General features: G+C 45.9%; 35 protein-coding genes, 1 rRNA gene and 1 pseudogene. 28 read left to right on the top strand and 9 right to left on the bottom strand.

Features of this window, described 5'->3' with window-relative positions; genetic code table 11:
- From rrf to BUC30_RS05480, 4 genes are all read left to right on the top strand, one after another.
- Positions 1-90: ribosomal RNA gene (rrf, locus tag BUC30_RS05495) — 5S ribosomal RNA — on the top strand; the annotation flags it as partial.
- A gap of 868 nt (positions 91-958) precedes the next feature.
- Positions 959-2,068 carry an acyltransferase gene (locus BUC30_RS05490; RefSeq protein ID WP_073423881.1) on the top strand — a complete coding sequence of 370 codons (1,110 nt, stop codon included), beginning with the start codon at positions 959-961 and terminating at the stop codon, positions 2,066-2,068.
- A 95-nt stretch (positions 2,069-2,163) separates the two neighbouring features.
- Positions 2,164-3,564 (top strand): Y-family DNA polymerase, encoded by a 1,401-nt coding sequence (locus tag BUC30_RS05485; protein ID WP_073423880.1) that lies wholly within the window; start codon positions 2,164-2,166, stop codon positions 3,562-3,564.
- Between the two features lie 59 nt (positions 3,565-3,623).
- On the top strand, positions 3,624-3,776 hold the full coding sequence (locus tag BUC30_RS05480) for a hypothetical protein (RefSeq protein ID WP_244536494.1): 153 nt from the start codon (positions 3,624-3,626) through the stop codon (positions 3,774-3,776).
- Positions 3,777-3,920: 144 nt separating this feature from the next.
- On the opposite strand, the gene BUC30_RS05475 is transcribed toward BUC30_RS05480, so the two are convergent.
- The 3 genes from BUC30_RS05475 to BUC30_RS05465 are packed head-to-tail and all read right to left on the bottom strand — an operon-like array spanning position 3,921 to position 5,486.
- Complete coding sequence (locus tag BUC30_RS05475; RefSeq protein ID WP_073423878.1) at positions 3,921-4,601, bottom strand: Spy/CpxP family protein refolding chaperone; 681 nt, start codon at positions 4,599-4,601, stop codon at positions 3,921-3,923.
- A complete protein-coding gene (locus BUC30_RS05470; protein ID WP_073423877.1) occupies positions 4,601-4,948 on the bottom strand; it encodes a hypothetical protein in 348 nt (115 codons plus the stop codon). Before BUC30_RS05470 ends, BUC30_RS05475 begins: the two co-directional genes overlap by 1 nt.
- On the bottom strand, positions 4,941-5,486 hold the full coding sequence (locus BUC30_RS05465; protein WP_073423876.1) for an RNA polymerase sigma factor: 546 nt from the start codon (positions 5,484-5,486) through the stop codon (positions 4,941-4,943). The genes BUC30_RS05470 and BUC30_RS05465 overlap by 8 nt, the downstream gene beginning before the upstream one ends.
- A 78-nt stretch (positions 5,487-5,564) precedes the next feature.
- Between BUC30_RS05465 and BUC30_RS05460 the strand changes: the two genes are divergently transcribed.
- Genes BUC30_RS05460 through BUC30_RS05450 form a run of 3 tightly spaced genes read left to right on the top strand, consistent with a single transcriptional unit; the run spans position 5,565 to position 7,857 of the window.
- On the top strand, positions 5,565-7,097 hold the full coding sequence (locus tag BUC30_RS05460) for a DUF1538 domain-containing protein (protein ID WP_015731938.1): 1,533 nt from the start codon (positions 5,565-5,567) through the stop codon (positions 7,095-7,097).
- Between the two features lie 8 nt (positions 7,098-7,105).
- Complete coding sequence (locus tag BUC30_RS05455; RefSeq protein WP_073423875.1) at positions 7,106-7,519, top strand: hypothetical protein; 414 nt, start codon at positions 7,106-7,108, stop codon at positions 7,517-7,519.
- A gap of 2 nt (positions 7,520-7,521) precedes the next feature.
- On the top strand, positions 7,522-7,857 hold the full coding sequence (locus tag BUC30_RS05450) for a P-II family nitrogen regulator (RefSeq protein WP_073423874.1): 336 nt from the start codon (positions 7,522-7,524) through the stop codon (positions 7,855-7,857).
- On the opposite strand, the pseudogene BUC30_RS16495 reads toward BUC30_RS05450, so the two are convergent.
- Together BUC30_RS16495 and metH are read right to left on the bottom strand one after the other, a co-directional pair.
- A pseudogene (locus BUC30_RS16495) lies at positions 7,847-7,942 on the bottom strand (GNAT family N-acetyltransferase); the annotation flags it as partial. The gene BUC30_RS05450 and the pseudogene BUC30_RS16495 sit on opposite strands and share 11 nt — an antisense overlap.
- Before the next feature lie 65 nt (positions 7,943-8,007).
- Complete coding sequence (metH, locus tag BUC30_RS05440) at positions 8,008-11,658, bottom strand: methionine synthase (protein ID WP_073423873.1); 3,651 nt, start codon at positions 11,656-11,658, stop codon at positions 8,008-8,010.
- Between the two features lie 288 nt (positions 11,659-11,946).
- Here metH and BUC30_RS05435 point away from each other — a divergent pair, with 288 nt between their 5' ends.
- On the top strand, positions 11,947-15,003 hold the full coding sequence (locus BUC30_RS05435; RefSeq protein WP_073423872.1) for a fused MFS/spermidine synthase: 3,057 nt from the start codon (positions 11,947-11,949) through the stop codon (positions 15,001-15,003).
- Between the two features lie 246 nt (positions 15,004-15,249).
- On the opposite strand, the gene BUC30_RS05430 is transcribed toward BUC30_RS05435, so the two are convergent.
- Positions 15,250-16,077: an outer membrane beta-barrel protein gene (locus tag BUC30_RS05430; protein WP_073423871.1), complete on the bottom strand. Its 828-nt coding sequence runs from the start codon at positions 16,075-16,077 to the stop codon at positions 15,250-15,252.
- A gap of 276 nt (positions 16,078-16,353) precedes the next feature.
- On the opposite strand from BUC30_RS05430, the gene BUC30_RS05425 reads away from it, so the two are divergent.
- The 6 genes from BUC30_RS05425 (at position 16,354) to BUC30_RS16180 (ending at position 28,113) form a co-directional block, all read left to right on the top strand.
- Positions 16,354-16,797 (top strand): hypothetical protein, encoded by a 444-nt coding sequence (locus BUC30_RS05425; RefSeq protein ID WP_073423870.1) that lies wholly within the window; start codon positions 16,354-16,356, stop codon positions 16,795-16,797.
- A gap of 153 nt (positions 16,798-16,950) precedes the next feature.
- Positions 16,951-17,814 (top strand): hypothetical protein, encoded by an 864-nt coding sequence (locus BUC30_RS16280; protein ID WP_244536493.1) that lies wholly within the window; start codon positions 16,951-16,953, stop codon positions 17,812-17,814.
- Positions 17,815-17,935: 121 nt separating this feature from the next.
- Positions 17,936-20,623, top strand: a complete 2,688-nt coding sequence (leuS, locus tag BUC30_RS05415) for a leucine--tRNA ligase (RefSeq protein ID WP_073423869.1) — start codon at positions 17,936-17,938, stop codon at positions 20,621-20,623.
- A 376-nt stretch (positions 20,624-20,999) separates the two neighbouring features.
- Positions 21,000-23,303 carry an ankyrin repeat domain-containing protein gene (locus tag BUC30_RS05410; protein ID WP_073423868.1) on the top strand — a complete coding sequence of 768 codons (2,304 nt, stop codon included), beginning with the start codon at positions 21,000-21,002 and terminating at the stop codon, positions 23,301-23,303.
- A 933-nt stretch (positions 23,304-24,236) separates the two neighbouring features.
- Complete coding sequence (locus BUC30_RS05405) at positions 24,237-24,833, top strand: hypothetical protein (RefSeq protein ID WP_139260791.1); 597 nt, start codon at positions 24,237-24,239, stop codon at positions 24,831-24,833.
- Between the two features lie 166 nt (positions 24,834-24,999).
- Positions 25,000-28,113 (top strand): Hsp70 family protein, encoded by a 3,114-nt coding sequence (locus tag BUC30_RS16180; protein ID WP_211518004.1) that lies wholly within the window; start codon positions 25,000-25,002, stop codon positions 28,111-28,113.
- A 216-nt stretch (positions 28,114-28,329) separates the two neighbouring features.
- On the opposite strand, the gene BUC30_RS05395 is transcribed toward BUC30_RS16180, so the two are convergent.
- A complete protein-coding gene (locus BUC30_RS05395) occupies positions 28,330-29,193 on the bottom strand; it encodes a TIGR02452 family protein (protein ID WP_073423865.1) in 864 nt (287 codons plus the stop codon).
- A gap of 142 nt (positions 29,194-29,335) precedes the next feature.
- On the opposite strand from BUC30_RS05395, the gene BUC30_RS05390 reads away from it, so the two are divergent.
- Positions 29,336-30,511 (top strand): deoxyguanosinetriphosphate triphosphohydrolase family protein, encoded by a 1,176-nt coding sequence (locus tag BUC30_RS05390; RefSeq protein ID WP_073423864.1) that lies wholly within the window; start codon positions 29,336-29,338, stop codon positions 30,509-30,511.
- Positions 30,512-30,570: 59 nt separating this feature from the next.
- Here BUC30_RS05390 and BUC30_RS05385 read toward each other — a convergent pair whose 3' ends face one another.
- On the bottom strand, positions 30,571-31,890 hold the full coding sequence (locus BUC30_RS05385; protein WP_073423863.1) for a nucleobase:cation symporter-2 family protein: 1,320 nt from the start codon (positions 31,888-31,890) through the stop codon (positions 30,571-30,573).
- Between the two features lie 37 nt (positions 31,891-31,927).
- On the bottom strand, positions 31,928-32,509 hold the full coding sequence (locus BUC30_RS05380) for a xanthine phosphoribosyltransferase (protein WP_014546335.1): 582 nt from the start codon (positions 32,507-32,509) through the stop codon (positions 31,928-31,930).
- Positions 32,510-32,764: 255 nt separating this feature from the next.
- Between BUC30_RS05380 and BUC30_RS05375 the strand changes: the two genes are divergently transcribed.
- The 13 genes from BUC30_RS05375 (at position 32,765) to BUC30_RS05315 (ending at position 47,130) form a co-directional block, all read left to right on the top strand.
- Positions 32,765-33,199: a metal-dependent transcriptional regulator gene (locus tag BUC30_RS05375; protein WP_073423862.1), complete on the top strand. Its 435-nt coding sequence runs from the start codon at positions 32,765-32,767 to the stop codon at positions 33,197-33,199.
- Between the two features lie 2 nt (positions 33,200-33,201).
- Positions 33,202-33,486, top strand: coding sequence for a FeoA family protein (locus tag BUC30_RS05370; RefSeq protein WP_015732083.1), 285 nt, complete (start codon positions 33,202-33,204; stop codon positions 33,484-33,486).
- Complete coding sequence (feoB, locus tag BUC30_RS05365) at positions 33,486-36,401, top strand: ferrous iron transport protein B (protein ID WP_073423861.1); 2,916 nt, start codon at positions 33,486-33,488, stop codon at positions 36,399-36,401. The genes BUC30_RS05370 and feoB overlap by 1 nt, the downstream gene beginning before the upstream one ends.
- A 283-nt stretch (positions 36,402-36,684) precedes the next feature.
- On the top strand, positions 36,685-37,809 hold the full coding sequence (locus BUC30_RS05360) for a hypothetical protein (RefSeq protein ID WP_073423860.1): 1,125 nt from the start codon (positions 36,685-36,687) through the stop codon (positions 37,807-37,809).
- Between the two features lie 284 nt (positions 37,810-38,093).
- Entirely contained in the window at positions 38,094-38,654 is a 561-nt protein-coding gene (locus BUC30_RS05355) for a DUF3793 family protein (protein WP_073423859.1), read from the top strand.
- Positions 38,655-38,683: 29 nt separating this feature from the next.
- Complete coding sequence (locus tag BUC30_RS05350) at positions 38,684-39,112, top strand: flavodoxin (RefSeq protein WP_073423858.1); 429 nt, start codon at positions 38,684-38,686, stop codon at positions 39,110-39,112.
- A gap of 235 nt (positions 39,113-39,347) precedes the next feature.
- Positions 39,348-39,572 carry a DUF1490 family protein gene (locus tag BUC30_RS05345; protein ID WP_073423857.1) on the top strand — a complete coding sequence of 75 codons (225 nt, stop codon included), beginning with the start codon at positions 39,348-39,350 and terminating at the stop codon, positions 39,570-39,572.
- Positions 39,573-39,687: 115 nt separating this feature from the next.
- Positions 39,688-41,787 carry a heavy metal translocating P-type ATPase gene (locus BUC30_RS05340; RefSeq protein WP_073423856.1) on the top strand — a complete coding sequence of 700 codons (2,100 nt, stop codon included), beginning with the start codon at positions 39,688-39,690 and terminating at the stop codon, positions 41,785-41,787.
- A gap of 528 nt (positions 41,788-42,315) precedes the next feature.
- Positions 42,316-43,404, top strand: a complete 1,089-nt coding sequence (locus BUC30_RS05335; RefSeq protein ID WP_073423855.1) for a S1 family peptidase — start codon at positions 42,316-42,318, stop codon at positions 43,402-43,404.
- Positions 43,382-43,993: a hypothetical protein gene (locus BUC30_RS05330; protein WP_073423854.1), complete on the top strand. Its 612-nt coding sequence runs from the start codon at positions 43,382-43,384 to the stop codon at positions 43,991-43,993. Before BUC30_RS05335 ends, BUC30_RS05330 begins: the two co-directional genes overlap by 23 nt.
- A 2-nt stretch (positions 43,994-43,995) precedes the next feature.
- Complete coding sequence (locus BUC30_RS05325; protein ID WP_073423853.1) at positions 43,996-44,568, top strand: hypothetical protein; 573 nt, start codon at positions 43,996-43,998, stop codon at positions 44,566-44,568.
- A 191-nt stretch (positions 44,569-44,759) separates the two neighbouring features.
- On the top strand, positions 44,760-45,797 hold the full coding sequence (locus tag BUC30_RS05320) for an FRG domain-containing protein (protein ID WP_073423852.1): 1,038 nt from the start codon (positions 44,760-44,762) through the stop codon (positions 45,795-45,797).
- Positions 45,798-45,801: 4 nt separating this feature from the next.
- Complete coding sequence (locus BUC30_RS05315) at positions 45,802-47,130, top strand: hypothetical protein (protein WP_073423851.1); 1,329 nt, start codon at positions 45,802-45,804, stop codon at positions 47,128-47,130.
- Positions 47,131-47,332 lie beyond the last annotated feature (202 nt).

Raw genomic sequence — 47,332 nt, 5'->3', positions numbered from 1 at the left:
CACCCGTTCCCATCCCGAACACGGAAGTTAAGCCTCAGATCGCCGATGGTACCTGGCCCCCGGGCCCGGGAGAGTAGGTCGCCGCTGGATTCACGGGCCCCTTGAGGTAGATCCTCGAGGGGCCCTTTCTTTTTTTGTTCCGCCCACGCAATTTCGCGCTGTCGTTCCCGCGGCGGCATACACGCTCCAGGCATGCAGCTCCCAAGCAAGTGCGTTTTCTGTAGCTCTCTAGCCCTGTTTTTTTACCTTGTCCTTAAGACACTATTTGTCACTTACTTTGGACTGAAACCGCGCCGTTATGCGGACCTGCAATATTTGCATCTTGAATATTCCAACCTGGCACATTGACAAAAAGTCCATAAAAATATCCAAAATGTATACTCCGCGCGCCCGCAGGAATTGTAGTTTAGAATTGTAGGCAGGCGATGTCGCAGGCCTCGGGGTATAGTGAGGATAACGCCATGGAAAACAAGGAAACTGAGATCAGGAAGTTGGGCCCCATTGTCGAGACCGTCTGGGGCGTGCTCCTGCTCGTGCTGAGCTGCGCCCTGATCGTTTTTGCCGCCTAGCCCCCTCGATCATCCAAAAGAAAGTCCGTCTGTGTTGGAGACGGACTTCTTTTTTTTTTATTGACTTTCTATAATTGCTATATTTCTTGGCGACATAGTTTTGTTTTATCTAATGAATCCAAAGTTTTAAATAGAGCAAAACGTTTGAGATTTGAGATTCGCCTCTTATTCAATGCTGGAAAATCACCACTTCTAAAAGCAATACAGAATAAGACGAACGCTCACGCCCAATCGGGCGTGGGTCGTTTTGTGCTTGTGTATTGCAGGGTTGTGGTGACCCGTCCAGCATATAGGCACTAACGACTCACGCCTTTTTTATTGGTATGCCACTTGGTGTAAGGGAGTGAATTTCTTTCTTGAAAAATTCACACTAGACACTGAGGGGTAAAATGCCATCCAACGAAGAAATTTCATATAGCGGTTTGTTGCCAAACAATCGAATTCTTTATCCAGATATCTTGAGAATTTTGGCTGTTCTTGCAGTTATGGTGCTTCATGTAAGTGCTTCTGGTTTTGTGGCTAATCCCATTCAAAGTTATGCGTGGCAGATTGCGAATTTTTATGAATGCTTGGTTCGGTGGTCAGTTCCGATTTTTGTCATGGTCAGTGGAATGTTTTTCTTGAATCCCCAAAAAGAAATAACGCTTTCAAAGCTATATCGCAAGAGTATTTTTAGAATCCTTGTCGCCTTGATTGCATGGGGGGTGTTTTATAGATCTTTGTCCATATCAAAGATGATTTTTATAGACAAAGTTTGTGATGCTGAACTTGCTACTAGTATACTAAAACAATGCTCTAAATTTGTATTCGGACATGCGTGGTACCATTTATGGTTCTTATATATGATTATTGGACTTTATATGCTTGTTCCGTTGATTAGAGTTTTTACGATTCATGCGACTAAAAAACATTACCACTATCTTTTCATATTGTATTTCCTGTTTGGCTCCTTGCTGCCGCTATTCCAAGATGTGCTAATACTATTTGATGATCGACTGAAAATTTCTTTTAGTATAAAAGAATTGATGGGGTATGCGGGTTATTTCATCTTGGGGTATTACTTGTTTAGGTATGATTTATCACATCGAATAAAAAAATGGATTTATGTATTAGCTGGATTGTCGGTTGTTTTTCAAATTCTTGGAACGTTTTTTGTTAGCATTAAATTGGGAACAGCTAGTCAATTGCTGTATGGAAATTTTAGACCCAATGTAGTCATTCAGGCTGTGGCGGTTTATGTATTCGTAAAGGATTACTTTATGAATAGGAATTTTTCAGAACGTACAAAAAGCTTTATTGTTTTATTTTCGAAATATTCTTTTGGAATGTATTTGGTTCATGATTTCTTTAATATTATTTTTTCGAGGATTGGATTTACGCCAACTGTTATCAATCCAATCATTGCGATTCCGCTTCGTTCAGTAGTTACTTTTGTTTTAAGCTTTGCTGTTATATGGGTGTTGGGGCATATACCGGTCATAAAAAAGTATTGTATGTAGTATATCATCCAAAAGAAAGTCCGTCTGTGTTGGAGACGGACTTCTTTTTTATTTAAAGTGTTCTTTTGTGCAGCTAAAAATCTATATTTAGCATAATGAGATTGCCGCGCGAAACACGTACTTATGCTGCTATCGACTTGAAGTCGTTTTTTGCGTCTGTGGAGTGTGTGCTTCGCGGACTTGATCCGCTGAAGACGAATCTTGTGGTGGCGGATGCAAGCCGTACCGAAAAGACGATTTGCCTTGCGGTGAGTCCGAGCCTTAAGGCTTATGGGATTCCTGGGCGTGCTCGCTTGTTCGAGGTTATCCAGAAGGTGCGCGAAGTCAAACGCCAAACGGGCAAGGATGTTGAGTATATTGTAGCTCCTCCGCAAATGGCAAAGTACGTGGAATATTCTACCCGTGTTTTTAACGTTTATCTGAAATACGTGAGCGCAGACGATATCCATGTCTATTCCATTGACGAATGCTTTATCGACTTGACGCATTACCTTTCGATGTACAAGAAGTCGGCGCGGGAACTTGCAAAGGACATGATTCGCGATGTGCTTGAAACGACGGGCATCACGGCGACAGCGGGCATCGGAACAAACCTTTACCTTTGCAAAATTGCGATGGACGTGATGGCGAAACACGTGGCTCCTGATGCTGATGGCGTTCGCATTGCAGAACTAGACGAGATGACGTACCGTAAGGAGCTTTGGGGACATCGGCCGATTACGAGCTTTTGGCAACTAGGGCGTGGTATTGCGGAGCGCTTGGCGCATTGTTATTTGAATAATGGTCGTGGCATTTTTACGATGGGTGATCTTGCGCGTGCAAGTGTCAAGCATCCCGATGCGCTTTACAAGATGTTTGGCGTGAATGCCGAAATCTTGATTGACCATGCGTGGGGCTATGAGCCGTGCGGCATTGCCGAAATCAAACAGTACAAGTCCAAGACGCATAGCATCGGCGGTGGGCAGGTTTTAAGTTGTGCGTACGACTGTGCCAAGGCAAAAATCGTTATCCGCGAAATGGTAGATACGCTTGCGCTTGACCTTGTCGAGAAAGGCTTGGTCACGAACGGCCTTACGCTCCATGTGGGCTATGACCGCGAAAATGTGGACAAGGGGATTTATCACGGCGAGACGGTTATCGATAATTATGGGCGTGAAATCCCGAAGCCTGCACATGGAACAGCTCCGCTTTTGAATTACACTTCGTCGGCATCGACAATTGCAGAAGCGGTAATGAAACTTGCGGACCGCATCATGAATCCGTCACTTACGGTGAAGCGCTTGAACCTCACGGCGAATAACGTTCTGGAAGCAACGCAAGAGAGTTACGATCTCTTCACGGACGTGAAAAAGATTGAACGCGAGAAGAAGATGATGCAGGCGCAAATCGCCATCAAGAAGCGCTTTGGCAAGAACGCCATTTTCAAGGGAATGGATATGCAAGAGGGCGCAACAACGCGTGAGCGCAACCAGCAAATCGGAGGGCACAAGGCGTGATTGATGATTATAAGGATATAATTGATTTGCCATATCCGCGGAATGACTGGAATTTCTTGATGAAACACCCAAGAATGTCTGTGGCGAATCGTGCAAAGATTTTCAGCCCGTTTGCGGCACTGCGTGGTCACAATGAAAAAATCGCCGAGACTGCAGAACAACATCTGGATGCTACCCGCGATGAAAATATGTGGGAAAATGTAGATTGTTGATTTCAAGATTTTACTGGATGCTTCGCTTCGCTCAGAATGACGTGAAAAGATAAATGCAATTGATTATGAATCGCTTGTAAAAACAGAAAGTCTCCGGTCGGGTGACCGGAGGCTTATTTTTCAAGGAATCATGAAAATAAAATTCTAGGGTTTGTTGTGGTGATCCTTGTGGAAGCTCTTGAACTTTTCGAGCTGTTCCTTGGTGAGGATCTTGTTGAAGTTCTTTACGCCGTTAATTCTGTGGTCGAGCAATGCTTCCTGAGCCTTGAGTATGCTTGCCTTGGCAGCAGCAATTTGCTTTTCGTCATTGCTGTCGAGTGCTTTGTGCAGAGCTTTTTCAGCATCCTTCTTTTGCTTGCGGAGTTCCTTAAACGTGGAATCCATTACGATGCGCTGCTTATCGAGTGCTGCTCTTTGTTCGTGCGTGACCTGGAGAATGGAATCCATGAATTCAGGACCAGGGCCTTTCTTGAAGTCGAACTTCTTGTCGAAATGCTTGCCTTCTTTGATGTGTTCGCGCGGACCTTCAGGGCGGTCATCGCGGAAGTCCTTGCCGTGGAAGCGTTCACCATGGAATTCGCCGTGATGCTTGCCATGATGCATACCGCCACGCTTGCAGCAGTTGCAAGAGCAGTCGTTCTTGGCACAGTCATGGTTTTCGCAGCCACAGGCGCATTGTTTATGCGATGGCGTGCAGGTGGACTGCTTGGAGCAGCATGTAGCGCCAAAGCCGCGGTCTGCAAAGCAGAAGGCGCCAATGGCAAATCCGAGAGAGCAAGCGAGTATAATCAGGCTTGCGAGGAAGGTCTTGGTGGAAGCGTTCATTATTTGGTCTCCTGTAATAAATAGCTGATGGATTTGTAAGTGTCCAAATTTTCGAGTTCATCATCGCTTTTTTCACCGAGATTGCCGTACCAAGAGACGAGTTCGTCCGAGGCGACATTCTTGATGAGGATGTCTTCGGAATTGTTCGTGTTCAGCATGACGGTCATGAAGGCAGTCCAAAATGCGATGACAGTAAAGCTTGCTGCAAGCGCGTATTTTGTACGCGTCTGGATGAAATTGATAAACTTGTTCTTTTCAGAAGAATCGAGTCTTGCACAGACTTTTTCCCAGGAGTCTTTCCTGGGTTCGATTCTTTCGAGTCTTGAAAAATCGATTTTATCATGCATAGTTCAGGTTCTCCTGTAAAAAGTTCTTGACGACTGTTCTTGCTCGGCTAAGCCTTGCCTTGATTGTGCCTTCGGGCATGTTGTAGATCTCAGACAAGTCTTTGATGCCAAGATCTTCGGCGTCCTTGAGCCAGAGCATGCTTCGCGTTTCGGCGGAGAGCTTTGACAGTCCAAATTCAAGCAGTTCCGGGTCGTAATCCTTTTGTTCCTCGTGCTTGCTCCCGAGAGCGCTGTCCGTCACGAGATCGATATGTTCTTCTTCGAGCTCGGCATGGCGCTTCTTGGACCTGAGCCTCATCAAACACTCGTTGACGGTGAGGCGGTACAGCCAGGTGTTGAGAGTACTTTCGCCGCGGAACTTTTGGATTTTACCTGGAACTGAGACGAAAATGTCCATCAAGACGTCTTCAGCCTCGTCGCGGTTCTTGAGCATTCTGAACGCTAGGTTCAGAACATTTGTGCTATGGGACTTCCACAGCATGCCAAGGGCTTCACGACTTCCTTGTTGAATCTTCTTTATGATGACTTTTTCGTCCATTTCGCTATTTTGGATGCGCGGGGTTTACGGGCGGTTGCATGGGTAGTTAATTTTTTTATTTAATTATATTATATAGCGATGCAAAAAATTCTTTTTGAAAAATTGAAAGAGGCTTTTGCCTCTGTTTTGCCCATTACGCTTATTGTGCTGGTGGTGTCGCATACTCCGCTTGTGACTTTTTCGCTGAAAGAGCAAATTGTTTTTACGGTTAGCGCGATTTTCTTGATTATTGGGATTGGACTTTTTAATCTGGGGGCAGACCTTGCGATGACGCCGATGGGGGCGTATGTGGGGTCGGGCTTGACTAAGTCGCGGCGGCTCCTGTTGCTCGTTTCGGTGTGCTTTGTGATGGGCGTGCTCATTACGGTTGCGGAACCGGACTTGTCCGTGCTTGCGGAACAGGTGAAAAATGCGGTGCGGCCGATTCTCCTGATTTCGACGATTGGCGTGGGTGTCGGGATTTTTTTGCTCCTTGCAATTTTGAAGATTGTATTTAAGAAAGACCTTTCGCTGATTATCATCTTCTTTTACATGGTGCTGTTTATGCTCGGGATGCTCATGGTGTCCGTCGGGCGGAACGCGTTTGTGCCGCTCGCGTTTGACTCGGGTGGTGTGACGACAGGACCGATTACGGTGCCGTTTATCATGGCTCTTGGTGTGGGCGTTGCTGGTGCGATTGGCGGTAAGCATGCATCGGAAAACAGCTTCGGCTTGATTGCGCTTTGCTCGGTTGGACCGATTTTGGCCCTGATGGGCTTGGTGGTATTTTCGAAGGGCGACCTGACGTATGAACTTTCGACGGCGGCGTACTCGGTGGATGCTAGCCTTGGCGAACACTTTTTGCCTACGGTAATGGTGATTGCCCGTGAGGTGCTTGTGGCGCTTGGGCTGATTGTCGTGTTCTTCTGCGCGTTGCAGTGGACCGTACTCAAGCTCCCGATGGTGAAGCTTGTGCAAGTGGGCGTCGGGATCCTTTACACGTTTTTCGGGCTTGTGATTTTCTTGACGGCGGTGACGGTCGGGTTCTTGCCGATTGGTTTTGAAATCGGGTGTGAACTGGCGAAACGCCCGCACGCGCTTGTGGCGGCTGGCTTTATCATCGGCATGGTGGTGGTGCTTGCAGAACCGGCGGTGCACGTGCTCAACAAGCAGGTCGAAGAAGTGACCGGTGGCCTTGTGACTAAGCGCTCGATGCTGATTGCACTCTCGGTGGGCGTGGGCATTTCGATTGGTCTTTCGATGCTTCGCATTATTATCGGATTCCCGATTATTTATTACCTCTTGCCTGGCTACTTTATTTCGCTGGGGCTCTCCTTCTTTGTGCCGAAACTTTATACGGCAATTGCGTTTGACTCTGGTGGCGTGGCGAGTGGTCCGTTGACTTCGAGCTTTATTCTGCCGTTGGCAATTGGCGCATGCTCCGTGATTCACGATGGCGGCGATTCAATTTTGAATTACGCCTTTGGCATTGTGGCGATGGTTGCAATGACTCCGCTCATAACGATCCAGGTGCTTGGTTTCAAGGCGATTGTGGCAAGGCTTTGGCGTAACAGAATTATGATGCGTCGCTTGCAGGATGCCGATGACGAACAGATTATTGACTTTGTGTAGAGGCTACGATGGTTGAAACAGTAAAGAATGTTTTGAAACGGGCGGTGCCTCAAAAGGTTCATTCGAAAGTTTCGATGAATCGTCTCAAGATTTTGGTGACGACGGTGAATCGCGCAAAGGCTGACTTCTACATGGATTACATCCAGTCGTTTGGTGCGAATATGCAGTTCGTGTTTTACGGCCACGGAACGGCTCCGCGTGAAATCATGGCGGCGCTTGGACTTGCGGATTCAGAACGCGCAGTGATTATCAGTATCATTGGCGAAGACCATGTGCCTGCCGTCTTGGAATGTCTGGAAGAAAAATTCAGGACGATTGTGAACGGCAAGGGCATTGCCTATACGATTCCGATGTCAAGCGTTATTGGCAAATCGGTATTTAACTTTTTGAGCGACAACCGATCTCAGGTAGGGAGAGGGTAATTATGAAACCGAATACGCATGAATTAATTATCTGCATTGTGAACAACGGATTCTCCGATACTGTGATGGAAGCCGCTAAAGAGGCGGGTGCCCGTGGTGGCACGGTCTTGAATGCCCGTGGTACGGCAAATAAGGAAGCGGAAGCGTTCTTCCATATCGCTATCCAACCAGAAAAAGAAGTTGTGATGATTCTTGTGCCGCTGAACGTGAAGGATGCTGTGCTGCACGCTTTGTACGAAAAAGCGGGCCTGAATACGATGGGGCAGGGAATTGCATTTGCACTCCCTGTCGATCAGGTCGTTGGGCTTACGCCGTGGAAGGCTGAAGCTAAAACGTAAGGCGCATTTGGTACCAGACGACTCCGCCGTGGACGGAATTGCTGACACCTTCATTTACAAATCCGAATTTAGCGTAATAGTCCATCGACGAACGAAATTAACTTGTCTCCATCGAACATCAGCCAAAAGTGATTGCGGTTTTGATATGTATTACAACTTTACCTGGAAGTAATCGATTTCGGGATGGCTGATGTAGAGTCCGCTCACGGATGCTTGCGGGTACATGGCGCCGTTTTCGGTGAGGCTGATGCCAACGCTATTGAAATCGATGAGCTTGGCGACGTTGAAGATTTCCTTGATATTCGGGAGCACGGGGTAGCCGACGGCCGGGCGGATGCCCTTCCAGCCGCTTGTGCGGTCGAGTTCCTGGCTCAAGTATTCAGCACCAGCTTCGGCGAGGCGGTCGGCGACGGTCTGCATGAGGAGAACGTCGTAATCGCTGCCACCCTGTTCGGCTTTGAGCTTTTCCAAGCGCTTGACGAATGTGTCGCTCATGGTCACTGCGAATGCACCGACGATGTCGCGGAAAACGTCCTTGCCAGCGGGGGAAGCGAAAACGCTTGCGGTATTGGCGTTTGCCGGAGCGACGTAATCGCAGAGCGCAAGGCAAGTGCCTTCGGGATTCTGCTGGCGTGCAGTCGAGACTTCGATGAGGTCTGCGTCCGTGCCTGTGCGGCCCGTGTTAAAGATAACGGACTTTTCAGTACCGGCAGCAGGGTAGAATGCCTGAACGGCGCGGAGGGCGTATTCGGGCTTTGTGAGCGATTTGATAAGCGCTTCGGCATCGGCCTTGAGCTTCTTGGCTTCTTCTTCGTCCGGCTTGATTTTCCAAGTGAAGAAGAAGTATTCCCAGCTGATGAGCGGGATAATCTTTTCGATAGGAATCGGCGGGAGCTTGCTTTCGCCCATGAACGGCGGCTGTACCGGCTGGTATTTGCTCCAGTCGTATTGGAAACGGCGTTCTTCTGGCGTGGAGGCGGCTGCGGCCATGGCGTTTGCGGCTTCGGTCTTGATGCCGTTTTGCTTGTCGCGGATGCGCTGTTGTTCTTCGCGATTTTCTTGAATCGTTTGTTCGCGGGTGGCGGGGTCGAGCAATTTCTGGGCAAGGCCCGGATTGCTAGCGGCGTCGCGCACGTGGAAAACAGGACCGTCATAGCACGGAGCAATTTTTACGGCGGTATGCGTGGGCGAGGTTGTTGCGCCACCGACGATAATCGGAATGCGCTGACCGGCTGCCTGCATCGCCTTTGCAACCGTGCACATTTCTTCGAGAGATGGCGTAATGAGACCGGAAAGGCTCAAGATATCTGCTTTGTTTTCAATCGCGGCCTTGACAATCACATCTTCGGGAACCATCACGCCAAGGTCCACCATGTCGTAGCCGTTACAAGCCATAATCACGGAAACGATGTTCTTGCCGATATCGTGCACGTCGCCTTTGACGGTGGCGATGACGATTTTACCGCGGCTTGATGCGTTTGCGTCTTTACCTGCTTCGATGTAAGGCTGCAAAATTTCCACAGCCTTTTTCATGGTACGTGCGGTCTTCACGACTTGCGGGAGGAACATCTTGCCTTCACCGAAGCGACGGCCGACTTCGTTCATGCCATCCATGAGCGGGCCAGAAATGATGCCGACGGGGCTATCGCCACGGTTGATGAGTTCCATCAAATCCGGCTGGAGCGTTGTCGAAGTTCCCTTGAGGAGTGCTTCTTGCAAACGTTCTTCGGGCGTGGTGGGCTTGGCGTCGGCGGCTGCATTGCCTTCATCAGAAGAGCTGCTTGCGCCTGTGCTTACTGCGAAAATGGCCTTCGGATCGTACTTGGTGCCTGCTTCTTTTGCCGCTGCTGCGGCTGCGTTCATGCGGCTTGCAATTTCGATGAGTTCTTCGCTTGCTTCCGGTTCCGTGTTGAAGATGACTTCGGTAATCGCCATGCGGAGTTCAAGCGGAATTGTCTTGTACTTGATAATCGCGCTCGGGTTCATAATCGCCATGCCCATGCCGTTCGGGATGGCGTAATGCAAGAACGTGGTGTGCATCGCTTCGCGCAAGTAGTTGTTGCCGCGGAATGCGAACGAAAGGTTCGAAAGACCACCCGAGATACGGACGCCGGGGAGGTTGTCCATAATCCAGCGGACGGCGCGGATAAAGTCAATGGCATAGGCGTTGTGTTCTGCCATGCCGGTAGCGACTGTCAAAACGTTCGGGTCGTAAATGATATCGGAAGGGTCGAAGTGAAGTTGCTTCACCATGATATCATAAGCGCGGGACGCAATTTGTACTCGGCGCTCGTAGTTCGTGGCCTGACCTTCTTCATCGAAGAGCATCACGATTACGGCGGCACCGAGGCGCTTCACGGTGAGTGCATGTTCGATAAACGCCTTTTCGCCCATCTTGAGGGAAATGGAATTCACGATGCTCTTGCCCTGGATGCACTTGAGGCCTTCTTCGATAACTTCAAAGCGGGAGCTATCGACCATGATAGGCACGCGGCTTACGGCTGGGTCGGAAGCAATCAAGTTCAGGAACGTGCGCATTTCGGCGGTGGCGTCAAGGAGGCCATCGTCCATGTTCACGTCAATCACGTCGGCGCCGTCATCGACCTGCTTACGGGCGATGTCGAGCGCTTCTTCGTAATTCTTCTCGTTGATGAGACGCAGGAACTTCTTGGAGCCCGCGACGTTGCAACGTTCGCCGACCTTCACGAAATCATCGGCATTGCAGCTGTCGGCGCCGTTGCTCGGGCGAACCTGTTCTCTGAACAACGGTTCGAGCCCCGCAAGGCGGAGACGCGGGCTAGTGACGTATTTGGGTGCGGGTTCACGGCGCTTGTAGTCGGCCGGGAGCGCATCAAGCATCTGGCGCATCGCGGCGATATGTTCTGGAGTCGTACCGCAGCAACCGCCAATCATGTTCACGAGCTTGTCGTCCAAATAAACTCGCATCAGGCGCACCATGTCTTCGGGCGTATCGTCATAACCGCCGAACTGGTTCGGAAGACCTGCGTTCGGGTGACAGCTGAGGTAGCACGGGGCGATGGCTCCCATGCGGCGGAGGTACGGCACCATGCCGTCTGCACCGAGACCGCAGTTTAAGCCGATGGAAAGCGGATGCATGTGCATCACGCTTACGGCAAATGCTTCGACCGTCTGGCCCGAAAGTGTACGGCCGGAGGCGTCGCTCACGGTCATCGAGAGCATAACTTCAATCGGCTTAATTTCTGCTTCGGGAGTGCCTGCTGCTTTTGCGGCTTCAATGCGCGCATCGTTTGCCTTGCTGTAAGCGCTGAGGGCGGCCTTTGCATTCAGCGTATCAAAAATCGTTTCAATCAGGATGGCGTCAACGCCTTCTTCCATGAGCACGGAAATTTGTTCCAAGTACGCATCTTCGAGTTCGTCAAAAGTGATGGCGCGGCTTGCCGGGTCGTTCACGTCTTCACTCATGGAAAGCATCTTACTTGTCGGGCCGACGTCGCCCAGAATGTAGACCTTGCGACCGTACTTCTTGAAGCCTTCTTCGGCGGCCTGCTTTGCAATTTTCACGGAGGCGCGGTTCATCTCGGCGATGCGATGTTCCTGGTGGTATTCGTGTTGGCTCACGCGCTGGCTCGAGAACGTGTTCGTGGTGAGGCAATCCACGCCTGCATCCACGTAACGACGCTGGATGTCGAGAATTATCTCGGGCTTTTCGATGGAGAGCATGTCGTTGTTGGCGCCCTTGATCCCGTAAGTCTGGATAACGGAGCCCATGCCGCCATCGAGCAGCATCATCTTTGATTCAAACGCTTCGCGAAGAGTCATTTTGATTTCCGTGTTTAAAATTCAAATTTATGCGTATATTTGCTTTTATGCATAAAAATAGAAAATGCTAGGCCCACTGTCACTAGCTTTATATAAATAATAACCCCAATTGCGGTTCCCTATTAGAAATGTAGGAAGAAGGCCCCCGAACAAGTTTGGAATGACAAGGTAAGGGTCGGGAATGATGAGCTGAAGTGGGAGTGGCTGGTTGTTCGTGTCACGAAAAAATTACAGGGAAAAGAAGCGCCAATCAATTTATAACTACTTAATTAGTATAGATTTGCACTCATGAATATCGTTATTTACGCGCTTTTTGCTCTCTCTGGTTTTGCGGGTCTCATTTACGAGGGGTCGTGGGCCAGGTACCTTAAACTTTTCCTCGGACATTCGAGCTATGGTCAGGTGCTCACGCTCTGCATTTATATGGGCGGGCTTGCAATCGGCAGTTTTGTCGCGGGCAAGCTTGTGGAGCGCGTGAAGAGGCCGCTGCTCGGGTATGCGGCGGTGGAACTTGCGATTGGCATTGGCGGGCTGATTTACCACCCGATGTACATTTGGCTCACGGATTACTTTTACGATTCGAATTTTGTGGCGGGGTTGAGTTCGCGCGGCGCGGAAATTCTGAAGGTGGTGTTGGCGACGGGTTCGACGCTCCCGATTGCGATTGCGGTGGGTATGACGTTCCCGTTCATTGCGGCAGGTCTTATGCGAAAGAGCGGTGCCGAAGTCTCGCTCCCGATGCTTTACTTTACGAACAGCCTTGGTAGTGCCATTGGTATTTTGTTCACAAGTTACATCTTGATTCCGGAACTCGGAAACCACATCACGCTTTGCGTCGCGGCTTCAATCAACTTCTTGCTTGCTGCGGTGTTCTGCTTTATCGGCTATACGACGCCTTCGACGTACGAGGAAGAACTTGAAGAAGATGGGGCTGATGGACAGGTCGCGGCGCAGTCTAAATCTGCGGAACCGCTTAACGAAGATTATGTGGCGGAACACAAGCTCGCCATGCCTCCGAAAAACATGTGGTTCTGGATTGCTGGGATTACGGGACTCACTTCGTTTGTCTATGAAATTGTCTGGATCCGTTTGCTCTCGCTGTTGATGGGTTCTTCGAGTCATAGCTTTGACCAGATGCTTTCGGCGTTCATTTTGGGACTTGCAATTGGCAGTGCCGTGAGTGGAAAGCTGTTGAAGAAGGACTCGCTTGTGGTGCTTTCGCTTGCGCAAATTTTCATGGGATTCTTTGCGCTTTGCACGCTGTATTTCTACAAGCCGTTTTGGGAAGGCATGAATGTCGCGAACCAGATTTTCAATACGACGAATGACGGTTATGTTTGCTGGAGCATTTTCAAGTACGCGCTTTCGATTTTGTGGATGGTGCCGACGAGCTTCTTTGCGGGCATGACGCTTCCGCTGATTACGCTGATTTTGACGCGTGCGTTCAAGAGCGAAGCCCCGATTGGCAAGGTGTACGGCTGGAATACGGTGGGTTCGATTCTCGGTTCGGCGGGCGGTGGACTTTTGCTGTTGCCGCTTTTGCAGCTCAAGGGTTCGCTTGTGCTCGCGGCTGTGCTTGACTTTATGATTGGCTTTATTTTGCTCGTTATTTATCGTAAAAAGTTCCGTTATAGTGTGCTTTTTTACGTGATGACGGCGGTGATGATTTTGCCTTCGTTCTTTGTGAATTTCGATCCGCACATGATTACGTCAGGCGCCTTCCGCGCTTACAAGAATTTGCATCCGGATGAAAAGATTGTGGTGCGTGACGGTAAGACGGCGACGATCAGCTTCCACGAATCCGACGTGCATTATTACGTGAAAACGAACGGTAAGGCCGATGCGAGCATGAGCAAGAATCGTGAACGCCCGATTGAAGGCGATGAGCTTACGCAGGCGGCGACTGCATTTATGCCGATGGCGATGAAGGACAAGCCTTACGATGCGGCGATGGTCGGGTTTGGCAGTGGCATGGGTGCGCATTACTTGCTTTCAGATCCGCTGGTGCGCGATTTTGACTGTGTGGAAATCGAAGAAGAAATGATGAATCTCGCTCGCGGATTTTATCCGTGGAACGCTCGCGGTTACGATGATCCGCGTATCCACATTTTCATTGATGACGCGCAGACGTTCTTCCTCACGAACCGTCGCAAGTACGACTTGATGATTAGTGTGCCGAGTAACCCGTGGGTGAGCGGTGTCGCAAGCTTGTTCAGCCATGAATTTTATGCGAAAATGCGCCGCTATATGAAACCGGGCGGACTTTGGGTGCAGTGGATCCAGACGTATGAATTCAATGACTTGCTGTTCCTCAACATCTTGAAGGCGCTCGACGTGGCGTTCCCGTACGTGAGTTTGTACAAGGCTCCTGAAGAACCGGACATTATTATTGTCGCCAGTGACGAACCGGTGATGCAGCGTGCCATTGGCCGCTTCAGCACGGATCCAACGCTTGTGAAGGAATTCAAACGCATCCACCGCGAACCAGATTTCTTTGGCGAACAGAATTTCCTCTTTACGTCGAAGATGATTACATCGCTTTTGGACGGCGTGGAACCGAACAGCACGTTTATCCCGATTGTCGACAACAAGGCTGAAGAAGCTCGCTTTGTACATTCGAATGCGCGCATTGTGCAGGTGTTCGACAGCTGCGAAATTTGCTGGCCGGAATATTTGGACTCAGCAGATTATGCATTGCGCCGCCCGATAAAGGTGCAGTCCATGCTCAAAGCGGGTACGGACAAGTATCGCGAACGTGCGCTCTTGGCGTATATCAAAGAAGTGAAAAAGCGCAAGAAAGTTTTTGAAGGCATCTCGTCGATGCTCGATTCCAATGCGGATGACTCTGAAAAGGGCGCGGATTCTGCGGCAGTCTCGGAAAATGTCTCTAATTCAGCAACGGCGGTGGATAGCCTTGTGCGTCCAAAATTCAAGGTGGATGAAACTTCCCCGGATTGGAAAAAGTTCCGCGAAGAATATGTGGAATGGATGCGTGGCATTCCAATGGAAGCTCGCGACACGAACAAGGTTTATGTTAAAGTTCGCAATCTTGTGAATGCGGGGGCGCTGCCGGAATCGTTTGTGGATGAGTTTAACATCATGGAAGCTGCCCGTGCCAAGAATTACAGGCTCGCTGCGGAATATGTCGCGAATTTCTACGAGAAGTACGAAATCGCTGCGATGGATGAATTCTTCTTGCGCAACGCGATTCTGATTGCTTTCCTCGCGCACAACCCGACGCTCGCCGACGTGCTCTACAAGGAAGCCATCAAATCGCACGAAGAATTTGCCCCGATCGAAAAGCTCTTGATTCAGAAGGAAATCCCGAGAATCCGCAGAAGGTAAGGCGCGCGTCTCGCCATTCGGCGGTGCATCTCGTCAGTCATAAAACTTAACTGGATGTTAGCCCAATGAGCTTAACTCTACTAAGGGACTAAAGTCCCAAGTATCGTATATCGCCCTGCGGGCTCAACATGACGAGTGTGTTGGTTCCCTACAGACAAATGCGTAAAAACAAAAGGAAGCGTTTGGCGCTTCCTTTTTTGCAATTAAAAACTATTGACTAATGACCAATGACTAATAACTAACCGACTAGAACAGGAATGCTATACCGACGTTGGTGTAGAACGTGAGGAGCGTGGCTTCGTCAAACGGCTGCTTCACGGTCAAGCCGTGGTTCAGGAGGTTCGTGAAACTCTGGACAATGCGGAGGTTCAAATGAACGTTACGTGTCAGCATGTAGCCGCCTTCGATAGCAAAGCCCACTTCCATATTCGTGGTTGCGATTTCGGTGGTGGATTTCAAACCGCTGTTTTCTTTATCGGCGATGACGCCTGCTTTCGGTTCGGAACCGTATTCGGCGCTACCCATCAGCTTGAGACCGAGGTGCAAACCGGCAGCTGCAAAGAAGTCGTACTGGTCGAACGTGTAGCGGAACATGATCGGAAGTTCAAACAACATGATGTTGATCCTTGCCTTGTTTGTGTAAAGATCATTCATGTCTTTTTCGTAATTGTACTGGCGATAGTTGAACGTGAGTTCCGGCACAATGCTGAAGTTCTTTGTGAACATCGAAATCTTGATGATGAGACCGCCACCGACGTTCCAGCCTGCGCCCCAGCCATCGGATTTTGAACCGAGGAACGTGTTGAAGCCGCCTTGCAAACGAGCTCCAAGGAACACGGACTGCGAGAACCCTTCGCTGCGCTGCTTGCTGATTTCGGAACGCGATGTTGTCTGCGTCTTGTATCTTGCGTATGCGCTTGCGTATTCTTCGTCATTTGCGAATTCGCTGTCGTTTGTTCCGTCGTAAGAACCTGATTTTTCACTTTCGGAAGCGGGTCTCGGTGAATCGACAGAAACCCATTCGTCATCATCGGAACTTTGAGCAAAAGCACTCGTGGCGAGCGCTAAAACCATGGACGCGAGTAAGCAAGATTTTTTTAAAAGCATGACGGAATAATAACAAATCGTGGAGGTTCAACGACTTAAAAATATTTTAATAAGGGTTAAATAAATAGAAAAAGAAAGTTTACAGAATGGGCGCGGGAGCCGGTTGCTTAGCATGGAAAATAAAAACGGGAAAAAATGTCTCTATTCTAACTTAAACCATGCATTTTCTGGTTTCTGTAAACTTTACTTTGTAATTTGAAAAGTGGGTGGATGTCCCACCCTAATACAATAAGGAGGTCAATCATGAAAACCGCAAAGTTGATGATGTTCCTTGCTTTGTCTGTTCTGGTCTCGTCTTCTTTTGCGGCGAGACAAGTAAAGTCTAAGCTAGGTGATATCAATGTTACATCAGATAAAGGTGGTGGCAAGGTCGTGTGCACGGCAGGCTTTAATGATGCTCTTACGATTGTCAGGGAAGCTGACACGGAAGTTCTCGTTAAAGGAAGCTGTGGGCAGGGCTGGGTCGAAAAGTCCAAGATTGAATATATAGCCAAAGCTCCGGGCGATAAGTCCATGACGTTTGACGCTGTCGGTGTGCTTGGCTGGGCAGACAATCGAGAACTTATTGATATTCTCTCTGGTCATTATAACGACGATCCAGAAGTGGAAATCGATCGTGACTTTAGAGAATACCTGACCTACACCATGGACCGTGAGCAGACTGAAATGCGAAACGGCGAAAACTAAAAACTAATAGCGTAGACTTGTAATTTTAGCTCTGGAAGGGTGGCCGCCTTCTGGGGCTTCTTTTTTTCTTACATTTTTTTGTAAAAATGGTTTTTGAATTTGTGAGTTTGTATTTTACGGATAAATTTTTGGAACATAATGGGAGTTGTTTTTATGTTCAAAAGGAATCATGTCTCCGTGCTAGCGATGCTGGCATCTTTTTTGTTTTTTACGGCGTGCAGCGATGATGCGGTGAGTAACCCGGCGCCTGTGGCGACAGAATCTTTGGCTGTTGAATCGTCGAGCAGTGAAGTCATTTCAAATCCTGTATCTTCTAGCAGCGAGGCTGTTTCAAGTCCAGAGTCTTCTAGCAATGTGGCTTCGAGTAGTTCTGAAATTTTAAGTTCGGCAAGTACGTTTATTCGTCGGGTGGAAAATTTTTCTGAATGTAGGGTCGATAACGAAGGTGCTGTGGATTCTGTGCTAGCTTTATATTGGACTTATTATGAGTGCAAACAGGGAACTTGGGAAAAATCTCGGTATCAAAGAGCGTTGAGAGTTTTTCCGACATGCGGTTCGGAACGTGAAGGCGCTATTGATTCTATGTTTGTTCAGCTTACGGATTCAGCCGTCTATTATCGAGATTATTACTATTTCAAGTGCGAACAAGGAACTTGGATCGATTTGGACCACGCTGCTCCTTTGGCGGCCGCCGTTCAAGCTCAGTGCAGAGAAAACCGTAATAGCGTCAGCCTTGCTTCTTATGATGACGAACAAACGGATTATTGGTGTGGCGGTTTGCGATTAAGTGCTGGCGGAGATCCGCGTTTCAACAGATTGAAAACGGCTAATATTGCGGTTTTTACTTATACCGATAATGGATGGATTGAAGAAAAATGTGATGCTGCAAATGAAGGAAAAATAGCGAAATACCATTATGAGCCTTACCATGCTTACAGGGACATGTATTTTAAATGTTCTAGCGGCAAATGGAATAATTTAGGTGAACAGAATCCAGAATCGATAGTATCGGATTGATGTTTTTGTAACGCTCTTTTGCTACTGGCCCCGCAATGCGGGGTTTTTTAAGTTTCTATCTTTTGCCTCGAAAATTTAATGAGGTCGTGGCGGTTCCGTCGCGGCGTTAGAGGAATAAATAATGGCAAAGTATAATCCGCAAGAAATCGAAACCAAGTGGCAAGCCTACTGGGAAGAACATCAGACGTTTAAGACTGGCGAAGACAAGTCCAAGCCGAAGTATTATTGCTTGGATATGTTCCCGTACCCGAGTGGTGCTGGCCTCCATGTGGGCCACCCGGAAGGCTACACTGCAACGGATATCATTTGCCGCTACAAGCGCAGCCGTGGTTTCAATGTGCTCCACCCGATGGGTTGGGACGCTTTCGGCCTCCCCGCTGAACAGTACGCTATTCAGACCGGTACGCACCCGGCCATTACGACCAAGAAGAACTGCGACAATTTCCGCCGCCAGATCAAGCGCCTCGGTCTCTCTTACGACTGGAACAAGGAAGTCAACACCACCGACCCGAAGTATTACAAGTGGACGCAGTGGATTTTCAAGCGCCTTTATGGCACCTGGTTCGATGAAGACCAGCAGAAGGGCCGCCCCATCGAAGAGCTTCCGATTCCTGCCGATGTGGAAGCCAAGGGTGCAGCCGAAGTCCGCAAGTACAAGGATTCTAAGCGCCTCGCTTACTACGCCGATGCACAGGTGTGGTGGTGCAAGCACTGCAAGATTGTCTGCGCTAACGAAGAAGTTTTGAACGACGGTTCTCACGAAAAGTGCGGCACCAAGGAAGTCGAACGCCGTAACCTCAAGCAGTGGCTCATGCGCATTCCGCTGTATGGCGACCGCCTGCTGAAGGGCCTCGACAAGCTCGACTGGCCGCAGGGCGTGAAGGACATGCAGAAGAACTGGATCGGCAAGAGCTACGGTGCCGAAGTTGATTTTGCCATTGCTGATGCTGAAGGCAAGCCGACCGAAAAGAAGCTCCGCGTTTACACGACCCGTTGCGATACGCTGTTCGGTGCAACCTACATGGTCGTTGCTCCGGAACACGCTATGGTGCCGGAACTCACGACTGCCGAACAGAAAGCCGCCGTGGAAGAATACGTGCACGCCGCCGCTCTCAAGAGCGACCTCGACCGTACCGAACTTGCGAAGGAAAAGACCGGTGTGTTCACTGGTTCTTATGCCGTGAACCCGCTTACCGGCACGAAGATTCCGGTGTGGGTTGCTGACTATGTTTTGACGGGCTATGGCACCGGCGCTATCATGGCTGTGCCGGCTCACGATACTCGCGACTTCGATTTCGCGAAGAAGTTCAACTTGCCGGTTATCTGCATTATGGAACCGGATGCAAGCTGCCCCGAAGATGTAAAGCCGCTCGTGCTCAAGGGTGAAGCCTGCTGGGCTGCCGACGGCACCTACATCAACAGCCAGAACGACACGCTTTGCCTGAACGGCCTCAACAAGAAGCAGGGCATCGCGAAGGTCATCGAATGGCTCGAAGCGAACAAGATCGGCAAGGCTACCGTGAACTACAAGCTCCGCGACTGGCTCTTCAGCCGCCAGCGCTACTGGGGTGAACCGTTCCCGATCATCCACTGGGAAGACGGCGAAATCTCTACGGTGGACGACGCCGAACTTCCGGTGCTCTTGCCGGAACTCAAGGACTACAAGCCGGGTGACGGCGGTCAGTCTCCGCTCGCGAACGCCACCGAATGGCTCCAGGTCGTCGATAAGAACGGCCGCAAGGGTATCCGCGAAACGAACACCATGCCGCAGTGGGCTGGTTCTTGCTGGTATTACCTCCGCTACATCGACGCTTGCAACGGTGATGCATTTGTGGCAAAGGAACTTGAAAAGTACTGGATGCCGGTCGACCTCTATGTGGGTGGTGCTGAACACGCCGTGCTTCACTTGCTCTACAGCCGTTTCTGGCACAAGGTCTTGTTCGATCTCGGCCTCGTCTCTACCGACGAACCGTTCCAGAAGCTCTTCAACCAGGGCATGATTCTTGCCTTCGCATACGAAGATGCTGCTGGCTCCAAGGTCCCGACTGACGAAGTCGAAGAAAAGAACGGCAAGTTCTTCAAGAAGGGCACTGACATCGAACTCAAGCAAATTGTGGCTAAGATGAGTAAGTCCCTCAAGAACGTTGTGAACCCGGATGACGTTGTCCGTGATTACGGTGCTGACAGCCTTCGTTTGTACGAAATGTTCATGGGTCCGCTCGACGCCGTGAAGCCGTGGCAGACCAAGGGCATCGAAGGCATGAACCGCTTCCTCGGACGCGCTTGGCGCTCCGTGGTGGGCGATGACGATGCTGCTCCGGTTTACGTTGACGAAACCGCTCCGGAAGCTATCGAAAAGGTGATGCACCAGAGCGTTATCAAGGTCACGAACGACATTGAAAACATGAGCTTCAACACGGCCATCAGCCAGCTGATGATCTTCAACAACGAAATGATGAAGATGGACAAGCGCTACCGCGAACCGTGCGAAACGTTCGTCAAGCTCTTGCACCCGTTTGCCCCGCATATCGCCGAAGAAATGTGGAACATCCTCGGTCATGAAGGCTCGCTCACGAATGTCGCCTGGCCGGAAGCTGACCACTCCAAGGCTGTGGAAAACACCGTGGAAGTCGTGTTCCAGGTGAACGGCAAGGTCCGCGCCAAGGCATCTGTCGCCAAGGACATGGACAAGGCCGCCCTCGAAAAGCTCGCTATGGAAAACGACCGTGTTAAAGAGTTCATGAATGGCAAGACTGTTGTGAAATCCATCGTTGTTCCGGGTAAGCTCGTGAACATCGTGGTAAAGTAGCCACAAGCCGAGTGCAACGGGACCACTCGCGTGCCCACTGCTGAGGCGCAGGCTATTGCGACGAAGTCGCAACTAGTTGTTGGGAGGGGGAATGCCTTCCCCTCGCTCCTGCCCCGACCCCGCCCTTATAATCACGCCCACTCAATGAGTGGGCGTATTTTGTATAACCCGCCCCGGTCGGGTCTTCCGCTACCCTTTCTAACGGGCGCTCAGTCGCCGCGCCCGTAACGCCTGGGCTTTATCTTCGCCTTACTGAGATTATTTGAATCTTAAATTCTTGGAAAAAGTGGAAGAAATTGCGAAAAAATAGTGGCGTAAAAAAAAGATGTGAAACGACGAATGCACTTTTATATATTCGATCAAAAAAGGAAATTTTATGGCTGATTATAAACATATGGAATTCAATCCGCCTCATCCTAATTTGGCAAAGCAATTGCAGATTATTTCGAGCGTTCTTGACACTCGGCCGGCACCCGATTTTGCTAAAAAACTCGACCAAATGGCAAGAGATCCAAAGATCGATTTTGATACATTGGAAATGCTTAAAGAAGAAATCTTCAAGCTTCCTTTTGAATACCCAAAGTCATCTTTTATAATTGCTCCTTTTCCTAAAGACAATCTTGAAACACAGATGCGATTTTGGAAATATGGTTTTTATGCAAAAAATGCACAAGTTATTTTGTGTACCCCTGCACATGTTGCTCCGAATCGGGAATTTATTATCCGCTATCGCATAGGATTAGCTGCATGCTGGATATATGACCTTAAGAATCATATTTCTTGTAAGGATACGGTTATTTTGGACAATCTTTATCAAACTTCAATGCCGTTAAAATACGGATTTGAGGTGGTCATGCAGAAGAATCCAGACTTGTTAAAAAGTTTCAAGAACAGTGAACGGGATAAGGTTGCACGGTGGATTAAAGGAAGCCAAATTCCGTCGATGAAGGAACTCTTTGGTACAATTGATGAAAAATGTCTTCCTAATAATTACATCTATTGCTGTGAAATTTTATTCCTCGCCTGCCTTTTGCAAAAAGCTGAAAAAATGGCACATCCATTTAGTATGCAAGAAATTTTTGCGCAATTAAAAAAAAATCCTGATTATAGGCTGCAAAATACATCTCTAGAGGCGTTTAACCAATATAAAATAATTGGCGAGCAATTCGTGGTAGCACAAAAAGCCATAAGAAAGCAGGCTGAACTTGGAGATTACAACTTCAAAAAGGTATTAGATGATTTTGATATTTTCTGTAATCTGCATGGCAAGGACAGTCTTATTAGTGAATGGACTCGTCCGACCCTTGCTGCGATAGCAAAAGTCTATGAGGGGGAGTTTGACTCGGCGCTTGAAATTTTTAAAGAGGTTTTACCAAATTTATTCTATATATTCAATCTAGAAGAAACGGCTTTCCTTATAGATGACAACAAAACCGCAACAATCTATCAGCCCGCATTGGCTTTGGGCGCTATTTGCCAAAACAGACCTTTTCTAAAATTAATCAAAAATTATTGCATTGTGTTTGGTATTTACGCAAAGAAAATAGAGGCCCCAATATCTTCTTATGAAAAAAATTATCCACCAGTCAACAAAGATTCGAGAACAACGACTACGGAAATAGAGGATTGGGAAGAGAAGGCGTGGTCAGATAGTTTTTTCCGTTATTTCCCGAAAGGAGTAATAAAAAACTCAGAACAAATTGAGAAATTTGAAACAGGAATAAATGGCCCCCTTCAACTTAATGAAAAAGAGTTGCCTCAAGTGCCAATAAAACCTTATTGTAGAAGGATTTTCGTAACGTATAAACAGTTTCCTCAATTAACCTACTTTACTATGATGGGAAACGTTGAGGCGGTAAAAGAATTAGCGAATGCTAAGGTTGACGTCAATGAAATGACGTCTTCTAGAGATTCTGCTCTTCTACTTGCGATTCATAAGATGAATCTTACGGATATGCCTTATGAACCGGAATTGGGTATGGAATTGTTCAATATTTTAAAAGTTCTTCCTCATAAGGTAACAACATTAAATACGCAAACAGATAAAATGAAACTGACCTGCTTAGGCCTCTCTGTTTTAAGTGGAAATCCAAGTGTGGTCAAGGATGTTCTGGATATGGGGGCAGATGTTGATGGGATTCATTCTCCAGAGAGAGAAACTCCTTTGTATACTATTACAAAACTGTTTGTACCAGAGGATTCGATTCTTGGTGTTTATCCTTCGGAATTATGGAGTCCTGAAATGGTCGATATTCTTCGTCGTCGAATTGACAATTTTAGAGGGTTGTCTAACGATCAAATAATAAAGACTTGGAACTCTGAAAACAATGTCAGAGCAAGATGGATGATTCAAGGTAAGCAACGTGATGTTTATGGACAGTTTCTAAAATACTCAAAAAAGGAAGATTTGTACAAAATTGCGGAGCTTTTGCTAGAAAGAGGCGCTAATCCAAACATGCCTCTAGAGATTAATGGTATTAGGGGATATACATCTCTGATGCTTGCTGCGGAATCTGATAATATCAAGCTTTTTAAAATGATGATAGAACATGGTGGAAATCCGAATCAAAGAGCTCTTCATAGAGACGTTACGGAATTTTCTTGTTGGGATTTTGCTGTATCAAAGAATTCAAGTCATGTCTTGAAATATCTCGAAGAAAATCGGGATAAATTCAAGTGATTTTTCCGTCGTATTTTTTTGACGTAACTCGACGGCTTCTCGATATTGCCTTTTAGAAACGGAATAGATAATTTTAGACTACACAAGGAACAATTCCGTTTCTTGTAAAAAAGGATCAAAAATGAAACCTGCGGATAATGTCAGTAACATGAATAATTCTAACAAGGGTACATCGGGATTCAACAAGCAATACATTGATGCGATGAATAATAAATCACGCCTTTGTAATTCTGAAGATGCGAAGTATCAAGGGAGGAGAAAATAATCATGTGTTTTTGCTGTGGCAAAGATGGTAAGAGAAAGAATCTTTATCTTACCGAATATGATGCAAATGCGGTTGCCAGTGAACGCCGGTTTGTAACGGGCATAACAATGCATGTTTACCGCTGCCCAGAAGGCGGTGGCTGGCACATAACGAGTAATCAAAGACAATGGTAAAAAAAGGAGGCTTATATGGCGCAACCCCAAAATAACCCAACAGGTGCAGGATGGCCCACAGGACACGGCGGAGGCAAGGGACCTTCCGGTGGTGGACGTGGGAACAATAATCCTCGCAAATAAAAAATGTCCGCTTAACAGACGGGAATCGGCGAAAATTTCACATCTGGCTAAACGGACTTTGCAAAGATAGCTTTTTGATATCTTATGCGATAATTAGGCGTTGCCAATGGCAACGCCTTCTTTTTATTTCTTGAACTTTGATGTAGTCTTCTGGTTGGAAATCCGCATTGATTTTAAGGATTGTTCCGAATCAACTATTAAAAACTGCGAAGATATCAGCTTGCATTTTAAACCTAAAACATAATAAAATGGTTGAAAATGCAAGTATTTCACTCGCTACAGAACATTAAAAACATGAAAATCCCCACGATAATTAAAAATGTCGACGAAATAATTAAATTAGTACTCATTCTAAGTGAATGGATGTATAAAATGGAAAAAGGACTGGATTTAATTAAAACTGTGATGAACCGTGTGAAAACGCGTTATGAGAAAATCTTGGAAGATTATTATCCGTCTTATGAGTCTCTAGGATTTACTGAACGAAATTTGACATTTAATTTCTGTTCTCAATATGAGCAATTGTGGAATGAAAAATCATCTCATGAACACAATCTTGTTATATGGCAAGAAGTCCCAATTTGTAATGAAGGAAAGTTGGGGGAACATATTGATTCACTCATTATTGACAATGACTGCGTGTATTTGATTGAAGCAAAGCGATTGAATGGAACTGACAAAATTGCAAGTATAAAAAGCGATATTAAACGGTTGAAAAATGTTGCTATAGGAAAACTTGAAATAAATAAAATTCCGCAGAATGTCAAAATGTTCCTTATTGTTCTAGTTGATTTTTGGCTTCCGAGGTTAAGCGCTAATCAGAAAAATAAGAATAAATTGCGAGAGTCATTTAATGAATTATGCTCGAAAAATGCATTCAGCATTGTATATGATGCCGAAGTATGTACATCTAAAGGAATTTCAGATGCGGAACATTATTATTTGTTGTGTTCCGCATGTGAAGTTTGATTTTTTAGAAAAATGGTGGTAGCATTTGTACTAATGGAAATTTTTACATTGGTGTTTTTTATCTGATTCTTTGTGTTGTTTTAGATTATATTTTTGCTAAAAAAGATTCGTTCGCAGAAATGGAATTGTGCGGATGAATCTGAAAATTTTTTATAGGGGTAAAAAAATGAGTAAAATTATTGGTATTGATTTAGGTACATCTAATTGCTGTGTATCTGTATTTGAAAATGGAAGCCCGGTTGTTATCGCTAGTGCTGAAGGCTTCCGCACCACTCCGTCCATTGTCGCATTCGGCAAGAATGGCGAATGCTTGGTCGGCCATGACGCAAAGCGCCAAGCTATCACCAACCCGGAAAAGACGATTTCCTCTATTAAATGTTTCGTTGGCCGTACCGTAGCTGAATGTTCTGCTGTTGAAAAGAATGTGCCTTACAAACTCGTTGGCGCTGGTTCCGAACTTGTTCAAGTGCAGGTTGATAGCAAACGATTTACATCTTCTGAGGTTTTGGCAAAGCTTTTTCAGAATGCAAAAAAAATGGCGGAAGATTATTTGGCTCAGCCGGTAACACTTGCTGTTGTTACAGTTCCTGCATGTTTTAATTTCTTTCAGCAGGAAGCTGTAAAGGAAGCTGGAAAAATTGCTGGCCTTGAAGTTCTTCGTGTAATAAATGAATCAACTGCTGCAGCTCTTGTTTATGGTTTGGAATGCAAAGAGAAAAAGAATGTTGTAATGTATAATCTTGGTGGTGGATTCTGTAATGTTTCTGTTCTTGTGATCGATGATGGAATGTATGATGTGAAGGCTTCGAATGGATGCGCTATGCTGGGGGGAGATCAATTTGATGAAGTTGTCATGGATTGGATTTATAGCGAATTCAAGAAGGATAATCCTGAAATTGACCTGAAGAAGGACAAAGTGGCTCTCCAGCGTTTGAAGGAAACTGCTGAAATGGCTAAGATTGACCTATCTGCTACGACTTCTACGAACATCAACCTTCCGTTCATCACTGCTGACGCTTCTGGCCCGAAACACATCAACCTCACCCTCAGCCGTACAAAGTTTGATCAGCTTACGGCTCATCTTGTGGAGCACTCTGTGGATGTCTGTCGCAAGGCTATCAAGGACTCTGGTCTTTCCTTGAGCGAAATTGACGATGTACTTCTCATTGGTGCTTCTACTCGTATTCCTGCCGTTCAAGAAGCTGTACGCAAGTTCTTTGGCAAAGAGCCGAATAAGACTGTTAATCCAGACGAATCTCCTGCAATGGGCGCTGCTATTGAAGGAGCGTGTTTAAGTGGAAACGAGCAAGTAAAGGATGTTCTTCTTCTAGATGTTCTATCGCATTCTGTTGGTGTGGAAATGCATGATGGCACGATGGCCAAACTTATTGATCATAATACCACGATTCCAACCAAGAAAAGTATGGTTTTCTCTACAACAGATGATAAATTATCATCTGTAATGGTTCATGTGCTTCAGGGAGAAAGTACATTGGCTTGCGAAAATCAAACACTTTGTACATTGGTTTTAAAGGATTTGCCAAGTGTTTCGTGGCATGGCAAGCGCCAAGTCGAAGTAACTCTTGATATCGGTGCATTTGGTGGGATGTTTATTTCTGCTAGGGATAAAATATCAAGTAGAGAACAGAGCGTTAAGATTGTCGCGGGTAAAAAAATTGTTGCCCCTAAAGTATTGAAGGAAACTGCAGCTCTCAAGTATGATGAGCCTGCTTTTAACGATGTGATGACTGTGGGTGGTGCTGCACGGTTTTTCGGAAAATGTGTAGGTGAAGCGTTTGGTATTTTTGGAGATGATAGCGATATGCCTAAAAATGGAGCGTCGGAGCAAATGGAAGAGCCTTCGAATAAAAATAAGTATACTGAGAATGCAGGACTTGGTGCAGGAATAAACTCTGCTGCACAAAACTATGCTGATAATGTCATTTTCACTGCGGAAAGAGGGCATGGAATTGCTGCAGAAAAAGCTAACCACATGTATGATAAATTTATGGGTAAAGATGCAAAACTTGTGGGTGGTGATAATGCCTTGAATGGGGCGGATAGGCTTGTGGATGGCATTGAAATTCAGTCGAAATATTGCCGAACAGGCTCTAAATGTATAGAAGAGTGTTTTGATTCTGCGGGAAAATTTCGTTATATGTCTAAGAATGGCTCTCCGATGCAAATTGAGGTGCCTTCAGACAAATATCAGGATGCCGTGCAGGCAATGGAAAATAGAATTAGGCGAGGACAAATCCCTGGGGTGTCGGATCCTAATGAAGCTCGTAATATTGTAAAAAAGGGTGCTTTTACCTATGAACAGGTCAAAAATATTGCAAAATTTGGAACAGTGGAGAGTTTGACATATGATGCCGTGAATGGAATTTCTGTTGCATTTACGTCTTTGGGAGTTTCGTCTGTGCTGACTTTTGCAACCTCTATTTGGAATGGTAGCAGCGTTGATGATGCTGCCGAAGAAGCTTGTTTGGTTGGCTTAAAGGTCGGCGGAGTAACTTGGATTAGTAGTGTTTTGAGTGCTCAATTAGGGCGTACAGGGCTAGAGCAGGGTTTACGTGGTGCGACTGATGCTGCTGTAAAGTTTATGGGGCCTAAGGCAGCGTCGTATCTTGCTGCTGGAAGTGGCAAAGCTCTGTATGGGGCTGCTGCAGCAAATCATGTGAGCAAGTTGCTTCGTGGAAATTTTGTTACGGCGATTGCCGTTACTGCGGTGCTGTCATCGGTAGATTTAGTACGTTTGTTCAATGGCAAAATTTCGGGAGCCCAATTATTTAAGAATGTTGCTAAAACGGCTAGTGGAGTGGCTGGCGGAACAGGTGGCTGGTTTGGAGGGGCTGCGGCTGGTGCTACGTTGGGTTCGATAATTCCTGGAGTCGGAAATGTTGTAGGAGGTATTGTAGGAGGGGTTGTAGGTGCTATTACCGGAGGTGCCGTTGCGTCCGAAGCGTCGGGAGCAATTCTTGATGGATTTATAAAGGATGATGCTGAAGAAATGTTGGAAATCGTTCAAAATCAATTTGTTGATATGTGCACGGATTATTTGTTGGGAGAAGAGGATGCGAAAAAAGTGATGGATCGATTCAAAGATCGAGATATTCCTGACTTTTTAAGAGATATGTATGCATCTAGTAATCGTGAACAATTCGCAAAAAACGCTCTGTTGCCTATTGTCGAAGATGTTGCGAGGCATAGAAAACCGATAAAATTGCCTAGCGATGAGAAAATTTTGGAAAGCTTTGGGCGGTTAGCTAATAAAAACTAGTTGGGTTATGGAAGACACTCTCGGCTTTCTTTAATATCATCCTCGTCTCATTGGAGGTTCCTCGCATAGACGCTTGTGTGAATATTCGGTATCATTCTATGGATGCTCTTATGAATAGCCGGAAAGCGTCATGGCGGAAGGGTCCAGTGATTTATAAAAAGACCGTAGCTTTCCGCTGCGGTCTTTTTGCATTCTAATATGGAAAATCGTTTTAATTTATAATTGGCTGATGTTTTTCAATTTGCAGAATTCTTTGTAGTTCTGCTCGAATCCTGGGCGGCAGAATATGGCGAATTCGATATTCTTGAACGCGTGCAGGTAATCCTTGAGGGCTTCGGCGGTTGCTTCTGCGACGATTCTTGGATCGTTCATGAATGCGCCACAGCCGAATGCTCCGAGAATGATGCTTTCGACTTTATTCAAAATTGCGATGTCCAAAATGCGACGGAGCCTCTTGATGTGCAGCTGCTTTAAGCCTTCGTCAGTGATTGAACCGCTGCCGTATTTATCGACGAGTAAATCCTTTTTACGTTCGAAGTTGCGCAAGTTCGGTGCAGCGCAGGTGATAACATCGACATTGTACCAGTCCGATTCGTCAAGCAATTCGGGCGATGATGTGTCGGTCTTGATGACGGTTACGCCAGGCGTGTAAATGCAGTCGTCGTTGTGGAGCGCATTTTTCTGGTGCCAATGCGGCTCGTAGAAAAACTTTTCCATTTGGGGGGCCTTTAGGCATGGATGCAATGTCGAACATCTGCAAATGCTTTCTTCTTGGGCGCCTGCTCCGGTTGTAACGCCGCCTCCCGGGTGCGATGCCGATGCAAAATTTAGCACAGCGACTTTTGTGCCTGCGTATGCTTTGGCGGCTTCGAGCGTTCGCTTTTGTGAAACGATAATTTTTGCGCTTTCTGCGAAAATGTTGCGGTTCTCGACAACGACTTTTTCTGCCTCGCCGGTAAATTTCTGTTCGCGGGTGGAACTTGCGATGGATTCACGCAATCGTGCATTTGTGCGGCAACGCTCTGCTGTGTCTTCGTAAACTTCGATATTTAATTTTTTGTAGTCAATTCTGTTTTGCATAATTACCTAATGTGTTTTCTATAAATATCGTTCTTTGAGTGAAAAATGTCAAGTGGGCGAGTTTTTGTCAAAATTTAGGGGCGTACTCTTTTTTGCTGAAAATGTATATTTCTGTAATCTAAAACCCAAATGGAATTGCTTTATGGAATGGAACGCCTCGGTCAAGAAACAAATTGAATCCCGCTTGATGGAAAAGGAAAACTCGCTTGCAGAATACGCCTGCAAGTCCGCTTCCGCAATTCGCTATCACGAAGTGCCGGGCGATATCCGCCCGAACTTTTCCCGCGATGCAGACAAGATTATCCATTCCTACTGCTATAGCCGATACATTGATAAAACTCAGGTGTTTTGCCTTGTTGAAAATGACCATATCACGCACCGCGTGTTGCACGTGCAGCTGGTTGCGAAAATTGCAAGGACCATTGGACGTTTTTTGAATCTGAACGAAGACTTGATTGAGGCGATTTCGCTAGGTCACGATGTGGGCCATACGCCTTTTGGGCACGATGGCGAACGGATTGTCTCGAAGTTTTTGCAAGATTGCGGAGAAGGAATTTTTGAACATAATGTTCAAAGCTTTAGGCTGTTCAATGACCTCGAAGCGTACGGCAAAGGACTGAACCTTACCGCGCAAGTGCTCGACGGAATCATCTGTCACAACGGCGAAATCCTGAAAAACGAATACGGCTGCAACCGTAGCAAGACTCCAGAAAAACTGCTGGAAGAGTACAAAAACAGCTTAAGCGGAACGCTGAAATCGAAAGAGATGGTCCCGATGACATTGGAAGGATGCGTCATGCGAATTTCGGACGTGATTGCGTATGTTGGCCGCGACATCGAAGATGCCATCATCTTGAAACTAGTGAAGCGCGAAGATATCCCCCAAGAAATCACGAAAATTCTCGGAAGCAAAAATAGCGAAATCGTCAACACGCTTATTACAGACCTTGTCAATAATAGTTTAGACAAAGAAACGCTCGTCTTTTCGCCTGAAGTTTTCGATGCGCTTAACCAGCTGAAAAACTGGAACTACAAAAACATTTATTTGAATCCGAAAAAGTCAACCCAGGACGAAAAAATCAAGATGATGTTCTGCACCGTTTTGGACGAATGCCTTGATGAACTCAAGTCTGGCGTGAAAAAGGCTACAGGAATCAATCACTGGTGCGAATCGCTGGGCGAAAAGTACAGAGAAACGACATCGCTCCCGCGCATTGTCGCTGACTACGTCTCTGGAATGACCGATGACTACCTGATGCATGCCTATAAGGAAATCGTGATGCCAAAGTCATTCGGCGTGAGTTTTGGGGAAAAGTAATGTGCAAAAAAAATACCCAGCCGGCTTGGCTGGGTTTTTAATTAAAATTTGTTTAATGGTTATTTCGCTTCTGCTGCTTTTTCTTCCTTGTCCTTAGGTAATACCAAGTTCAATGCAACAGCGAGGAGGAATACGACGGCCACGCAGTTTTCGGCGAAGATGGTCTGGATAATCTGCGGGAAGATTTTGAACATCTGCGATGCTGATGTGAATCCAAGCCCGGTGCTTAAGGACAAGCTAACGATAATCATGTTGCGCTGCGAGAAGCCGCTTTTCGCAATCATGCCGAATCCTGCGAAGAGGATGGAACCGAACATCATGATGGTGCAGCCTCCGAGAACGGCTTGCGGGATGGTCGTGAGGAGGGTCCCTACGGGCGGGAAGAGGCCGCCGAGAAGCATGATGCCTGCGCTTGTCGCGATGGCGAAGCGGTTCACGACGCCAGAGAGCGAGGCGAGGCCCACGTTCTGGCTGAACGATGTAATCGGGGTGCAGCCGAAGAGTCCGGAAATGGAGCTAACAAAGCCGTCGCAGCTGATGGCGCCTCCCATTTCGACTTTATGAATTTGACGTTTGAGGGCACCGCTGCAAAGGGCGCTGGAGTCACCGACGGTTTCCGTGGCGGACACGAGATAGATGGCGATGACGGAGAGGATTGCGCCCAAGTTAAATTCCGGGGTGAACGGGAGGAACTTGGGGAGTGCGAAAAAGCCGTTGTTTGTGATGCCCGAGAAATCGACCATGCCCATGCAGAGTGCGAGAATGTAACCGACGATGAGGCCGACGAGCACGGAGAGCGAACGGAGGAATCCCTTGGCGAAAACTTGCGTGAGCAAACAAGTGAGGAGCGTGACACTTCCGACAATCCAGTTCTGTGCAGAACCGAAGTCAGCGGCGCCTTGACCGCCTGCGAATGAATTAGCGCCGATGGGGAGTAGCGAAAATCCGATGGAGGTCACGACGGTGGCCGCGACGATGTGCGGGATGAGCTTGAGCCAGTATTTGGCGCAGAGGCCGAGAAGTCCTTCGACGATACCGCCAACGATGACGGCGCCCATGAGCGTTCCCATGCCTTGCGATACTCCGATGGAAATGGAAACGGAGAGGAATGTGAAACTGATGCCCATGACGATGGGGAGGCGGGAGCCGATTTTCCAGACGGGGTAGAGCTGGATGAGCGTACCGATGCTTGCGATAATCATGCAGTTCTGGATAAGCGAGGCGGTGAGGCCTTTTTCAATCCCGACGACGTTTGCAAGGATGATGATCGGCGTAATGTTGCTCACGAACATGGCGAGCACGTGCTGCAAGCCGAATGGAATTGCCTGTAAAAGGGGAACGCGTCCGTCAAGCTGGTAGATGTTGTCCGAAGTCTTCATGCTTTACCTTGAATGCTTTGCCTGCGGCAATCTATGATTATTGTTCGCGGAACTTGATGAATCCGGTTTCGGGGTCCATGCTATCGACGATGGCGATGGATTCGAGGCGGACGCCTGCGGCGCGGAGTTTTGCTCCACCGGGCTGCATGCCCTTTTCGATGGCGATGCCGACACCGACGAGTTCAGCGCCTGCTTGCTTCACGAGGTCGATGAGCGCCTTGCTGGCTTCACCGTCAGCGAGGAAATCGTCTACGATGAGGATTTTATCGGTCGGCTTGAGGTACGGGCGCGAAACGAAAATGTCGTTGAACTTTTTGTGCGTGAAGGAATATGCCTTGGCAACGTATTTGTCATCGGTGCTGTTGACGGTCTGGCCCTTCTTGGCGAATACCACGGGTACATCGTTCAGGTAGGCGATGAATGCCGCGATGGCGATACCGCTTGCCTCGATGGTGAGCACCTTATTGAACTGGACGTCGGCAAAACGGCGTTTGAACTCTTCGCCGATTTTTTGCATCAGGCGGATGTCAATTTGGTGGTTTAAGAAACTGTCAACTTTAAGGACGTTGCCGGGTTTGACTACGCCATCGGCAAGGATTTTTTGCTCAAGGAAGTTCATGCATGAAATCTAGCAAAAGGCAAATTTTTTGCAAAGACCGCATATTAATAAGGGTATGCCCAAATTTCCTTAGAAATGGTCAAATTCTCCATATATATGTAAAAGATAAGGATTTACGCCCGTTATAGCGGGGCTTTTGCTAGGGTAATAGTAAAAAAGTATAAAAGTTTAGCCTTGACTAATTAGCCTTGGCTTACTAATTTTAGTCTTGTCTAATAAAATTAGGCGACGTTAACGTTTAAAGGATCATCAAATATGGAAAACAATCACGTAAAGCTCAGCCAGAGCCTCGAAGACTATCTGGAAATGGTGCATATGCTTCGCTTGGCAAACGGGATTGCCCGTGTCAAGGATATTGCCGCCGCCCTTTCTGTGAAGATGCCTTCTGTGGCAAAAGCGATTCTTGAACTTAAAAAGCTGGGCCTTGTGACTCAGGAACCCTATAGCGGTGTGGAACTCACCGAAGAAGGGCGTAAGGCGGCAGCCGATGTGCTGAACCGCCATATTCTTTTGAAGGGCTTTTTAATCCGTCTCGGCGTTTCCGAAGCTATTGCGGACAAGGACGCCTGCAGCATGGAACATATTCTTTCGGCTGAAACCCTTTCGACCATCGAAGACTTCATGAAAAAAGGAAATGAAGGCGCCGTTGCGAAAAAGGCGAATGCATTAAAGGCAAAAAAAGGAAAATAACAATGGGTTGTAATTGTGGTTGCGGCGGCAAGTCGCAAACTAAAAAGTGGGATTTGGAACCGAAATTTTCGGATCTCAAGAAGGGCGACAAGGTTGAAATTGTCGGCTACAATGAGGGCGATGCCCGCTACAAGTCCAAGCTTTTGTCTATGGGACTTGTCCGTGGTGTAACGCTTGAAGTCTTGCAGATTGCGCCTCTCGGGGATCCGATTGAGGTGAGTGTTTTGTCGTATCGTTTGTCGCTTCGCAGACAAGAAGCGAACGTTCTTAAATTGAAGAGGGTCTAATGGCTCCGAAGCTTTTTACTATTGCAATTGCCGGTAACCCGAACTGCGGTAAAACGGCTCTTTTTAATGCCCTTACGGGTGCTCGCCAGAGTGTTGGTAACTGGCCGGGCGTGACTGTCGAAAAGAAGGAAGGCTTTTTTGAACTCGGTAACCAGCATATCCGCGTGGTGGACTTGCCGGGTACTTATGCGCTTTTCGCGAATGCCGAAGACGAACGCGCCGCTGTGGACTACTTGCTCACTCGCGAAGCGGACCTCATTGTCAATATCATTGATGCTTCGAATATCGAACGTAACTTGTTCTTGACTTCTCAGCTTGTCGATATGCAGATCCCGATGGTGATTGCGGCGAACATGATCGACATCGCGGAAAAGCGCGGCTTGCATTTGGATTTGGATATCCTCGCTGAACGTTTCGGTGTGCCGGTGATTCCGCTTTCTGCCGTGAACGAAAGAAGCATCACGAACTTCATCAGCGAAATGGCGCATGTTGTTGCGGGCAAGAAGATGACGCCCAAGGCGATTGATTACGGAGAGAAGGTTGAAGCTGCTGTCAAGTATTTGGAGCCGAAGGTCGAGCCGGTTGCAAAGCTTTTGGATGCGGATGCCCGCTGGGTTTCGCTCATGTATTTGGGCAACGAAAAGAGCTATGCGGACAAGTTTGCCGAAGCCAAGGTGCAGATTAACAAGGCCGAAGTCACGCAGATTCTCGGCGAAGAAAGCGAATTTGCGATGGCGGATTCACGCTACAGTTTGGCTCACGAAATTGCAGGTAAGACGATTCTTTCGAACCGTTCCAAGAGAACCTGGTCCGATAAGCTTGACTCCGTGCTTTTGAACCGTTGGGCTTCGCTCCCGATTTTCCTCTTGGTCATGTACCTGGTCTTCTGGGTTGCAGTGACGATTGGTTCTGCGTTCATTGATTTCTTTGACGTGCTGTTTGGCGCTATCTTTGTGGATGGTCTTGGCTACTTGCTCACGGATGTGTTCCATGCGCCGGGCTTTGTGTCTGCAATCCTCGCTGACGGTATCGGTGCCGGTATCCAGACTGTTTCGACGTTCATTCCGGTCATCTTCTTCATGTTCCTCTGCCTTTCTTTCTTGGAAGACTCGGGTTACATGGCACGTGCGGCTTTTGTCGCGGACCGCTTTATGCGATTCCTCGGACTCCCGGGCCGTGCATTCGTGCCGATGATGGTTGGCTTTGGTTGCGGCGTGCCGGGCATTATGGGCTCTCGCGTGCTCGAATCCAAGCGTGAACGATTCCTCACGATTTTCCTTGTGCCGTTCATGAGTTGCGGCGCTCGCCTCCCGGTGTATGCGCTGTTTGCAGCTGCATTCTTTGGAACGCAGGCAGGGACGGTCGTGTTTGCCCTCTACCTCGCGGGCGTTCTCTTTGCGATCGTGTACGGCTTGATTCTTCGCCGCTCCTTGTTTGTGGGTGAGGCTAGCAACTTTGTCATGGAGCTGCCGCCTTATCACTTGCCGAAGTTCAAGTCGCTCATGATCCACTCTTGGCTCCGTTTGCGTGACTACGTGATTCGCGCCGGTAAGGTGATTACGATTGCCGTTGCAATACTTGGCTTCCTCAACAGCTTTGGCTTTGTGGACAAACTCTACACCGAAATCAATGGCGAAAAGACCGAAATCGTGAAGAGCGAAGAAGGTTATGCTATGGTGCAGGACGAAAAGGAAGTGCCGCTCCCTGAAGGTGTCGTGATTGACGAATCCAAGGTCCAGACGGAAAGCGAATTTACGGCGGGTAACGGTGATTCCGAAAACAGCTTGCTTTCTGTAATCGGTAAGGCAATTACCCCGGTTTTTGAACCATTCGGTGTTGAATCCAACAACTGGCCTGCTTCTGTGTCGCTGTTCACTGGCCTCCTTGCTAAGGAAGCTGTGATTGGTACGATGAACTCGCTGTACTCTATGGCTGGCCCTGGCGATGCTGCTGAAGCTCCGAAGGCTGCCGAAGTTGCCGCTGTTGAAAAGGTGGCTGAAGCACCGGCGCCTGCTGCAGAACCGGTCGCAGTTGCTGATAGTGCTGACGCTCGTCATCCTGAGCAGAGCGAAGGATCCAGTGAAGTCGCTGTTGCTGATTCCGCAGTCGCTGATAGCGCGGTCGTCGCAGACAGTGCTGCTGCTAAAAAGGCTGCTGAAGCTCCTGCCGCAGCTGAAGAAAAGCCCCTTATCGCAGGCGTGGACGAATGCCCTGCCGAAGAAGAGGAAGAAGGTGGTGCTCCGGATATTCTCGGTGCATTCAAGGAAGCCCTTGGCACGATTCCGGAAAACTTGAGTGAAGTCTTCGGCTCTCTCACGGACATTCTCGGAACATCTGGTGAACTCGAAGCGCAGAATGCCGCAGAACTCAAGAAGGTCACGCTTGATAAGATTCTTGATGCAAAAGCGATTACTTGCGAAGAGTACGCTTCTATCGAAACCTTCAGCGAAGATGAAGGTGCCGACAAGGCTCGTGAAGAAGTCTTTGCAAAGCTCGCTGCCGCAGGCCTCACGCTGAGCGAAGATGAAATCGGCGCTCTCGAAGAAGGCGACTTGAGCGAAACGGCTGACATCTATGCCAACCTCCGCTCTTACTTCCACAACCCGGACAAGAACGGAAACCCGGTCGATGGATTTAACTGGCAGGTGTTTGCATTCCTCATCTTCATCTTGCTCTATGTGCCGTGTCTTGCTGCGATGGGTGTCGTGGTTCGCGAAATCGGCCTTGGACTCGGTGTGCTGATGGCTGTGGTGCAGACGATCCTCGCTTGGGCTGTCGCGGTGCTCCTCTACCAGGTGCCGGTTGGTGGCAATGTATTCTGGATTGTAAGCTCGATCATCGTGCTTGTGGCAACATTCGTGTTCCTTAAGCTCTTTGGTATGAGCGCAAATAAGAAAGGGCGTTTCGAAGACTAATTGCATTTGAGTCAAGAATCATTATTAAGGGCTGGTAGGCCCGAAACCTGCCAGCCCTTAATTAAACGCTCTTAATTAGACTAAACTAACAAAGATAGGGTAAACTAACAATGGGCGCAGAAAAAAATGATTCTGAATGGAACGAACTGAAAAATAATTGGCACGCTCTTTGCTTTAAGAAGAGTAAAAAGGGCGAAAAGCCTAGAGTTTTGTAACACAAAATGTAAAAGACCTGACGGGGTGTTACAAAAAGGAAAATACAAACCGTCATAGGAGAGACAAAATGAAGACTCGTTTAACATCCAACCTCTTGTTTGGCCTTGCTGCTGCATCTATCCTTGCCGTTCCGGCGCTTGCTCAGGAAGCTGAAGCCGCATCTAAAGGCCCGGAAGTCAAGTTCTCTGGCGAAGTAGAATTTGATGCATACACGGGTGACGTAGTTAATGAAGACAAAAAGAGCCATAACTACGCTTCTACTTTTGATTTGAACGTTGATGTTAAATTTAATGAAAAGTGGTCTGCATCCGCACAGCTTGAAGCTGATGGTGAAACAACGGACCCGGGCGCTATTTACAATGGCGCTTTTGTCCAGTATTCGCCTAACGAAAAATTTGCTGTGAAGTTTGGTGACTTGACCTTCTCGGAAGGCGCTTTCCTCAACTTCTACGGTTACGATGATCCGGCAGATAACGCTGCAGGCATGGCAGAACACGATATCCGAGGATTTGAAATTGACTTTAACGGCCTTGTTTTTGGCCTCGGCTTTGGTCGCGGTGACAACGACAATCAGATATGTGTTGAAGAAGAAGGTGAAGAAAAATGCGTAAGCGTTGCTTATGACCTCCACCTCGCTTACGAACTCGGCCTTGGTGAACATGTGTTGCGTCCGTTCTTTGATTACAAATCTTATCAGGAAGCAAAGCACAATGAATTGCATACTGGTCTTGATGCTAACCTGAAGTTCGATGCATTTACATTCCACTTCGTTTATGGTGCACACATTGACGCTCTTGGTGAAAAGACCCCGAAGGCAACTCATGCATTGCTCTTTGAACCGGCTCTTGATCTCGGCACGTTCAATGTCAAGGCATCTGTGCTCTATGCAATTTTCAACGACAAAAACCCGACCGTTCATGGCGAAGAAATTCCTGAATACTTCTTTGTCTATGGCGAACCGGGCGTGAAGATTAACGATGCAATCGCTCTTGGTCTTCCGTTGGAATTCCATACGAACTCGGTTGATAAGGACGATGACATTTCTACGTTCAACGTAGGTGTCCGTGCTTACTTCACTCCGGTTGAAGGTCTTGAAGTGACTGGCTTTGCTAAGCTCGACATCCCTGTTGGTGACGACGCTGGCGATGACACGGGTCTTTACTTCGGTCTCGAAACTGTGTTTGCATTCTAAACTTTTTGCCATAGGATGAAAATCCCCCGCCTCGATGAATGTCGTGGCGGGATTTTTGTATAGATAAATTTTATTAGATTAATCTAAATTTAGGGATTGTTTTGAGTCTATTTGGAGTTGAGTTAGAGTATGAAAAATTCTAAAATACATCTCAGAGACTATTGCCATAGAAGCTCGGCTAGCATATAGATTTCGTTACCTCATATATGCTAGAATAGGTTATCCCGCCGTGGCGAAGGCTAACGGCGGGATTTTTGACTTTATACTAAATGATTGGGTTGTTCATGGATAGAAACCTTGATTCCTGCTTGGTTCGACAATGTGCCCCGACTCTTGCGGGGCACAAGTTGGGCAATCTCTTTTGTGTTGATGTTGCTGATGGTGTTTTGCTTTGCAATATCCTTGCTCGTTGGAATCAGGCCTTGAACCCTAAGGGCGTTATTGCTCGCGTTATTGCTGAACGTTGTGGACGTTATTTTATTTATGTCTACCGAAATAGCGCTTTACAGAATTTGGGATGCTCTTGCGAAGTACGTAATTTTTTGAAAGGTTTTGGCTACAGTTGCTTTGATGCTGAATCGCTTTTGAACTTTTTTCAGGTTCGCATGACGCGCTCGGTGTGCTTTCCGCATGAAGTGGGCGTGTTTTTGGGCTACCCGCTTGACGATGTGAAAGATTTTATTACGTACGGCGGTAAAAATTACAAGCTGATTGGCTGCTGGAAGGTCTATAACGACGTGCCGAATTCCATGCACATTTTTGAAGTATACAAAAAATGTCAAAAGATTTTACGAGAACGATTTGAATCAGGCGATTCTTTGGAAGAATTGACTGTGGCGTGTTAATTAACCGAAAAAACAAAAAGGAACATAAAATGAACAAAATTGCTGTTATTTTCTGGACAGGTACGGGTAACACCGAAGTTATGGCGAATGAAGTGGTTGCTGGCGCAAAGGAAGCTGGCGCCGATGTGACGCTTTTCAATACGTCTGCTTTTTCTGCCGATAAGGCCCAGGAATTTGACAAGTTTGCTTTGGGCTGCCCGGCAATGGGTGCCGAAGAACTTGAAGATAGCGAATTCCAGCCGCTTTATGATCAGCTGAAAGCTCAGATTTCGGGTAAGAAAATCGTGCTTTTCGGCTCTTACGGCTGGGGTGGTGGCGAATGGATGAATCCGTGGAAAGAAGATGCCGCAAATGCAGGCCTCGTTCTTGCTGATGAACCGCTCGCTATTGAAGGCGCTCCGGATGATGCTGGCAAGGAAAAGTGCCGTGAACTCGGTAAGGTCCTTGCGCTTTCGTAATTGTTGAGTCTCGATGATCCATGAAATGTTAGACTCTCTAACAAAATTAGAGAGTCTAACATTGTTAGAATTTTACTAACAATGTTAGCGTCAATCTCGTGAAACTCAACTGCGGTGCGGGGTTGTGAGAGTTGTGTATTTAATTTATTTGTAATTAGCCATTGGAAGGGAGAGTATCTAATTTTTAAAAGCGGGCAAGTTGCTCCGCTGATTTTTCTTTAATAAGGAGAAACATATGTCTATGTTCAAAAACGAAAAATTCTGGCTCGTCATTGCTGGCGCTGTGGGCTCTGCTGTTGCTAAGAAGGTGCTCAAGGCAAAGAAGACCCGCGAACTCGCTGTTCAGGGACTTGCTCATGGCATGAAGTTCACTGCTGACGCCAAGGCTGCATTCCAGGATATGAAGGACGAGGCTGCCGACATTTGCAACGACGCCAAGGCAGAAGCAGGGATTAAGTAATTTAGTCAATAGTCATTGGTCATTGGTTTTTATAATCGCGGCGTAGCCGCCAAATTTTAAACTAGTAACTATTGACTAATGACTGATAACTTGCAGTATTTGCTTAAGATTCATTATGAGATTCAGAATCGTTTACGATAAGCCGGGTCGCCTTCGCTTGCGTGCTGGGGCGTACGCTTTTGAACGTGAATATGAAGCGCGCATTCACAAGGCTTGCTTGAGTGAGCCTTGCGTTAAAAGTGTTGTGGTGCGTAGCGTCAATGGCGGCCTCCTTTTTGAATACACCGCCAAGGCGGGCGATTTCGAGACGAGCCGTAAGCAGATTCTTGATTTTGTAAGTGCGCTCAACCCCAAAGAATTGCCTGAATGCGATGGTGAAACGGAATACCAGTTGCAAGCATTGGATGATGGCTTTAAGGCAAGCCTCACGGGAATGATTGCAAGGCGCTATTTGTCGCGTTGGTTCTTACCGCTTCCGATTCGCACGGCAATTACGGTGGTTCGCGGGTTGCGTTATGTGGCTCGCGGAATTTCGACGCTCATGAGCGGAAAGCTCACCGTCGATGTTTTGGATGGGGCTGCAATTGGTGCTAGCCTGCTCCAGAAAAATTATGAATCCGCAGGTACGGTCATGTTCCTTTTGGGCGTGTCGGGCTTGCTGGAAGATTATACCAAGGCGCGTACGCGCACGGCTTTGACGGGTAGCCTCGCCGTCAAGGTAGATAAGGTCTGGGTCGTGAAAGACGGCGTGGATACATTGGTGGATATGAAGGACGTCCAGGTCGATGACTTGGTCCGCATCCGCTCCGGTAGCATGATTCCTGTCGATGGTCGCGTGATTGAAGGCGAAGCCTTTGTGAACGAATCGACGATGACGGGTGAATCCAAGGCGGTGATGAAGACTGCTGGCAGAATCGTTTTTGCCGGGACTGTTCTTGAAGAAGGTGCCATTCTCGTGAAGGTGCATGCGGTCAACAGCAATACGAAAATCCAGAAAATTGTGGAACTGATCGACCGTAGCGAAGACTTGAAGGCGAGTGTGCAGAGCCGCGCCGAGCATTTGGCGGATAGCATCGTGCCGTTCAGCTTCCTTGGCTTTGGGCTTACGCTCTTGTTGACGCAGAATATTTCTCGTGCGGTTTCCATCTTGATGGTGGATTACTCTTGCGCCATTAAGCTTTCGACGCCGATTTCCGTGATTTCTGCGCTGCGTGAAGCCGCGGATATGGATATGACGGTGAAGGGGGGCAAATACTTGGAAGAGCTTGCGCTTGCCGATACGATTGTATTCGACAAGACGGGAACGCTCACGAAGGCGGAACCGCGTCTTGAAAAGATTATTCCGTTTGGCGAATATTCCGAAAAGCGAATCTTGAAAATTGCGGCGTGCATCGAGGAACATTTCCCGCATAGCATGGCTCGTGCGATTGTCAAGGCGGCAATGGAACGCAATATCAATCACGCCGAAGAACATGCCGATGTGCAGTACATCGTGGCGCACGGTATCGCAACTTCGCTCGAGGGCAAGCGCGTGGTCATTGGAAGCAAGCACTTTGTCATAGAAGACGAAAAGGTCAATGTCTCTGAAGCGAACCAGGCGATTATTGACCAACAGGCAGGCGCTGCGTCCGTGATTTACCTCGGCATTGGCGGCGAGTTGGCGGGTGCAATTTGCATTGGCGACCCTCCGCGTGAAGAAGCTGCAGATGCCATTCGCGGACTGCGTGAAAGCGGTATCAAGAATGTGGTGATGCTGACGGGCGATAGCTTGAATGCGGCAGAACGCGTTGCGGAACATTTGGGAATCGATACGTTCTTCGCGCAGGTCTTGCCAGAAGACAAGCACCATTATGTGGAACGCATGAAGGCCGAAGGCAAGCGTGTGATTATGGTGGGTGACGGCATCAACGATGCTCCTGCTCTTGCTACAGCGAATGTCTCTGTCGCCATGAGCGATGCTTCGGACATTGCCCGCGAAACAGCTGATGTGACGCTCCGCCGCGAAAATCTTGAAGACCTCGTGGAACTGCGCCTCTTGAGCCAAAAGCTGATGGAGCGCATCATGAAGAACTACCGCTTTATCATCACGTTCAATACAAGTTTGCTTGTAGGCGGATTCTTCGGTCTGCTTTCTCCGACGACGTCTGCATTCTTGCACAACGTATCGACCATGGGCATTTGCGCAAAAAGCATGACCAAGCTGAAGGTGGAGTGAACGTCACAAATTTTTGTCATGCCCGAAAAAAACTGTCATTCCCGGCTTGACCGGGAATCTCTCTCTTGTTAAGTATTCCCTTTGCTTTGGGGAATACTTTTTTTGATTTTACTCGGTTTTAACCATTGAAAAATGTTTATTCTAGCCTTGCTTGAAAATTTGAACGTGCAAAGATGAAATAAAGAATCTATATTAATATTGACATATTGAATTAGAGTAGTACTCTTGTTCCTGCTACGAAAAGTCTGGTAAATTTTTCTAGGGCGAAAGCCCGCAACTTGGGAATAAGACGAACGCTCACACCGATCGGGTGTGGGTCGTTGGGCGTTTGCCCGCGACTTGTACTGTGTTTTTGCATATGGCAAAACCAGTCGAGTTGTTGTGCTTAAAGTTGCAGGTTTACCAGAGCCATCGTAGTATAAGCCGGACGACACCATGCCTTTTTTGTTTTCCAAAAAGCGTGGATTAAGTCGGTTTTATTGAATAAGACAGCTGCTCGAAGACTGTCTTTGGCAGAGTGGAGAAAATATGAAAAGTATAATAGCTGTTTTTTTGTGTGTTATTAGCTTACATTTGGGGTGGGCTGCGCCTTTTGATGTGTCTGCGTTAAACGATGCTGTGAAAAAAACGTATCGTTTTGAAGATGTTGCTTATTTTTATTATTCTGCTCGCGATTATGATTATTCAGATGGTAATTTTTTGAATCTGTCTGGGAAAATTGATTTTGCAATATCGGATAAACGGGTAGATATAGATGCTTTACTAGATAGTGAAGAAAATCCCAGAAGTTTCTCAATAATAGTGACGAATAAATTTGAGGATATTGATTCGCAAAATAACAAAATTATGGTGTATAGGGGATTTTATGCAGGAGATACTACTCGTACGACTATAACTCTTGAACTTGGAAAAAAATATGCATCAATAACTAGAGAGTTCTATAGTCGAACATTTTATGATTTTTTTGGACAATATGCCAAAAGTAATTCTGGAACGGGAAGTGGTTTTGCTGTTAATTCAAATATTATTGTAACAAATCAACATGTTGTTGATGGTAATAAATACTTTTTTGCATCAAGGGAAGATCTTGATTCTCTTTTTATAGATCTTGAATTGGTTTATGAAGATCGCAATCTTGACCTTGCTGTTCTTAAGTCAAAGAAAAAATTAAATGGGTGCGCTATTGATAGAAAAATATATGACATTGGTAGTGAGGTTGTTGCGTATGGTTTTCCGCAGATAAAAGAACAGGGACGAAGTCTGAAGGCTACTAAAGGAATTATATCTTCAAGAAAAGGATATAAAGACGATGTAAAAACATATCAAATTGATGCCGCAATACAACCAGGAAATTCGGGAGGACCCTTAGTAAAAGGTGATAAAGTTGTTGGTGTTGTAGTTTCTTATTTGAGGGAATCGCAAAATGTAAACTATGCTATAAAAAGTAATTTTTTAGGTGCTGTTCTTGATGTATTAAAAATTCCAAATACAGGAAAAGCTAAACCCAAAGATTGTACTTATACCATAATATCTATTGATAAAAAATGGATTGAAGAAAATGCTAAAACAGAACGGAATCATAAAAAGGAAGGAAATGAAAAAAATGAAAAAGAATAATGCACATGAAATTATAAATAGGGTGGCAATCATTCTTCTTTGTTTGATTACTATTGGATTTGGCGATTCTAATGGTAACAAACTTCCGCGTTGGAGTGAAATGATGGCTCCTCAAAAATACGAGGGTGCTAACTTTACTTTTTATCCGTCGCAATTTGTTGTTCATTATAAGGATGGTGATTATTCATATACAATTCTTTCTGCTGAAGATGAGGTTGAAATGAAACGCTTGATTCGAACATTGAATCATGCTGAAAAAACACAACAAGCTGATTGGTCCACAATTCAACGAAAAATTCCATTATGTAATGGTGGTAATTGTGGAGATTCTTTGATTGTAGATGTAAGAAAAGATGATTCGCTTCTTGTTTCTGCGAGTATAGATGGTGTGCGGTATGATTTAGTGAGCTATTATCCTACTCAAAATCCGTTTGCTTGGCTTGTTCTCGTTGCGACAACTTCTTCAGTATGGGGAAGTTTGTTGGTGGGGCTTTGGGGCTTTTGGTGTAGTCGGAAAAGACTGAGAAAAAAATTAGAAGTAGAAATTCCTGTGTATTCAGCATCTAGAAATAATAGAGAGGAGGCTTGATAATGTCGTTTGATCTAGAAAATGAAGAAAAAAATTATCGTGAACAACGAAAAAATATTTTTAAACGTACAGATGTGAAGGACTCTGTTTCTGGTGAAAATGAAAAGCCCGATTTAAATAAGCCTGTCTCTGAGTCTGAAAAAATGGAAAATAAAAGTGTGGCTTTTTCTGCAAAATTTATGTGGTCTGCATTTTTTTGTGGTCCGTTTGTTAGTTATTTTGTGCATCGTTCGGAGCTGAAACGGTCTGGAAAATCCTTTTTTTGGTTTGTTTTTCTTGTTTGCTTTATTCCTCAAAGAATAGTGACTGCTATAAGTCGTTATATTGAACATGCTTGTGAAAATATTTCTATAACTGCGGCTTATATCGATCCCTCAATTTGGTGGTATTCGGCTTTGGATGTGGTGATGCGTATCGCCGTGAATCTTTTTATGGCATTTGTCGCGCAGAAACGATTTGAAAAGATTTGTCATTCTTATGATGAAGATGCTTACTATCAAGGTGAAAAAAAAGGTGTTATGGTGGGAGTTATACTTTGGATTGCTTTGAATATGATTGTTATGCTTCGTTCTTAAAAAATTGATTATAAGAAAGTGAATGAGACAAGTGTCTCTATTCACTTTTTTATTGAATATTCTTGGTTATAACTGCTTGGAAATGTTGATTCTTGCATTGTTTGATGTTTTGAATGTGCAAAAAATGATGTAAAGAATCTGTATTACAATTGATGTATTGAATTAAGTAGTTTGAGAGGAGCTTTTTTTGAATGTTTCAATCTGAACTTGAATATGTGCATCATGCAGAAAATCCGATAAAGGATATTAAATCAGTAGCCGATTTTTTGAATGTCCTTTATTCAAAAATTTGTGGCAAAAAAAATTGGAGAGAACATATAGATTGTTGTCTTAAAAAGATTGATTCTATTAAAGAAAAAATAAGGAGAACTCTGATTCCCTACGATATAGCGGAATGTATTGATGCGGAAATTCTTTTTAGAGGTCAACCGAGCTGTGATTATGCTCTTTTGCCATCGATTGCTCGAAAAGACAGCTGCGATAATAATTTGATAGGCAAGGAAAAGGATATAATTGAATCTGCTTGTTTGAAATATCCAGATGTTTTTAAAGAAACTTTATTGCCCATTGAAAAACTAGCTCTGTTGCAGCATTATGGAGTTCCTACTAGATTACTTGACTTGACAGAAAACCCTTTGGTTGCATTATTTTTTGCATGCTTGAATGATGAAAATCAAGATGGCGAAATATTGATTTTTTTTAATTTTCGGCAGGAAATTAATCCATATCCAATAATGCAGGCGATTGCTGACACATATCGATTTACAAATAAATCGGGTTTTTCAACATTGGAAAAATTTAAGAATGAGATGCTGAAGCAAGAATATTTTAGATGTTATGCGGATGAATATGCAAAAAAGTTTAATAAAAAAGAAAAATTGATTTCGATATTTTCAATGCCAATAATTGTGAATGCTCCTGTTAGAACACCGCGACAAATTGCGCAAAGGGGAAAATATATGCTGTTTCCAAATAAAGTTTATTCCGGTAAATCAAAAAAACATAGCTTTTTTTGCGATGAAATTGATGAATATTCAAAAAATCATCCATTTTGTGAGCGAATTGTCATTCCTAAAATGTCTAAAAATAATTTATTGAAGGAGTTGTCTCTTGTTGGTGTGAATAAATCAACTTTATTTCCTGAAAATTTTGATTATGCTTGTAGTAATCTGGTTCAAGAAGTTGTTGCTAGAAGGTCTATGAATGAAATGTTGAATAAATGGAGGTAGTACAATGTGGTTTGTTGAGCTTGTTGATGAATTTGTAAAAGAACTTAAGGATGATGTAAAGTATTATTTTGAGTGGGAATTTAAGGATGACATGAAATTTTGTGGGATCGTTATATTTTTTTTGTGTTTGATTATTTGGCCATGGGGAATGCATTTGAATTATGGTATGTCGATTAACGCTTTTCGACAAGGAATTCCAACGAATTTTGTGTTGCCAATTTGCTTTTTTTTTGAAATTATTTTTTCAATACTAATGGTTTTTAGTATAAAGAATAATCGGAAGGAACGGTTCGTAAAGGTTTTGTTTCAATATACATCTGTGTTTATTGTTTTTATTCCTTTTGCTATTGAAATTATGGAAGGGATACATGAGTTTGCTGATGCGTTTGCTGTTCGTAATTGCAAAGTTAATGGTGCTTGGGTGTGTTATCCTTCAAAATATACCTCTATGGATTATCGACAAATATTTCACTGGATCGCTTCATTTCTTCCGATAGTATTGCTTTTTGCTTATGATCTCATTTATCTCATTTTGTTTAGAAAATTCGAAAATTATGATAACAACTATGATATTGCAAAGCGCGAGATTTTTCGTCTTAATTATGAATTAGAATATGAAAAAAGAAATTCGGCTATTTATCAATCGTTTTTAGAAAATAATGCTGAAGATTTAGAAAATTACTTGTCAAATTATTGGACAGACCGCAAGTTTTCGGATTGTTTGAAGTCTCGGTTTGTAGTACTCAATCCTAAAATAGAGCTTTTACGTATGGGTGTTCAAACAAAAGATGAATATGATTACTTGAAAAAGCTTTTTTCGCGTTTGAATGGTGATATCAAATCTTATATTGAAAATTTTTTCATAAAGGCAGAATCCGCTTTTGATAAATGTGATAAAGATTATGAATCTATTTGGTCTTCTGGAATGCCTTTAATTGTTTCAGATAGATTTTGTAAAATTCCTAAATGGTATGATGATTATTTTCCCTCTTTACAAAACAGATGCAGATTGATTTACTCTACTGAAACATATGTAGTAAAGAATTTGGGTTCTTTTCGAATTTTATTTTATGGAGATGCCGATAAAGATGATGAAAACTTTGAATATGTAATTGTTACTTTTGATGATTTTAAAAAAATGGCTTTTTCAAATATGGCATATCTCTTATATAAAAAATATGATGATATATTTATCGTTCGGTTCAAAAGTTGTGTAGATGACATTGTTCATAGCCTTTTTGATAGAGGTATGACTGAAATTACTGATTATCGGCGTTTTGAAAAATATGAGGCTAGGAAAATTTTGATGGAAAAGATGAAAAATGATAAGTAATACAGGTGCGGAATAATTCCCTTGCAAACGGTTGTTTGCAAAATGAACGATAAACCCCTTGACCTCTTGTTTTTATCTGTTTAGTTTTATAAATTAAAATCAGTCGATTAAATGCGGCTGATTTTTATTATATCGTTAATTATATCCTTTCTTATATCCTTTGCTAAATGAAGTCTGAGTTTTTACTCAGGTGTTTGTATTG

The organism is Fibrobacter sp. UWB7 (genome assembly GCF_900142945.1).
Taxonomy (GTDB): Bacteria; Fibrobacterota; Fibrobacteria; order Fibrobacterales; family Fibrobacteraceae; genus Fibrobacter.
Note: the sequence above shows the minus strand (reverse complement) of the source record. Positions and strands in the feature narration are given on the sequence as shown.

What these genes read in the sequence shown, in the direction of transcription:
- BUC30_RS16280 (WP_244536493.1), top strand. Translation starts at nt 16,951, where the DNA reads ATGTTCAAAAGGAATCATGTCTCCGTGCTAGCGATGCTGGCATCTTTT.
- BUC30_RS05315 (WP_073423851.1), top strand. Translation starts at nt 45,802, where the DNA reads ATGTGGTTTGTTGAGCTTGTTGATGAATTTGTAAAAGAACTTAAGGAT.
- BUC30_RS05380 (WP_014546335.1), bottom strand. Translation starts at nt 32,509, where the DNA reads ATGAACTTCCTTGAGCAAAAAATCCTTGCCGATGGCGTAGTCAAACCC.
- BUC30_RS05385 (WP_073423863.1), bottom strand. Translation starts at nt 31,890, where the DNA reads ATGAAGACTTCGGACAACATCTACCAGCTTGACGGACGCGTTCCCCTT.
- BUC30_RS05395 (WP_073423865.1), bottom strand. Translation starts at nt 29,193, where the DNA reads ATGCAAAACAGAATTGACTACAAAAAATTAAATATCGAAGTTTACGAA.
- feoB (WP_073423861.1), top strand. Translation starts at nt 33,486, where the DNA reads ATGGCTCCGAAGCTTTTTACTATTGCAATTGCCGGTAACCCGAACTGC.
- BUC30_RS05455 (WP_073423875.1), top strand. Translation starts at nt 7,106, where the DNA reads ATGGTTGAAACAGTAAAGAATGTTTTGAAACGGGCGGTGCCTCAAAAG.
- BUC30_RS05475 (WP_073423878.1), bottom strand. Translation starts at nt 4,601, where the DNA reads ATGAACGCTTCCACCAAGACCTTCCTCGCAAGCCTGATTATACTCGCT.
- BUC30_RS05330 (WP_073423854.1), top strand. Translation starts at nt 43,382, where the DNA reads ATGAAAAAAATGAAAAAGAATAATGCACATGAAATTATAAATAGGGTG.
- BUC30_RS05370 (WP_015732083.1), top strand. Translation starts at nt 33,202, where the DNA reads ATGGGTTGTAATTGTGGTTGCGGCGGCAAGTCGCAAACTAAAAAGTGG.
- BUC30_RS05320 (WP_073423852.1), top strand. Translation starts at nt 44,760, where the DNA reads ATGTTTCAATCTGAACTTGAATATGTGCATCATGCAGAAAATCCGATA.
- BUC30_RS05450 (WP_073423874.1), top strand. Translation starts at nt 7,522, where the DNA reads ATGAAACCGAATACGCATGAATTAATTATCTGCATTGTGAACAACGGA.
- BUC30_RS16180 (WP_211518004.1), top strand. Translation starts at nt 25,000, where the DNA reads ATGAGTAAAATTATTGGTATTGATTTAGGTACATCTAATTGCTGTGTA.
- BUC30_RS05470 (WP_073423877.1), bottom strand. Translation starts at nt 4,948, where the DNA reads ATGCATGATAAAATCGATTTTTCAAGACTCGAAAGAATCGAACCCAGG.
- BUC30_RS05345 (WP_073423857.1), top strand. Translation starts at nt 39,348, where the DNA reads ATGTCTATGTTCAAAAACGAAAAATTCTGGCTCGTCATTGCTGGCGCT.
- BUC30_RS05465 (WP_073423876.1), bottom strand. Translation starts at nt 5,486, where the DNA reads ATGGACGAAAAAGTCATCATAAAGAAGATTCAACAAGGAAGTCGTGAA.
- BUC30_RS05460 (WP_015731938.1), top strand. Translation starts at nt 5,565, where the DNA reads ATGCAAAAAATTCTTTTTGAAAAATTGAAAGAGGCTTTTGCCTCTGTT.
- BUC30_RS05325 (WP_073423853.1), top strand. Translation starts at nt 43,996, where the DNA reads ATGTCGTTTGATCTAGAAAATGAAGAAAAAAATTATCGTGAACAACGA.
- BUC30_RS05480 (WP_244536494.1), top strand. Translation starts at nt 3,624, where the DNA reads ATGAAACACCCAAGAATGTCTGTGGCGAATCGTGCAAAGATTTTCAGC.
- BUC30_RS05425 (WP_073423870.1), top strand. Translation starts at nt 16,354, where the DNA reads ATGAAAACCGCAAAGTTGATGATGTTCCTTGCTTTGTCTGTTCTGGTC.
- BUC30_RS05390 (WP_073423864.1), top strand. Translation starts at nt 29,336, where the DNA reads ATGGAATGGAACGCCTCGGTCAAGAAACAAATTGAATCCCGCTTGATG.
- BUC30_RS05340 (WP_073423856.1), top strand. Translation starts at nt 39,688, where the DNA reads ATGAGATTCAGAATCGTTTACGATAAGCCGGGTCGCCTTCGCTTGCGT.
- BUC30_RS05405 (WP_139260791.1), top strand. Translation starts at nt 24,237, where the DNA reads ATGGAAAAAGGACTGGATTTAATTAAAACTGTGATGAACCGTGTGAAA.
- BUC30_RS05360 (WP_073423860.1), top strand. Translation starts at nt 36,685, where the DNA reads ATGAAGACTCGTTTAACATCCAACCTCTTGTTTGGCCTTGCTGCTGCA.
- BUC30_RS05335 (WP_073423855.1), top strand. Translation starts at nt 42,316, where the DNA reads ATGAAAAGTATAATAGCTGTTTTTTTGTGTGTTATTAGCTTACATTTG.
- BUC30_RS05490 (WP_073423881.1), top strand. Translation starts at nt 959, where the DNA reads ATGCCATCCAACGAAGAAATTTCATATAGCGGTTTGTTGCCAAACAAT.
- BUC30_RS05435 (WP_073423872.1), top strand. Translation starts at nt 11,947, where the DNA reads ATGAATATCGTTATTTACGCGCTTTTTGCTCTCTCTGGTTTTGCGGGT.
- BUC30_RS05430 (WP_073423871.1), bottom strand. Translation starts at nt 16,077, where the DNA reads ATGGTTTTAGCGCTCGCCACGAGTGCTTTTGCTCAAAGTTCCGATGAT.
- BUC30_RS05375 (WP_073423862.1), top strand. Translation starts at nt 32,765, where the DNA reads ATGGAAAACAATCACGTAAAGCTCAGCCAGAGCCTCGAAGACTATCTG.
- BUC30_RS05350 (WP_073423858.1), top strand. Translation starts at nt 38,684, where the DNA reads ATGAACAAAATTGCTGTTATTTTCTGGACAGGTACGGGTAACACCGAA.
- BUC30_RS05355 (WP_073423859.1), top strand. Translation starts at nt 38,094, where the DNA reads ATGGATAGAAACCTTGATTCCTGCTTGGTTCGACAATGTGCCCCGACT.
- metH (WP_073423873.1), bottom strand. Translation starts at nt 11,658, where the DNA reads ATGACTCTTCGCGAAGCGTTTGAATCAAAGATGATGCTGCTCGATGGC.
- leuS (WP_073423869.1), top strand. Translation starts at nt 17,936, where the DNA reads ATGGCAAAGTATAATCCGCAAGAAATCGAAACCAAGTGGCAAGCCTAC.
- BUC30_RS05410 (WP_073423868.1), top strand. Translation starts at nt 21,000, where the DNA reads ATGGCTGATTATAAACATATGGAATTCAATCCGCCTCATCCTAATTTG.
- BUC30_RS05485 (WP_073423880.1), top strand. Translation starts at nt 2,164, where the DNA reads ATGAGATTGCCGCGCGAAACACGTACTTATGCTGCTATCGACTTGAAG.